Here is a 49,737-nt window from a genome sequence, read left to right on the forward strand (position 1 = left end):
GAACGGCACTATCCACGAGCAATAAAAAGGCGACCGCAACGTTATCCGATGCGGTCGCCTAGAAAAAATGCTAGTCGTTAGCTTAACTGACAAGCATTACTCTGTGGAGCGCCTTTTTTCTAGTCAGTCCCGTTAGACCATATTCACCAGCATGCTGGTAGGATCTTCAAGAAACTCTTGCCAACGCTTATTAAAGCGCGCGATGGTGCCGCCATCGATAATACGGTGGTCGCCTGACCAGCTCACCGTCATCATCTTACGTGCAACCACTTGACCATTCGCATCAAAACGTGGCAACTCTTGTACTTTTCCTAAAGCGACAATCGCTGCTTCGGGCTTATTAATGATCGGCGTTGCCACCGTGCCGCCAATAACACCGATGTTTGAAATGCTGATGGTACCGCCTTTCATATCGGCTTGTGGTACTTTGCCCTCGCGTGCCGCTTGGGTCAGACGTGTCACTTCATTTGCCACATCGATAATACTCTTGTTTTGTACCTGTTTTACATTAGGTACCAACAAGCCGATTTTGGTATCAACCGCCATGCCGATATTGTGGTCGTCAAAATAAGTGACTTCCGTGCAATCATCGTTGACCTGCGCGTTCATGATCGGAAACTCTTTCAGCGCCAATGACAGCGCCTTAATAAAGAACGGCATGACCGTAAGGCGAACACCTTGTTCTTTATATTGCTCTTTGAGTTTTTCACGCAATGCAATCAAGTTCGTCAGGTCAAACTCGTCCGAGTAAGTGAAGTGCGGAATGGTACTGACAGAGTTCATCATCTGCTTCGCCATCGCCGCTTTCACACCACGGATTGCTTCGGTACGCGTACCACCGCTCTGCTGTGCAGGAGTCGTCGTTTGCTGTTGTGTACTCGCTTGTGGTGCTGACTTATCACCTGCGACAAAGTCTTTAATGTCTTGTTTTAACACTCGACCTTTTTTACCCGAACCTGGCACATCCGCGATGTTAATGCTATTTTCACGCGCTAAACGACGCACCGCAGGACTCGCAACGGCCTTACCTTGACGCGCTGGTTGCGCAGGCTCTGCCCCGCCATCAGCCGACTGACTTGGCGTGTTCTTCTGCTGCGCTTGTGCTGAATCTTTAGTCTGCTTGCTTGGCTCAACGCCACCGGCGGGTTGCAGTGCGAATAACGGTTTGTGAACCTCAGCGATATCACCTTTCTTGTGATAAAGCTTAACCACTTTGCCGTCTTCTTTAGCCGGGATTTCAACTGTCGCTTTGTCGGTCATGACTTCGACAACGGGCTGATCTTCTTTGACCTCATCGCCTTCGCTGACGAGCCACTCAACGATTTCGCATTCCACGATACCCTCACCGATATCCGGCAGAATGAAATCAGTGGTTTCAGCATCATCCGAAGAAGCAGGTGCAGCATCGTCAGATGCCGGCGCAGCATCATCAGAAGCATCACCTTCGGCGTTGATGCGGAATAACGGCTCGTGAACTTTTGCGATATCACCTTTCTGGTAATACAGCTTCTCAACAACGCCATCATCCTTCGCAGGAATTTCAACCATCGCCTTGTCGGTCATTACTTCAACAACCGGCTGGTCTTCTTTTACGGTATCGCCTTCGGCTACAAGCCATTCAACAATTTCACACTCGACGATGCCTTCACCAATATCCGGCAGAATAAAATCTTTACTCATGACATTGACCCTTAGTAGTTCATCGTGCGTTTAATGGCTTCGTAGATCTTCAGATGATCCGCCATATATTCTTTCTCATGGCACAATGGATAAGGAACATCCAAACCACACACGCGCGCAATCGGCGATTCAAGATACAAGAAGCATTTATCCTGTACTGTCGCTGCGATTTCACTCGCAAAGCCGCTGGTTATCGGCGCTTCTTGGCTGATAACTAAACGTCCCGTTTTCAACACCGACTCAGTGACGGTTTTTACGTCCCACGGCAAAATCGTGCGCAGATCGATTATTTCACATGAAACACCGTCTTTCTCAGCAAGTTCAGCCGCTTTTTCAGTCATTTCCATTTGTGCGCCCCACGCGAGTAGCGTGATGTCAGCGCCTTCTTTAACCACCTCAGCTTGACCGAGAGGAATCGTGTACTCTTCCTCTGGTACATCACCGGTTGAAGCACGGTATAAGCGCTTAGGCTCCATGAACAGAACCGGGTTGGGATCAAAGATACTGCTCAGCAATAACCCTTTGGCTTCGTATGGGTTACGTGGCATGACGATTTTTAGGCCCGGCGTATGTGCAAAATAGGCTTCCGGAGATTGCGAGTGATAGTGACCACCTGCAATGCCACCGCCATACGGCGTGCGAATCGTTAAACCACCGACGTTAAACTCGTTACCTGAGCGATAGCGGAATTTAGCTGATTCGTTAACGATTTGGTCAAACGCTGGGAAGATATAATCGCCAAACTGTATTTCTGCGACGGCGTAGCTGCCTTGTGATGCCAAGCCATTCGCGAAACCAATAATGCCCTGCTCAACGAGCGGCGTATTAAAGTTACGGTGTTTACCATATTTCTCAGTTAAGCCTGAGGTCGCGCGGAATACACCACCGAAGCCACCAGTGTCTTCACCGAAGCTGTATACGTTGTCGTGCTTAGCCATCGCCAGGTCTAAGGCGCTGTTGATGGCTTGTAGTAAATTCATTTTAGCCATTAGTCCAGTCTCCCCGACGTTTTCGGATAGGCATCCGGATATTTGCGAATGTGTTCTTTAAGTTCTTCAAGCTGTTCTTTAAGCAACTCATTCGGTTGGTCATAAACGTCATTGATAAGTTCATCAATGTGAGGAGCTGGCACTTTCTCGGCCTCTTTCAGTGCTGCTAAAACGCTGGCTTTAACTTTCTCATGCTGACTGGTGATGTGCTCTTCGGTCAACCAACCTTCGTTCAGCATCCACTTTTGCAGACGTTCAAGCGGATCTTTCACTTTCCACTCGTCTTCTTCATCACGCGTACGGTAGCCGGTCGGATCGTCTGAGGTTGAGTGACCCGACATACGATAAGACATCGCCTCGATTAATACAGGCTCGTCTTCTTCAACGGCGAGACGACGTGCTTCTTGGGTTGCTTTCAACACAGCAAACACATCATTACCGTCGACACGGATAGTTTTGATGCCGTAACCAATACCACGGGGTGCGATACCATCACCGCCGTATTGCTCACCTTGAGACGGTGTAGAAATCGCATAACCGTTATTTCGACAGAAGAAGATTACCGGCACTTTATAAACTGATGCCATGTTTAGTGCAGCGTGGAAGTCACCTTCAGATGCCGCACCTTCACCGAAGTAGCAAATAGTACATTTGCCGGTTTTATCCATTTTTTGGCCAAACGCGTAACCGGTCGCCTGTGGAATCTGAGTACCCAGAGGTGAACTGATGGTCATGAAGTTAAGCTCACGACATCCGTAGTGAACCGGCATCTGACGCCCTTTACCGAGATCTTGTTCGTTTGAGAACAACTGGTTCATGAACTGTTCAACGGTAAATCCACGATAAGCCAGCGCGCCTTGCTCACGGTATTGACCCATGATCATGTCGCCTTGGTCTAACGCCGCGGCTGAAGCCACACTTTCAGCTTCTTCGCCACGCGAAGCCAGGTAGAAACTAATACGACCTTGGCGTTGTGCGGCAATCATGCGTTCATCCAAGGTACGGATGAACAGCATAGTGTCATGAATTTTAACGATGAGATCCTTGTCGTACTCTGGCATCTCAACGCCTTTATGTAAGCTGCCGTCTTCTTTAAGAAGCTGCAACATGGGAATAGTTACTGAGTCACTGTCAAACCACTGTGACTGGGTCACTATCTCTGTATTGTGTTTTTTATCCTTGGCCATAACCTTCTCTTTCGGTTTTAAGCAGGGTGTAAATTTGCCGCTACTTTACCTTTACGTAAAGTGTCATGCAAACAGCCCACGGGAGAATATCCAGTGGGCCTAGTGTAAATGGAAACGAACAGTTTTAACAAATATTATGCGGAGATTAGACCAGCTCGAGTGATTCTGTCGGTACTCGGATTACGGTCAACAAAGCGCGTTGCCCTAATGCCACCTGCGCATTGGGGAAAATAATATGTTCGCCATCATGCTGTGCGTAAATGTTTTCGCCACCATCAATCGCTAATAGGTCGCCTTTGTCAAAAGCGGTAAAGTTAGCTACGTCATCGGCGAAATTAAGTTCAAATTCTTCGTGTTGACGATTAATCGTTTGCGCTTCAGCAAACATAAAGTGCTGTTCTGGTTCAAACTCAGGGAAACTAAGCGCTTGCTCACCCACTAGCCGACGCAGCGTATCTTCTGCCGCTTGGAAATCCGCACGATTATTCTCGCCAAATTTTTTCACTTTACCCAGCTCAACGGTAAATGCCTGAGCTCCGAAGGTGTTGTATGAAAAATAAGAAAACGTTGTGGTCGGCTGTTGATTTAATAAAATAGTATCAACACCGCACGCGAGTAAAAACTGCAATTGCTCACGATGATACGGCTTACCGTCGGTAAACGGATGAACGGCAAATTTTTCGCGCTTCGAGTCGCGAATAGCGGTATGTAAATCATAGTGATAACGGCGACGTTCTCCCTGTGGCGCCGATGTGTAAAAACGCTCGCAATAGCCTTCAATTTTTTTCGCACGCTCGCGTTCTTTATTCTGTTGATCACCTTGACTATGCGCACCGCTAAATAAACGGTTCATATTTTCTTCAACAAACCGCTGTTCAATATTAATTGAAGCCGGGTTTGCAATTAGAAACAGAACGCGATGAGCGACTGTCTGCTTACCCGAAATAATGTCTTGAATAATATCGCTGCAAATTTCAATGGGTGCGGTTTCGTTGCCATGAACAGCACACGATAAAATAATATCTTTGTCGCCGGCATGCTTCGGTTCAACAACCAACACGCCACTGTCCCAAACCGTTAATTGAGTACCATTATCTAGTGTTTTCTGAAATTGCTCGGGGTAGCCCCACTCATGTTCTCGAGTCCAGTTAAGAAAATTGCTAAACACTTGGTCCACCATCTTACTCCTTCACTTTTTTCCCGGGGACAAACCCTTTGGTCGCTAGCAAGTCACGTAATACCCGTGATTTATATTCACGTCGGTACAGTACCCATACGACGATGGCGCTTGAGATCACCAGCATCACCGGATGCAAAAACCATGACATGTACGCGAGTGCAAAATAATACGTTCTTAAGCCTTTATTATATTCATGACCGGATTGGTCCAATACTTTCGCAGCATGACGAGCAAACTCTTCCCGTTCTTCTTCTGGGCGCTGATTTTGCTGATAATTTACGCTGACACCGAGTAACACTGACACGAAACCAAACTGCCGTATAGCCCAAGTAAATTTGAAAAAGGCGTAGATAAATATAAGCGCTAGTACAGCAAGCTTAAACTGCACCATATTCACATGAGCGGTGGGTGTTAGCGGTAGTTCGTTGAGTACATTTACAAGCTGGTCGGCATGCGCAAGTACGGTAATTACACCCGCCAACACCAGAATGGTCGAAGATGCGAAAAACGTCACTGTACGTTCGACGTTACCGATAAGTGATGCATCGGCAATTTGATTATCTTTGTGCATCACGTTACGCATCCAATCAATACGCAACTCACACAAAATACTGGACAAACAGTGTGTGGTTTTAGCGCGCTTACGCGCGAACAGAGAATAACCTATCCAGCAAACAAAAAAGAACAACAAAACAATGATGTCGATCATTGATAGCAGCATAGCGTCCCCGAGCCTGATAATTGTGCCCACATTAATCGGCTTATGTTAACAGTTTATGACAACTTTGATGAGCGCAATTTAAATTTAAACCGTAATCGTACCTCAACCAGACACAAAAAAGCCGAGCACGGAGGCTCGGCCTTTTGCAGCGCATTAAATTAATAATCTTTTAATGCTTCTTCCGTAGTTTCTTCTTTGGGCTTTGGTGGTTTCGCCAAACCATACCAAGACAACATCGTTTGCGTGTTGCGTTTTGCATCATCCAAAATCAGGTAGAGACATGGAATCAGCAACAAGGTAATAATCGTTGCGAAAATAATACCAAATGCCAAGGATATCGCCATTGGAATAACGATCTTCGCCTGTAATGACTTCTCTAGCACGATTGGCAGTAAGCCGAAGAACGTCGTTAACGACGTCAGAGTAATCGCTCGGAAGCGTCGACAGCCCGCATCTAACACCGCATGACGCAATTGCGTACCCTCTTCACGCGCTCGGTTGACATAGTCGACCATTACCAAAGAGTCATTTACCACGACCCCGGCTAGAGCAATGATGCCGAACAAACTCAGGATGCTTACCGGCATACCCAAAATCCAGTGGCCAATAATCGCACCAATAATACCGAACGGAATTACTGACATTATGATAAGCGGCTGGCTGTATGACCGCAGTGGCACAGCCATCAGCGCGTATACCGCAAACATAGCTAATACGCCACCAATGGCCAATGAACTAGTCGCTTCCGCCTCATCTTGAGTCGCGCCTTGCAAACCAAACCCAACACTTGGATGACCCTCCAAGATCTCAGGTAATTTCACGTTGCGGATCTCTTGCACGATACTAGAGGGCTCAACTTCATCCTTGTTCACGCGAGCTCTCACGTTTACTGAACGCTGACGATCGATACGCGTAATGGTGTCATAACCTTGCGAGTGTTCAATCTCAGCCAACTCGGTAAACGGAATCTCGCCGCCATCCGCTGTACGTAACTTCATATCTTGCAAGTTACCCACCGATTGACGTTGAGATTCAGGGTAGCGCACCATGACTTTAATTTCTTCGTCGCCACGCTGAATACGTTGCGCCTCAGCTCCATAGAAGGCATAACGCACTTGCGTAGCCAACTCGCCAAGATCAATACCCATGGCTTCTGCGAGTGGTTTGGTTTTGAGCAAAATCTCATCTTTGCCGTCACCGAATGTATCTTCGATATCAAACACACCATCGTAAGTCGACATGACTTGCTTCAGCTCGTCCGCTGCAGATTTAAGCTCATTGAGATTTTGTCCCGTCAACTGGAACTCGATATCGAAGCCACTGCCACCGCCAATACCACCTTGGAAGTTAACGGTACGTACACCGGCTAATTCTGGCACGTTTTCGCGCCATTTATTAACAATCGCATAGCCGTCGATCTCACGTTCTTCGCCTTTTTTCAACTCAGCAAAGATAGTGCCGCCGGTATTACCGTTCATCCAAATATTGGTATGACGAACAACACCTGAGCCTTCTTCTTCAGCGATAGTGTCATCGACCGACTTAAGCCCGTTCTCGACCGCTTTTAAGACTTCAATAGTACGCTCTTCCGACGTTCCTGGCTGCATTTCAATGTTTGCCTGAATAAAGTCACTCGGGATATCTGGGAAAAAGACCCAGCGCACAATCCCACCATTGATTAAGCCAATCATCAAAATCAGCATCCCCACAAAGGTTGCGAGCGTGGTGTAACGATAATGCAAACACTTTTTAAGGAACGGCCGATAATAGCCAGTTACGAAGCGCTGAACAGCGTCGGCAAACCGGTTACGGAAGCGCTGAAAAGCATTCGGTTTATCTTTGCCATCTTTTGAGTACTTCATATGAGCGATATGCGCAGGCAATATCAACTTAGACTCAATTAACGAGAACATTAAGCAAAGGATGACGACCCAAGCAATAGACTCCCAAATCGCGCCCATACCGCCATCCACCATCAGCATAGGCACGAACGCCACCATGGTGGTCAGAACACCGAACGTCGCTGGCATCGCAACCCGCTTAGCGCCACGAACGACGTTGTCTATCGACTTCCCTTTTTCCTCAATCTCGGTATAGGCACTTTCACCTATCACAATGGCATCGTCCACGACGATACCGAGCACTAATATGAAACCAAACAAGGAAATCATATTAATGGATACATCAAACATCGGCAGCGGCATAAGCGCTATGGTGCCTAAGAAACACACAGGAATACCGATCATGACCCAGAATGCCAATCGCAGTTGCAAGAACAACGACAGCATGAGGAAAACTAACAGCCCCCCCATCCACATGTTGTTTAACATGAGGTCGAGACGACCTTGCAGGTAATATGACGAATCCCCCCAATACGCGACTTTTACTTCATCAGGGAGTGAAGCATTTTTACGTTCCGCATAGTTTTTCACCACTTCAGCGATTTTAAGATCGTTCTGATCGCCTACCGAGTTAACCCGCACAAAAGTCGCTGGCTTACCATCGAAACGAGTGAACGCTTCCGTCTCGACGAATCCATCAGTAACTTGAGCGATATCACCTAAGGTTAATCGAGTACCATCAGGACGACTGATCAGAACGATTTTCTCGAACTCATCTCCGACATACGCCTGATTATTAGCTCGTAATAAAATATCGCCATTGGGCGTTTTGATAGAACCACCGGCGACATCAAGCGATGTACCACGCACTGCATTAACAATTTGCTGGAAGCTCAAGCCATAACGTTCAAGGTCTTCTTGCGAGATTTCGACCGCAATTTCGTAGTTACGCGCACCGACCACTTCGACTTTGGTGATACCGCCCACTTGCTTAAGATCATCTCGGACTTCTTTAGCTAACTCTTTGCGTTGCCGCTCCGTCACATCACCGTAAACAGTCATCCAGATCACGTTGCGGTTAGGTCGCACGCGATAGATGTTGGGCTTTTCAATTTGTTGTGGGAAGTTCGGGATGGCGTCCACCAGCATTTTAACTTCGTCCATCACCACTTGCACATCGTAATCGGGTTCGACTTCGATAGTGACCGAGCCAAGGCCCTCTTGAGATCGCGATGTCATCTCCTCAACACCATCGACATCTTCAAGCGCATCTTCGATTAACATGATGACGCCTTGCTCAACTTCCTGAGGCGCAGCACCTGGAAATGGCACCTGAATACTGATTACGTTCAGTGAAATTTCCGGAAACATTTGCTTGCGGACACTGAATATAGACATCGCGCCCGCAACTACAATTAGGAATAATAGCAGGTTAGCGGCAACCGAATTACGCGCGAACCATGCAATAATGCCCTTATTGGTATCTTCTGTACTCATTGTCATGACCTCTTAGCGGTTCGCGTTGCTCGCCGTTTGTTCGTTGCCGGCTTCGCCACTATCCGACTCTGCTGATGGCTGGTTATCGCCTTCTTGTTGTTCTTTTTGTGCAGTCGACTCCATCTGTGACGGGAGCGGATCACCCTCTAAACGAACAGGTGTGCCAGGCAACGGATTAGCTAACTGTGTTAACACGACCTTGTCACCACGCTCGAGTCCGCCACTGATGATTGAATCATTACTCTGGGTGCGAATGACTTGTACGGTACGATGCTTAAGAACACGTTCCTCATCGACAATCCAAACTGAGCTATCTTCGTTGATCGCATAAGTCGGTACACTCATGACATTCGATACCGATTGACCTTCAATCTTAGCATCGACAAAGCGGCCAAAGCGTAGCGGTGCATTGTGTGTGTTGCCATCAAGGTTGTATGGGTCTTTAACTTCCACAACACCATAAACAACGCGGCTATTTTCATCTAACACGCCTTCGGTACGCACCAAGCGCCCTTGCCAATCAGTACTGATACCGTTCACCATCGACTGAAGGTGTACCATCGGCTGTTTACCTTCGCTCGGCATGTCAAGATACGTCGTATCTAAGTCGCTCAGTGGCAGGCGAACTTCGGCGGTACCGGTGCCATATAACATAGCAACTTGACTGCCTGAGCCGACAAACTGACCTAAGTCAGCTTGCTTCGACCGCAAGATAGCATCAAAAGGCGCGCGGATTGTCGTACGTTCTAAGTTGCGTTTTGCCATTGCTAAATTAGCTTCAGCTGATTCAACCGCAGAAAGTGCGCTGGCAAGCTGAGGTTTACGTAAACCTAATGCAGGCGCTTCACCGTCTTTAAACATCGCCCACTCTTCTTCAGCGACACGAGCGCGTGCTTTTTCTTCCTCAAGTGCAGACTGCGCTTGTAGCAACTGTGCTTTTGCTTGTTGAACAGCGACCTTGTAATCACTTGGGTCAATCTGCAACAACATGTCGCCTTTGCTGAAAAAGCCACCGGCATTAAAGTTATCAGCGATGTCGATGATCTGACCGCTTACCTCAGAAAGTAACTGAGTGCTGTGCTTAGGTCTTACAGTTCCCTGTGAATCAACAATAAATGTCATATTCTCAGGCTGGACCTCTTTCACCTCGACCATTGGGGCCGGTTTTACGTTTTGTTTTTTCTCGGGAGGTTTACCCATCATACTCGCCAACACGGCGAGTCCGATAAATAGAAGTATAATAACGGGTGGGATAAAGGCTCTTTTCTTAATCTTCATAATTGTCGCTCAGTCAATTGGTTAAGAATATTTTGTTATAGCCTTATTATCGCCGTAATAAATGTAAATTGTTAGCACAGATGTGTTGCTATTTATGAGTTTCGCCCCCTAAGTTGTAACGGACTATTACAAACTCAGCTGAAACCCTTGTTACCCCTCAAGTAACCACCGCTCTGCCGCTTCCACCGCAGCCGGTTTACCACTTAACAACACAACATCATCGACTGCTAACTCAATTTGATCTGTTAAATCAGTCACTTCGACATCATCACGGCGAATAGCTTTAAGCTCTACATTACGTTTAGACCAATCTAAATCTTCGACCGACTTACCAACCGCCCATGCGTGTTGAGGTAGCGGCACGGCGTGTAAAAATTGTAGTTTCTCTAACCGTTCGGGATCCATATCCGTATGCGAGCCTGGGAAAAAGCCATGCATATCGCCATAGTGGTTACGTCGCTCTTGTTCTAGGCGCGTGAGAATGCGACGAATAGGCACGCCGGAGCGGTTCAGCACGTGCGATATCAACATCAGACTCGCTTCTAGCGTATCCGGCACAACCTGTGAAGCGCCGGCTTCTTGCAACGCAGTCAGACGGCTATCATCGCGGCTTCGCACTAAAATAAACGCGTCTTCGTTCATGGCACGGATTTCTTTTAGTGTTTTTATCGCATAGGTGTCATCGGCATAACTAATCACGATTAATGGCGCATGTTGTGCCCCAACGGCACGCAAGATATCGCGCTTAGCGCTATCACCAAAATAGACTTTCGCGCCCCCTGCCACCGCTTCTTGCACACGCATCGGGTCATTGTCGATCGCGACATGTTTAATACCTTCGGCTTCCAAGAATCGTGATACGGTCTGCCCGACCCGTCCGAAACCACAAATAAGTGCCGGAGCCGCTTGTTCCTCTTCGGATTGATCCGAGTGGATACCTGATGAATCACCTTCATCGTGTGCCAAGAACGCTACCAAAGGTTGTAGTTTTTGAATGACTAGTGGGGTAATCGCCATACTTAACACACCCACACCAATCAGAATGGAACTGATCCGAGGCTCTAAAAGCCCGTAAGACGCCGCCAAAGAGACAAGTACGAAGCCAAATTCACCCATCTGAAACAGCGAAACCGCGGCAGCCCATGCATCACGTCGGTGTTCACCCATCATGCGCGCTACACCTTGAATCAACAATACCTTAATTAGCGCCATAACCAGCAAAGTGGCGACTATCCAGTGAAACTCAAATACCACAGCATGCAGAGACAGTTGCATACCGACGGTGGTAAAAAACAGTCCCATTAAAATGTCACGGAAAGGACGAATATCGGCTTCGAGTTGATGTTTGTACTTACTTTCACCAAGCATCATACCGGCTAAAAAGGCCCCCAGCGCCATCGACAGACCAAATAAATGCGTCAAACCGCCAGCAACCAACGCCACTAAAAGCGTTGCTAAGACGAATAATTCGTCAGTGCGCTGCCGGGCGATTTCTCTAAATAGGAACGGCAACACCCACTTGCCAATTAATAGGAGTACAGTAATCACGGCAGCGCCTTTTAATAGCGCAAGCAATAGGCTATAAGCGATATTCTCGCCGCCTTGACCAGCTAACAAAGGAATAGCTATTAATAGCGGAACGACCGCGATATCTTGGAATAACAATACGGCAACGGTCATTTGTCCGCGTCGCGTTGCCGTTTGCGAGCTTTCACTGAGCTGTTTTATCACCACTGCGGTTGACGAAAGCGCCAGCGCTCCAGCTACAGCGAGTGCGGCTGTTGGGCTATCAAGCAACCAAAGTCCTAGGCCCATGAATAAGGCCAGTGAAACAAGCACTTGAGCCGAACCTAAGCCAAATACCCAACGCCGCATAGCGAGCATTTTCGGTAGCGAGAATTCAAGACCTAACGAGAATAGCAACAGTACAATACCCAGTTCAGCAATCAGGTGATACTCGTTTGGATCGGCTATCCAACCCATTACATCGGGTCCTGCAATCACACCCGCGGTAAGATACGCCAAAATAGCGGGTAGCTTTATGCGCCGAAATGCCCAAACCAGAACCACGGCCACTGCAAGTAACATCAGTAAACTGGCAAATGTACCGTACATAGGCTGCCCCTTATCGTTATTTTCATCCTGTCAAAATAATAACACTGTTTGGATGACAATCGTTTTACTAATTTAACTTTTTGATACTATTACGCTTTTATATAGTTGGCATAGATTTTGCTCAAATCTATTTTTATTTCAGTTAAGTCGTCGTCATGTTGAATAAAATAACGATAAAACAAAACACCCAATGCAGCATGCCACAGAAATTATCGAGTCATCTGTCACGTCGTGAAGATTGGCAACGGTCGCGTTCTCTCTCCGAGCGACTACAAACGACCTTGAACGTTGATGAGTTCTTTATAATCTATGGTTCGCATTTGCATAAGCGTGTGCCAATCCATTCCATCCGCTTCGAGAGCCCATCTCTACAGCACACTATTGCCCTTTGGCAGGGTCAACCAAAATACCAACATGCGGTGTTGGTTTACGCTGATGATCAGTTACTCGGACAGATGACTTACACGTTCTCACAACCGCTTTCGTTTCTTCAAAAAATGCGGTTAAAAAAAATACACTCACATCTCGTCTTTCCACTTAAGAATTTATTAGCGTTTCACAAAGTGAGTCAACTCGCCGCTCGTGATCCACTGACACAACTATTCAATCGAACTATCGTGCGGTCGCGTATCATCGAGCTCATTCATTCCGCTGAGCAGCATGAGCATACGTTAATGATGATTGATTTAGACAACTTTAAGCAAGTCAATGACAGCGAAGGTCATGATGTTGGTGACGCTATTTTACAACAAATTGCCGCAATCATCGGCGATGAAATTGATCAACATCACACCGCGATAAGGTATGGCGGTGATGAGTTTCTGCTTATATTACCGCACACCTCATTACGTGCCGCTCACGACACGTTTAAACGAATGCAACAACGATTATGCGAACACAGATTGATAAACCGATATGATATTAAACTCAGTGCTGGATCGGTCTGTATTCAACCTTATTTGAGCGCTGAACAGGTGTTAGCGCAAGTTGATGAAAATATGTATGCGGCGAAACATGCAGGTGGCGCACGTCATTTTTATGAAGGACGTAGCGATGTTAGTCCTCATCGCCCTGCTGCATGCTAATGATGAGCGGAGGTTGCTCACCACTTACTTCATTCAGCCATCCGACTCCGGGTAACCACAACCAACTCCCGGAACGAATAATCGGTAATTCTTCTCGTAACCACCACGGAATGCGCGCTTGCTTTAACCACGCCCGAATGGGTTTACCGCCGTCGCGCTCGGGCTGGTATAGTTTGATTGATTTCAATTCCGCAGACAGATCGGTGAGACGGGCTAACACAGGTGAGTTTTCATCTACACGCGCGCCGTTTAGTTGCCAAACGAGCTCGCCATAAGGGTGCGGTAACTGCACACGGTGACCTGACATGTGCATCTCTTGGTCAGCGTGTTCAAACCACCAAAGCGCATTAGCAAACCTATATACACAGCCGGAGGCCAGGTTAACGGCGACTTTTGCATCATTTGCAGCGCTCAGCGCTTGTTGACAAATTTGATGCAATTGAGCTTGCGACGGCATGCGTTCACATCCCGTCTGGTGTGTCAGCCAATAGCGTATCGCAGCGCGCTGTAGTGGTTCAGAAAAATGAGCAAGTTCCGTTAAACTTAAACCTGTATTTAGCCATGCATGAGAGCACCACGCGTTGTTAAGTTTGTCGGCTAGCAACTCATCGAGTAAAGCATCTTGTTCTGCACATAACGCGGCTGAACGCAGCACACTTTGCCCGAATTGTGGCCAGCGCTGCTCTAATTGAGGTATTACTTTGTGCCTCAGATAATTCCTCTCGATGCGCGTATCATAATTGGTATTATCTTCTATCCAAGTTAGCTGGTGCTCATGCGCGTACTTCAGGATAGCTTGTTTACTGACTTCGAGTAACGGCCGTACCAGTTTCCGTTGACCAACAAATGGCTGGACCTCAGCCATCGATGCGAGACCTCGGGGCCCACTGCCTCGTTTCAATTGCAATAAAAAGGTTTCAATTTGGTCGTTTCGATGCTGTCCTAGCAAAATGATGGCATTATCTGCCGTGAGTTCTGCCAAACGCTGATAACGCCGCTCACGCCCCATGGCCTCTTTCGATACTCGGTTTTTCTCTATAAAGGTGAGGTCTTCAAAGTGAGACGCCATACCATAACTTTCGACACTTCCTTTAATCGTTTTTGCCCAAGCCGGAGATTGAGGATGAAAATGGTGATCGAGATGGATAGCGAGATATTCGTATTGCGGGTTCGCTTGTCTGAATCGGTTCAAACAGTCGAGTACGGTTTGTGAATCGGCACCACCACCCAAGGCAACAACGAGTTGTTGCCCGGGCACTAGATTTAAGCGCTGTAAACTGTGCTGGAATTTAGAATACAGCGTATCGCTCTTCATAATGACTGATTAGCAATAGCCGAAAGACATCAACTTCTGATAGCGCTGATCGAGTAATTGTTGTTTATCGAGACCCACTAAGTCATTAAGGTCACTGTTTAGTTGCGCCTTTAATCGGTCCGCCATTTCGTCCATGTTGCGATGCGCACCGCCCAGAGGTTCTGGAATAATCGTGTCTATTAAGCCTAATGACTTACTTTTATCTGCGGTAACCCCCATCGCTTCTGCTGCAAGCGGGGCTTTTGATGCGCTTTTCCATAGGATAGACGCACAACCTTCTGGCGAGATAACAGAGTACGTGCTGTATTGCAGCATGTTCACCCGATCACCGACACCAATCGCTAAGGCACCACCGGAGCCACCTTCGCCAATTACGGTGCAAACGATAGGTACAGTAAGACGCGCCATGACTTTCAGGTTACGCGCAATCGCTTCACTCTGGCCACGCTCTTCTGCGCCAATCCCGGGATACGCGCCCGGTGTATCGATAAAAGTGATGATGGGCATATTAAAACGCTCAGCCGTCTCCATTAAGCGCAACGCCTTTCGGTAGCCTTCAGGTTTTGGCATACCAAAGTTTCTACGTATCTTATCTTTGGTTTCGCGCCCTTTTTGCTGACCAATAACCATCACGGGTCTGCCATCAAGTCGCGCTACACCACCGATAATTGCTTCATCGTTTGCGTAAGCACGATCGCCTGCCATTTCATCAAACTCAGTAAAAATGCGCTTGATGTAATCCAGTGTATAAGGACGCAGAGGATGACGCGCTAACTGCGCAACCTGCCAAGCGCCTAACTCAGAGAAAATTTTCTCGGTCAGCTCTTTGCTCTTTTGCTTAAGCCGTTGGAGCTCTTCTTCGATATTTATATCAAGCTCACCACGTTCGCCAACATTCTTTAATTCTTCAATTTGGGCTTCGAGTTCGGCTATCGGTTGTTCAAAATCCAAAAAGTTTAGGCTCATTATTTAATGTTTCCTCTAAAACTCGAGCGTGACCCACTGTTCACCCAGTAGATCGTGTAAATGATGTATTAGTTCGTCAGTCGGCTCAACATACCACTGAGCCCCAACGTTCATCGAGGCCAACGCGCGTTCACCTCGGTAATGAATTTTTACTGGACAGGTGCCTTGTGCAAAGGGTCGCATTGTCTCAGCGAGACGCTTAGTCATACCCTTTTCAATTTGTTCACCGGTCACCGTGATCGCCAAATGTTTAACAAAACTGGCACGCGCCTGCTCAATTGTCATTACTTCTCTGGCGACCATTCTATTACTGCCAGAGAAGTTATCAAATCGTACCTCACCTTTTGCCCACAAAATTCTGTCTTTTTCGAGCACGTGTTGGTAACTTTCGTATTCATTACTATACAGCATCACGTCCATACGTGCGCTTTTATCGTCTAATGTAACAATCGCAAAGCGTTGCCCACGTTTGTTGGTAATCACACGAACGTCAATTACCAAGCCGGCTACTCCCACGTATTCGTTTTTACGGGTCTCATTAACATTAGCAAGCTGCCCGACCACGTAATGCTGCAATTCTGCTCGAAAACGGTTAATAGGATGTCCAGTCAAGTACAGACCTAGGGTCTCTCTCTCACCTTCGAGCCATACCGCTTCAGGCCAAGGCTTTATTTTTTCAAATTCGTGCTCAACGGCTTCAGGCTCTGTCGTGAGCACGCCAAACATATCAGCTTGCCCAATGCTTTCAGCCTGCCGGTGTTGCACAGCTTGCCGCATTGCCTTTTCAAGGGAAGCCATCAAACTGGCACGATGCGGACCTAAGCTATCCATCGCACCCGCACGAATCAAACGCTCTAAAACACGTTTGTTGAGTTTCTTGAGATCGACACGACAGCAAAAATCGAATAAGTCCGTAAATGGACCCCCTTCATTACGTGCCTCTAAAATGGCCTCAATCGGTGCTTCACCCACGCCTTTAATTGCGCCAATACCGTAAACGACGCGTTGTTCATCATCGACGGTAAACTTGTACACCCCTTTATTAACATCCGGTGGAAGCAACACTAAGCCCATGCGTTCGCATTCATCCGCTAGGGTGACGATTTTATCGGTGTTATCCATATCCGCCGACATGACCGCTGCCATGAATTCCGCAGGATAATGAGTTTTCATCCACAATGTTTGATAAGAGACTAAAGCATAGGCCGCGGAGTGCGATTTGTTAAAACCATAACCCGCAAACTTCTCCACCAAGTCGAAGATCTTCATCGCCAACTCGGGATCGATATTATTGTTGTGCGCGCCCTCGCGGAATACCTCTCGCTGCTTCGCCATCTCTTCCGGTTTCTTCTTACCCATCGCACGACGCAACAAGTCGGCACCACCGAGCGAGTAGCCTGCCATCACCTGGGCAACCTGCATCACCTGCTCTTGGTATAAAATAACGCCATAAGTTGGCTCGAGTATCGGCTCGAGACACTCGTGTTGATACGTTTCATCGGGATAAGATACTTTTTCTCGCCCGTGCTTACGATCAATGAAGTTATCAACCATACCTGATTCGAGAGGGCCCGGTCGGAACAGCGCTACCAACGCGATGATGTCCTCAAAACTATCCGGCAGCAGTCGCAAAATCAGCTTCTTCATTCCAGCTGATTCGAGCTGAAAAACGGCTGTTGTTTCAGCGCGTTTGAGCACATCAAAACACTGTTTGTCATTTAAGCTAATTGCGTTGATATCAATGAGCGGTTCGCCCGCCTCTTTCTTGCGTGCATTAACCATATCCAATGCCCATTGAATGATGGTCAATGTCCGTAGCCCTAAAAAGTCAAACTTTACGAGTCCCGCCGATTCCACATCGTTCTTGTCAAACTGAGTAACCGGGTTTTTACCCTCGTCATCACAATAGAGTGCGGCAAAGTCAGTAATAGTGGTCGGCGAAATGACCACGCCGCCCGCATGTTTACCTGCGTTACGTGTCACGCCCTCTAAGATACGAGCGAAATCTATCAATTCTTTGACTTCTTCGTCGGCATCGTACCGTTCGCCCAATTCGGGCACTTGCTCAAAGGCTTTTGCCAACGTCATGCCTGGATCGCCAGGCACCAATTTAGAGATGCCATCAACAAAGCCGTAAGGGTGACCCAGCACACGCCCCACGTCTCGAATCGAGGCTTTAGCGGCCATCGTACCGAAGGTAATAATCTGTGATACCGCGTCGCGCCCATACAGTTCTGCGACATGGTCAATCACTTCGTCGCGTCGATCCATACAAAAATCGACATCAAAGTCTGGCATTGAAACACGTTCTGGATTCAAGAAACGTTCGAATAGTAAGTCAAATTCGAGCGGGTCGAGATCGGTGATTTTTAACGCGTAAGCGACTAGCGAGCCTGCACCTGAACCACGACCCGGCCCCACAGGAATATTGTTATCCTTACTCCACTGAATAAACTCCATGACGATAAGGAAATAGCCCGGGAACCCCATCTGGTTAATGACATCGAGTTCGGTTTGCAAGCGCTCATCGTAAGGAGGACGTTTTGCTTGACGTTCTGCCTCGTCGGGAAATAAAAATTCTAGTCGTTCTTCTAAACCTTCGCGCGAAACCTTAACGAGGTAGTCACCTTCCGTTAAATCACCTGTGGGAAACGCCGGGAGGAAATATTCACCTAAACGAATGGTGACATTACAACGTTTTGCGATTTCAACGGTGTTTTCCAACGCTTCGGGTAAATCGGCAAACAGTTCGTGCATTTCTTCAGCACTGCGCAAGTACTGTTGTGGTGAGTATTTTTTGGGACGTCGCTTATCACCGAGTTGATAGCCATCATGAATAGCGACTCGAATTTCGTGTGCTTCGAAGTTCTCTTCTTCGAGGAATACCACTTCGTTCGTCGCGACTACCGGCAAATCATGCTCTGCCGCGAGTTGAACCGCACTATGCAGATACGCCTCTTCCTCTGCGCGACCGGTACGAATAAGCTCGAGATAAAATCGCTCAGGAAAGTATTGCTTATAGAACGCCAGGCTCTCTTGCAAAGGTTCCTGATGACCTTTCAACAACGCTCGGCCAATATCCCCTTCGCGCGCGCCCGAGAGCAGAATGATGCCGTCATTATGCTGCGCCAGCCAGGCTTTATCAATCACCGGCTTGCCCTGCACGTGACCGCGCAAATAGGCTTTTGAAATAAGTTGGATAATCTGCTGATATCCATCATTGTTCATTGCCAATGCGGTCAGGCGAAAAATCTCACCTTCGGGGTAGTCACCCCATACCCATAAGTCAGCCCCGATAAGCGGCTTGAGACCTTGGCTGTGAGCTGCGCCATAATATTGCACCAGACCACAAAAGTTCATTTGATCGGTAAGCGCCATAGCGGGCATATTCATGTCCGCCACACGCTGACAAATGGGCTTCACTTTAGTAAGCCCATCCACCATTGAAAAGTCACTGTGAATTCTTAAATGAACAAAAGAAGTATCTGCTGCCATTAAAAACCTAATTGGTAAACTGCATGCTGAATATTAAGCCGATATTCTGCCTTATCGGGCTATTCAAGTACATGCTTAGTGCAGTTTTAAACGGGGTTTAACCGCGTGGTTCAGCTTATCCACAGCAATAACGAGCAGCATCTTCCACCAGCCGTGTAACGCACGTTGATGCATGCGGTAGAGACTCGCATAAGCATAACGCGCCAGCGTGCCCTCGATAGACATCGATAAGCTCTTACTTTGCATTAAGTTCCCTACGGCCGAAAATCGGCTGAGCGATACCAATGAGCCACGGTCTTTGTACTTAAATGCTTTGGGCGCTTTGCCTTTTTGCATGCGACGGATATTTTTATAAAGACAGTCAGCCATTTGATGAGCCGACTGCGCACGCGGTGGGACAAAGCGGTTTTCGTCAATGGCACAGGCGGCACAATCGCCCAATGCATAAATTGAATCGGCACCTTTTGCTTGTAAGAACGAGTCAACTTCGATCTGATTATTTTTCCGCGTTGGCAGACCCAATTCCGTCAAGAAATCAGGTGCTCGAACCCCGGCTGCCCACACCATTAGATCGCCTTTGATACTTTGTCCATCATTAAGTACCAACTGACCTTTTTGGGCTTCCTTGGCGGGGTTACCAAGCAGCACTTTTACTCCGAGTTTATTAAGCTTTTTATGCACCGATTGTGATAAACGCTCGGGCAATGCGGGTAATAAGCGCTTACCTGCTTCAACTAACGTGATATTCAGTCGATCGCGAGTGAGGTGGCCTAAACCGTAGATTGACAGCAGAGACACGGAATGTACTAGTTCAGCAGCAAGTTCAACACCGGTGGCACCGCCGCCTACAATAGCGACGTCTAGGGTGACATCATGACCATCTTCGAGTGCCTGGTTAACACGCAAGAATTCGTTCAAAAGATGATGGTGAAAAGCATCGGCTTGCGCCGTTGAGTCGAGGAAGTAGCAATGTTCAGCGACGCCTGGCGTACCAAAATCAGCAGTGACGCTACCGACGGATAGAATAAGCTTGTCATAATTTAAAGTGCGTGGTGCCAGCACTTCCTCGCCTTCTTCCTCTATCGCCGCTAAAGTAATGGTTTTATTGTCTTTATCAACGGCTTCCAGCGTGCCCACGATAAACCGAAAGCCAGAACGAGCTCCTTGTCCTCGGTAATCAAGTTCTGCGAGTCGCGAGTCAAGCGCACCTGATGCAACCTCATGCAGTAACGGTTTCCAAACGTGCGTGCTATTTCTATCAACTAATAACACTTCTGCCTTACCGGAGCGCCCTAAACTTCTTCCTAATTGGGTCGCCAACTCTAAACCACCTGCACCGCCTCCAACCACGACAATTTTTTCTGTCATTGCTTGTAATATCCCTGCCGATAAATGAAAAAGCCACTGGCGATCATAACGCCAGTGGCTTTTATTTACAGCACTATATTACAGATTTACTAAATGTTTTTAGTCAACTTTTGGTTCCGTCAAACCACGACGCTCAAGCAGGGCTTCAACAGTCGGTTTTTGACCACGCCAATCGATGTACTGCTGCATCGGATCTTTACTGCTACCCTGCGATAAGATATCGCGACGGAATGCTTGACCATTTTCTAGCGTCAAACCACCATTTTGGTTCATATACTTAAATGCATCTGCTGCAAGCACCTCGCTCCACATATAAGCGTAATAGCCAGCAGAGTAGCCGCCTGCAAAGACATGTGCGAAATAGGTCGAACGATAACGCGGTGGCACCGCTTCAACCGCTACACCATTTTCTTCAAGGGCTTTTTGCTCAAACTCGCCCACATCACCAATATCTTCTCCCGCCGGTACTGTGTGATATTCCAGATCGAGCAAGGCCGCCGCAACGTACTCTAAGGTGTCAAAACCTTGGTTGAAATTACGTGCCGCAAGTACTTTATCAAGCAACTCTTGTGGAATCTGCTCGCCGGTCTCATAGTGTTTAGCATAGTGAGCGATTACTTTAGGATTCAAAGTCCAGTCTTCTTGGAACGTAGATGGGAACTCGACATAATCGCGCGGTACGTTAGTACCCGCTTGTGACGGGTATTTCACATCAGAGAACATCCCGTGTAACGCGTGACCCATCTCGTGGAACATCGTGGATACTTCATCAAAGCTCAATAAGGTCGGCTCACCTTCTGGTGCTTTTGTGATGTTCATGTTATTGAGAATAACAGGCTTTTGATTAAGCAGTTCTGATTGGCTGCGGAATGAACTCATCCAAGCACCACCACGCTTGCTCTCGCGCGCATAGTAATCGGCATAGAACAGGCCTAAGCTTGAGCCATCAACATCAAACACTTCATAGACTTCAACGTCAGGATGATAAACTGGAATATCATCACGTTCTTTAAATGTGATGCCAAACAGCTGGTTCATCGCATAGAACACACCATCTTTTAACACACGGTTGAATTCAAAGTATTGTTTAACTTGTTCGCCATCGATTGCGTATTTAGCTTCACGCACTTTCTCGGCGTAGTAGAACCAATCCCACGGCTTCAGTTCGAAGTTTTTACCGTCTGCATCGATAGCTGCTTGAATTTCTTGCGCTTCGCGCTCAACGTTCGATACAACCGCTGGAACCAAGTCACGTAGCATGTCTTGTGCGGCCTCTGGGTTACCTGCCATATTGGTTTCTAAGGTGTAATCTCCCCAGCTATCGTAGCCTAATAAACTCGCCTTCTGAGCACGTAACTCAACGAGTTTCTTAACTAGAGGACGTTGGTCTGTTTTCGTGTTCCCAGTGCCACGGTTAGCTGAAGCTTCCCATACACGCTGGCGTAACTCACGGTTTTCGAGCTCTGCTAGAATCGACTGGCGCGTGGTATTAGTTAATACAATGGCGTACTCACCTTTATGGTCGCGACTCTCAGCAGCACTAGCTAACGAGCGAATACGGCTATCACTCAAACCTGCCAGCTCCGCTTTATCCTTAACGTAGATAACATTTTCTTGTGTCAGGTTCATCAAGTTGTTGCGAAACTCGGTAGTGAGACTTGATAGCTGCTCATTGATATCACGGATTTTTTGTTTATCCGCATCACTGAGTTGTGCACCTGAACGTACAAAGCTTTTGTAAGTATCTTCAAGCAAACGTAAAGAAGCCGTATCTAGACCCAGTGATTCACGCTTGTCATATAAGGTTTTAATGCGTGCAAACAAGTCTGCGTTGAGCGAGATATTATCGCTATGCGCTGACATTTTCGGCGCTAACTTGACTTGCAAATCACGAATTTGATCGTCGCTGTTTGAAGATGAAAGGTTATAAAACACAGCGCTTACACGATTCAGGATCTGGCCTGATTTTTCCATCGCAACGATGGTGTTCTCGAAGGTAGGAGCTTCTGAGTTTGAAGCAATTGCTTCAATCTCTTCCATGTGCTCTTTCATGCCGCGCTCAAATGCAGGTTCGAAATGTTCGAATTTGATCGCATCGAAATCAGGTGCTTGATACTGCAGTGGGCTAGGCTCAAAAAATGGATTTTGTTGAGCAACGTCTTTACTCGCTTGTTCCGCTTGCGCGGTTTCAGCTTGTTGTGAAGTTTGTTGGTTCTGTTGTTCAGCATCGCTACATGCGGCGAGCGATAGCGCTGTACCAATAGCAACGGCTACGAGCGTTTTACGCATAGTTATCTCCTAACTTGTTATTGTGATATTTAATTTCTTTACTTTATGGTTATATTGTAACAGTGGCAAGCGCGTAACGCTCAAACGGCGTTTTTTTTCGACTAGTGCTAGGAAGGCATGAATTACAGGCAAAAAAAAAGCCCCAACGTGGGACTTTAATTTTTGAGAAGTGGCGGAGCGGACGGGACTCGAACCCGCGACCTCCGGCGTGACAGGCCGGCATTCTAACCAACTGAACTACCGCTCCACATTCTCAGAGTGTGCGTGACTTAATGGCGGAGCGGACGGGACTCGAACCCGCGACCTCCGGCGTGACAGGCCGGCATTCTAACCAACTGAACTACCGCTCCACTAAATCACTGTGTTGGGGGTTGCCCCCTCAACGCGGCGTGAATATTACGAGTGACCACCGATTCAGTCAACCCTTTTTTTAAAGATTTTTATATTTTCCCGTTCGTTTGACTGTTAAATGTCCAGATGAGACGTTTTTTAATCATTTTTCTCATGACTATCCGTTGCTGCCGACTTAGTTCGTCTCTTTCGGAACCAAATTGCACTCACTCCGAGTAGTACCAAGATCACATTAATCGCCACAATAATGATTAAATTCACCACCGCTTGCGACTCTTGCTCCTCAATTTGCCGTTGCTTTTCTATCCGCTGCTGTTCTAACGCGGCTCGTTTAGCTGCAAATTGCTCCGCTTTCGTTAAGGTACTCTTGTCAGGACGTTTCGAAATAAAGCTATAGTCATCGATCACTAACTCAAACTCTCGACCTTGCTTATTTGTCGCAAAAATCGTCATATCGATGAGATGGCGGCCAAAATCGAGGTTTGCAATAGGAATATTAACGGTGTTCGCTTCTATTTCCGTTAATGAAAAGTCGCGCTTTTCACCATTAGGAAAATCCACCGTTCCATTAATCGCCATGCTGCTCAATTCAACACGATCGCCATCAATAGTTAAAATTAGTTGATGATCCTGCTCAGCTCGATTCGCTTGCTTAACACTCAAGGTGATTGGACTTGGCTCAACCACTACAGCAGAAGTTTCGTACGAGCGATCATAAAGTGGCGTGGTTAATTCGTACGTTGGCATGTATTCGCCGGGCGGAATAGTTAGTTTGAACCGACTGGTAAACACCCCGTCACCCGCTTGTTCATCATATTCTTTGCCATCATCTGAAAACTGACCCACACGCTTAGGTGCAACGCCAAAATTGTCGAAGCTAGAATTGTTGGTGCTAATAAATAACACATCAAGTAATACCGTCTCATGGAAGCGAGCAGTCTCAACAGGAACGTCCCCGTTGTACAGCGTGCCCTCGACCTTTATTTGTTCATTTTCATAAAGTGGGGAAGGTAACGGTTTTGCTTTAAATTTAATATCTGAGACGATAACCGCTTCATTTTGCTCGTCGACTCGTCCTGCGACTTGCCAAGGTCCAGGCATCGGATCCTTAATGCGGATCATGTCGAAGTTTTCGTTAGTATACCAAGTGACTTGTTCGATAGGATGGCGTGTTTCATACCACTTACTGCCATCGGGTTTTATTAGTATGAGCGGCGCACTGCCGCGCTCTCGGAAGAACAGCAACGTAATCTGTTTGATTTTGTCATCAATTCGAAATCGCTGTCCCTCAATGGGCAAGCGGTTTGCCATCGGATCATTAATTACGTCAAGCTTAGCCGGTGGTTCGCTATTGTTTTGCGCGTTGCCTTGATCCGACTGTGCGAGTAGTTGGCTACTAAAAGTTAATAAAAGTCCCAGTAATACCGTTGTTACGAATCGAGCCACAGGCACGCACCACCTTCAGATTTTACTATCGCTAAGCGCTGTTGATGTTGTTCCTCTTCATCGGCTGTTGCGCGTAAAACCTTTAGCTGTGGACGATTTTTTATTGCTTGATGCGCAATGGCGCCCGGTTCTTGGTTCTCATTGTCTTGATTTTGGCCGTGCAAACTCAACGCTGTTTGCCCGCCCGTCATCGCCAAATAGACATCCGCGAGGATCTCGGCATCGAGCAGAGCGCCATGTAATTCACGAGCAGAATTATCGACATGAAAAGCTTTGCATAATGCGTCCAAACTATTGCGTTGGCCCGGACGCTTTTCACGCGCTAATTGAAGTGAATCGAGTACATCGCAGTAGTCGTATGTCTTGCCGTACATCTTGCCGAGCCGCTTAAACTCAGCGTCCATGTGGCCGACGTCGAACGGCGCATTATGGATTACAAGCTGGCTACCTTTGATGAAATCAATAAATGCATCAACCACTTGTGCAAAAACGGGCTTATCCGCGAGGTATTCGTTCGTAATACCATGCACCGCAATAGCTTCATCCTCAACCACGCGCTCCGGATTAATATAAACGTGAAAGTGGTTTCCCGTCGGCTTTCTATCTATTAACTCAACACACCCGATTTCAATGATACGATGTCCGTCATCGGGATTAATGCCTGTAGTTTCGGTGTCTAAAACGATCTGACGCATAGTGTTTGATTCCTGATATACTCGCGGTTTCAGTTTATTTTACAGTGAGTCGCATGGCTAAAGTACATATTTTTACAGACGGTTCATGCCTGGGCAATCCTGGTCCTGGTGGTTACGGTGTCGTACTCGAGTACGGTCAACATCATAAGGAGCTCAGTGGCGGTTATCAGTGCACGACCAACAACCGTATGGAGCTTCTTGCTTGCATTAAGGGCCTTCAAGTCCTTAACAGAGCCTGCGATGTCATTCTGACCACCGATAGTCAATATGTAAAGCAAGGCATTGAGCAATGGATTCATAACTGGAAACGCAATGGTTGGCGTACATCAAATAAAAAAGCCGTTAAAAATGTCGACTTGTGGCAACAGTTAGACCAAGCCATTGCTGCTCATAAAGTGACATGGGAGTGGGTGAAAGGTCACGCAGGGCATCCGCAAAACGAGCGCTGCGACGAGCTTGCGCGCGCCGCAGCTGAACAAAACCCGACCCAAGTCGATACGGGTTTTAGCACCGAATAACCTCGGTGCTTATTCGACACCCGCAACAACGGGTCTTTTCTCTTCTTGCCATGCGTTCATGCCACCGTCCACGCTATACACTTTCGTGAATCCCATCCGTTGTAAGCTTTCAGCTGCGAGCGCAGAACGTCCGCCTGAACGACAGATTAAGTACAACGGCTTTTCGGCAATACGATCAAGCGCGTCATCATAACCCGCAACATCGGGATGCTGATTAAGCTGCATCTCAAGGACACCACGAGGCATATTAATAGCTTCACGAATATGCCCTTGAGTAAATTCAGCCGGTTCCCGCACATCAATAATTCGCGCGCCGTCCCGCAATGCGTGCTGAAGTTGCTCAGTGGTTACTTCGTTTACGTTGTTTTTTGCCGTCTGACAAAGCTTTTTAGCATCAATTACCATAATTACCTCTCTTCAAAATGCCAATTTGCAGATTGTTTTACTCTCGCCGCAGGTAACGCTTGTGTCAAGCTTAAACGCTCTTTTCTCGATTTGTTGACCTGTGGTTTTATATAACATGATTTTTTTACAACTAACCAGTAACCCGCACTTAACCACGAACAGCGTTGACATAGCCACTCACTGTAGCCACCGAACTCGGCATCCTGCTTTGCAAGAAAATGCCCAATAAAATAGCGTTGCCGCTCCACTCGGAATCCCAGCAACGACAGCCAGTCTTTAACGCGTGCTTGGCTGAAATACCGTCCTTGCCACGGGAATGACCATCGCTGACTGCGCCAGAGCCCGCTCAATATAGCAGGGCTCAACGGGTTAAAGCCCGCTAATATCAGAGTACCGTCATCCGCTAATACACGTAGCGCTTCTCTCAATACTTGGTGTGGATCGGCCGAAAAATCTAATACAAACGGACAAACCAAGGTGTCCACCGATTCATTTTTAATCGGCAACTGAGTATAGTGCGCGCGAACCCCATGACATTTTTCTGCTGGCTTCTGAATTTGACAGATATGTATCGGTCGACCCAGCGTAAAGCCACTGACATCCAGTTGTTGAGCCAAGTTACCAAGCGTAACCGTCGTGCCGTTAAGGCAATGCTTGCGAGAGTCGTCCAGTTGTTGTTGTACACAGGACTGAATCATCTGTCCGTTCGCAAGTTGGTCCCAGTCATCGGGTTCCTGCATTTTCGTACGACGATACGCGGGTTGAATAAACAAGGGCCGACCTTTGTGTTAGGCTAGAGTCTACGCATAATCATAGCGAGGAAACCCAGAGTATGCGAGTACATCCTGTTAAAGCCTTTGATGATAATTATATTTGGTTAATCGAATCCACTCAGGATCGTGTTGTCGTTGTCGACCCGGGTGATGACAAGCCGGTCATTGAATGGTTAAAAGCGAATAAAAAGGACATCGCTGGTTACCTCATTACACACCATCATCATGATCATACGGGTGGGCTTGAAGCACTCAAAGCGCGCTTCCCAGCGACATCTTACGGCCCTGACAATCCCGCTATTAAGGGCATTGACTACGCTGTAATGGAGGGCGATACAGTTCAGATCGCTGGCTTACGGTTTGACGTTTTAGCCACGCCGGGTCACACCCTAGACCATATTAGCTTCTATGGTGACACAGCACTTTTTTGTGGTGACACGCTGTTCTCTGGCGGCTGCGGCCGTATGTTTGAGGGCACCCCCGAGTTGTTCGTTTCGTCACTTGATAAACTGCGTCGCCTACCAGGCGAAACGCGTGTTTTTTGCGCACATGAGTATACGCAAGCGAACTTAACCTTCGCCTCTCTTGTCGAACCCGACAATGCAGTTTTAAAAAGTTACTTAGAAAAAATAAAGCTCATGCGTCAAAACGATCAGATCACATTGCCATCGACGCTCCAATTGGAGCTGGCAATTAATCCGTTTTTACGGTTTGACCAGTCAGCAGTTCGCCAAGCGGCGAGTGATTATGCTGAACAGACACAAAGTTCCTCAGAAGACGTGTTCGGCATCATTAGAGAGTGGAAAGATAACGCGTAGTCACGTAGTATATCCACGTTATAATATAACACTATTAAAGAAGTTAATCATGAATGTACGTTATAACTTTTTAACGAGCTCGTTGCTGTGCGCCTCTTTACTAACATTGTCGGGTTGCCAAATGACGTCTATTTTACATCCAAGTGAAGATGTAAGCGTCAATGAAAAAGCGCTCGAACCAGTGACCGATACGGCTCTCAATCTTGACGAGTTACAACCGGTTCCCGTCGAAGCTAGCTCGACCGAACATGAGAGCAAAGACGCTAAACCTGTGCCAATAGACGACTTATGGCAACGCATTCGCATGAAACTCGCGTTGGATGTACCCGACAATGCTCGAGTGAATTCACAGCGAAATTGGTATGTCAGTCACCCCGAGTATCTTGAACGCGTCGGTAAGCGAGCCGAACCCTTTCTGCACTTAATCGTTGAGGAAATTGATCGGCGCGGGATGCCGATGGAATTTGCCCTACTACCGATTGTTGAAAGTGCATTTGACCCTTTCGCATACAGTCATGGTAGTGCATCGGGTGTTTGGCAATTTATTCCGTCTACGGCGCGCCATTACGGCCTTAAAATTGATTGGTGGTATGATGGCCGCCGTGATGTTTACGCGGCGACTAAAGCAGCACTCGACTACCTCGAAGCACTGCATGATTACTTTGATGGTAATTGGTTACATGCGCTCGCTGCTTATAACTCGGGTGAAGGTCGCGTAGCAGCTGCGATCCGACGCAACAAGCGTAAAGGCGAACCAACTGATTTTTGGCACTTAGATTTGCCGCGAGAAACGCGCGCTTACGTGCCCAAGCTGCTTGCTCTTGCTGATATTTTGGCAAACACAGACAAGTACGGTATCGTTTGGTATCCCATAGAAAACCAGCCGCAACTCAACGTTATTGAGGTACCAGGACAAATCGATCTTGCCCGCGCTGCCGAAATGTCTGAATTACCGCTCGAAACGCTACACCGCTATAATTCAGCTTATAATCGCTGGGCTACGGCTCCCGATGGACCTCATCGTCTGCTGCTACCACAACCGAATGCGAGTATCTTCGAAAACGCCATTAAAAAAACCGATCCTAAAGATTGGCTCAGCTGGAAGCGCCATAAAATTCGTACCGGCGAAAGCCTTCTGACGATAGCTAAAAAGTACAACACCTCTGTTGATGTAATTCAGAGTGTCAACGACATAAACGGAGCCTTGATTCGCGCGGGCGATTACTTGTTAATTCCAGTTGCGACAAAAGACCTTGAACAGTACACCTTATCTTCTAATCAGCGCCGTTTAGCAAAACAAGATAAGCAATATGGTCAGTCAAAGATAAACTATGACGTTCGCTCTGGTGATACGTTATGGGATATTTCTCGCGCATTTAATGTTGGCGTTAGAGAGTTAGCTAGTTGGAACTCGATGGCTCCCGGCGACTATCTGAGACCAGGACAGCAGCTAGTCATTTGGCAAAAAGGCGATAGCTCACCTAAATCGACAGGTATCTTACGCACCATCGTATATCAGGTGCGTAGCGGCGACTCGTTAGCACGCATCGCTAATCGCTTTAATGTTACTATTTCTCAAATTGAGCAATGGAATAATATAAGCCGTAACCGGTACTTGCAGCCTGGACAACATCTCACGCTTAAGGTTGATGTTGTCAACGTCAATTCGTGACATGCTGCGTATTGAGTAAATATCCACACTCGTAGCAGTCAATTTGACCACTTGATCACGTTTTAAAATCGTTCAATACTAGACCTTTAATAAATTCTTAAAGGTCTAGTATTGATGATGCGCTACTTGCTCCAGCTATTACTTATACCCACACTGCTCTGCGCAGCAGTGCCTCATAATGCGGTTGCAGCAGACTGGCGCGTAGAAGGAAAAGGTGAGCTGACCTATCCTTCGGGCCGTAAGGAAGCGATTAACTTTGGTTTTTCTTATACCAAACACTTTGATACCCACATATTTAAAGCCGGCCAATCTCAAATACGAACCGATTCCGTACCGCCCAATTATATTCTTAATGTAATTATTAATGATGAGGGCTTAATTTACGTAGCGGAATTCGCTAATGGCTTTTTCACATCATTCGACCTGTCGATCGGTAGCCACCAGGTCAGTGTTTATACGCGCGGTGAGTTTGAACCGGAAAAGCCCTATCGACATATCGTCATTGAAATAGACGATCGTAGCTATTTAATCGACACGACGCATCCTAATTTGAGATTTGAATTTGATCAGAATGGTATCAGTGATATTAATGGCAGTGGCTTAATTAAAGATTTGCGTTTGCGGAGAAGCGGTTAGTTCTCCGCAAACACACGCTCGGGGTTACTCGTTTCCGTTAATTAGATTAATCAAATCGCGTTCTGTTTTCACCGGAACGCCTAAACTTTCAGCTTTTGCTAACTTCGAACCCGCATTATCACCTGCAAAAACAGCAGATGTTTTTTTCGAAACAGAACCGCTGACTTTCGCACCTAAAGCTTCCAATGCCTTTTTAGCCTCATCACGGGTCATTTCGGTTAATGTGCCGGTTAGTACAAAGGTCTGCCCAGCAAGTTCATCACTCTTAGGTCCAACCGCTTTACCCTCCGGAAAACTAATCCACTCACGTAGTTTAGCCACAACCACCTGATTATGAGGCTCACGGAAGAAAGCAATAATGTGCTTCGCAACCACTTGACCCACATCATCGACCTCTTGCAGCGCCTCTAGGTCTGCCTTTTGTACGTCCTCAAATGTACCAAAATGACGAGCCAAGTTATTTGCGGTAGCCTCCCCTACTTCGCGGATTCCCAACGCATAAATAAAGCGCGGTAATGTCGTTTCGCGCGTATTGGCTATCGCATCCACTAGATTTTGGGCGGACTTCATCCCCATGCGAGGCAAAGAAGCGACGACAGGTGCTTTTAGTTCGTATAGATCTGCAGGCGATTTAACCCAGTCTTTGTCGACCAACTGCTCAACTAATTTATCTCCAAGCCCGTCGACATCCATCGCTTTGCGCGAAGCAAAGTGCTTTATCGCCTCTTTTCGTTGGGCGGCGCAAATGAGTCCACCACTGCATCGCGCAACCGCTTCTCCCTCAATGCGTTCTACCTCAGAATCACAGACCGGACAATGACTTGGAAATTCAATCGCTTGGGCATCTTCAGGACGCTCGCTTTCTAATACGCTGACGACCTGAGGAATGACGTCTCCCGCCCGGCGAATACTCACAGTGTCACCAATCATGACGCCCAAACGAGCAACCTCGTCAGCGTTGTGCAAAGTCGCGTTTGATACAGTTACACCGCCGACTGAAACGGGCTCTAAACGAGCCACTGGGGTAATTGCCCCGGTGCGACCCACCTGAAAATCAACGCCAGTAATACGCGTTAGTTGTTCTTGTGCAGGAAATTTCCGTGCAATCGCCCAGCGTGGCGCTCGCGCAACAAAGCCCAGCTCATTCTGCATACGAATCGAATCAACCTTATAGACAATACCGTCAATTTCGTAACGCAGTCTGTCGCGCTTTTCTAACATGGCTTGATAGTACGTCTCGCACGCCTCAACCGATTCAACTCGTTTTACTTCATCATTAATCGGTAGACCCCAAGCACTTAACTGCTGCAAACGTTCATAGTGCGAGTCAGCCAACTGTTCTTGATCTTGTTCGCTTACCACGCCCAAGCTGTAAGCGTAGAAGTGCAATGGCCGTTTTGCCGTAATTCGAGAGTCGAGCTGACGCAGACTCCCTGCTGCGGCATTACGAGGGTTGGCAAATACTTTCTCATCGCGCTTTCGAGCATTGTCATTAAAGCGTTCAAATGCGTCCGTCATCATGAATACTTCCCCTCGCACCTCTAAACGCTCGGGCGCATCATCACTTAACTGCAGGGGCACGTTCTTTATCGTCTTAACATTGGCTGTTATATCTTCACCCGAATAGCCGTCACCACGAGTCGCAGCTCTCACCAACTGCCCGTTTTCGTATAAAATACTGACAGCCAAACCATCAAGTTTAGGCTCGCAGCAAAACGCCCACGCCACCGAACTATCCACCCGCTGCTGAATTCGCTCAGCGAACGCAGAAAACTCCTCGCTAGAAAACGCATTGTCTAACGACAACATCGGCAACTCATGAGTGACAGAAGTGAACGCATCAAGTGGCTTACTACCTACTTTTTCAGTCGGCGAGTGCTGACTTTTTAACTCCGGATTATTGGCTTCAAGTGTTTGCAGTTCGCGAAATAATTTGTCGTATTCGCTATCCGGTATCGTCGGCTCATCTAGCTCATAATACTCTTTATTGTAGCGTGTTAGCTGTTGCTCTAGCTCACGCATGCGTTGTTCTACAGTCGATGAACGGCTCATATCGTTGTGTATATCTCTTTAAGACGTGGATTCGTATTGGCGTACTTTTTGATGGGCTTGCTGAATCGACTGACGCGTTAGCAGTTGACGAGAACCATCGAGTACTTGCCCCTGTGGAATTTCAGTCGCCAGTTTCTTCGCTGCATTGAGCATCATGTTGAAGGCTTGCTGCCCATCGTAATTGATAGGTAACGTCATAAACAATGCAACACCATCGGTTTCAAATTGTTCTATGTTATCAAGATCAAAGGTACCTGGATTAAACATATTGGCCACAGAGAAGATCAAGGTTCCAGTACCGTTAGTATTTTCGTAGCGATGGAAAATTCCCATTTCACCAAATTTACAGCCTAACTCGGTCATCATTTGCAATAATAGCACACCTTGCACGTTACCTTTTACAAACAACGAGATGACATCCTGCGGCGGTTGAGGTTTTTCTTCGGCTTTCGTTGCAGAAGTAGCTTCAGGTGCCGCTTCGAACGCTGGTTGACGTTCTGTTTCTAGCTCAGGCTCATCCAAGTTTTCATCCTCTGTAGGTTCGGTTTCAGTTTCAGCTTCTTCAACCGGTGCAGGCTCTTCATCTTTATCGACCCGCATCGATGGTAATGGTGTTTCCTCGTCGTCCGTCTCTAAATCAAGATCCATCGACATTTGTGTAGCTTCGTTTGACGTTGTATTGGGTTCATCACGTGTTGCTTTAATCGTTTTTACCGCACCAATACCGTCCGCATCAAAGTCATCATCGGATTGCTGTTGGTGACGCTTTTCAGCGACTTCGCTCTGCGCTTGTTTATAAATACTATTGTTGCGCCGCATCGTCCACAAGCCATGGGCAATAATGCCAGCAATCAGCAATACTCCAATAATACTGAGTGTTATCTGTAAATTGCTCATCTCATACTTCCTTTATTATTATGCTTCGGTCATTGCCACAGCTTGTTCAATATCGACAGCGACGAGTCGTGATACGCCGGCTTCCTGCATCGTCACTCCAGCCAAGTGTGTTGCCATTTCCATAGCCACTTTATTATGACTGATATAGATAAACTGTACTGTTTCAGACATTTCTTTTACTAAACGGCAAAATCGGCCGACGTTGGCATCATCAAGCGGTGCGTCTACCTCATCAAGAAGACAAAACGGCGCCGGATTGAGTCTAAAAATAGCAAAGACTAATGATAAAGCGGTCAACGCTTTTTCTCCACCGCTGAGTAAATGGATCGTACTATTCTTTTTCCCTGGCGGTTGCGCCATGATAGTTACACCGGTTTCAAGCAAATCACTATCTGTAAGCTCGAGGGATGCCGAACCGCCACCAAATACTTTCGGGAACAATGCTTGTAAATCACCGTTTACCGCATCAAATGTCGCTTTAAATCGTTGTCGTGTCTCACGGTCAATTTTTTGTATGGCTGCCTCAAGTGTTTCTAGTGCGGACGATAAATCATCATATTGTTCGTCGAGGTAATCTTTACGTTGTTTTTGCGTTTCGGCTTCTTCAATTGCCGCCAAATTAATAGCACCTAACCGACCGACTTGTTGTGTAGTACGTTCAAGTTGCTGCGAATACGTTTGCTCAAGCTGGCTCATGGTCGCCCCTTCATCCACCGCTTCATGCAAACGTGGCAAGATATCCTTGAGTGTTTTTTGAGTTTGCGAGAGTTGCTCAAGTACACCTTGTGTCCGTTCATCCAGTTTAGCGTACTCAATATCGAGACCTTGCAGTGCCTGCTGAGTGCGATCGATTTTAAGCTGCAATTGAGAACGGCCTTGACTGAGCTCATGAATGTCTAATTCCACCTGCGCGAGCGCATCGCGCGCTTGTTGCAACGCTTCACTGCGTTCCTCGCGCTGTGCTAACAGGTCTTCGAGTCGTGCCTGCTGTGGCTCTTCGCTTTCACCCTTCTGTGCCGCTAATTCACTCAACTCAAAATCAATCGCCTGCAAACGTTGACTTTGTCGTTCGGACATACGTTGAAGCTGAGCGTGTTGTTCTTGTGTACTCGTCAGCTGTAAACGGTGTTGGTCGAGTTGTGTGCGAACACTCTGTGCTTGTTGTTCGCACTCGCGCTGATGTTGTTCGACACTTTCGCGTTGAGATTGATTGAGTTCAATTTGTAGCTGTTCAAACCGCTGCTCTAGCTCGTCCGCGGTGGATTCACACACTGCCGCCTGCTGCTCCGCACTCTCTAATTTAGACTTAATTTGCGCCTCTTTTTCGGCAAGCTGTGACAAGGTGCTTTCAAATCGCTGATGTTGTTGCTGCGCATTCTCTAATTGCTGCTGCGCACGGACCCACTCCTCTCGCAGTGTATTGTGAGCTTGCTCGACTCGGTGTTGAGCCTTTTTAGCTTCATCTAGTTGCTTCGCTAAACGATCGCACGCTTCAGCTGTTTGGTTTATCTTTGTTTCAATCGCGTGCTGGTTTTGCTCTAATTGCGCCAGCTCAGCTTGCTTGTGCAATAACCCCTGCTTGTTATCCTCTCCCGCGCGATGCACCAACCCGGGCAATATAACATCCCCTGCCTTGGTCAATGCCGCGATGGCTTCCGGACACTGCCGTAATAAACGTTGTCCATCGTCTACTGTTTCAGCGATTAAGCAACGTTGAATTAACGGCCAATCACCCACAGAGCCTGATACCACATCAGCCAATCCCGTTACGCCTTGCGGCAAGATCATAGGTTGGTCAGGGCTTGATAGCATGGCTCCCTTCGGGAGCGAATCAGTCAATGCGTTATCTTCGCTCCAGTAACTATTGAGCCACGGCGACAACCAGACCTCCACCGCATCTCGCCACGCCGGTTCAACATCGAGCATTTCCGGCATGCTGCGCAAGTCGTTATCCTGCGCCCATTGTCGGACATACTCATTGACGCTGCCATCCTCGCCTGCAAGCCACTCTCGTAACAGTTCAGCACGCGTTTGCTGACTGTGCTGTTCGCGCTGCAAGCCTTGTAATTGTTCTCGGTGCGCTTGCAAAGCGTGTTGTGCTGCTTCATAAGATTGCGTCGCGGTCGCTAAGTCTGACTCACTCTGATTCAGTTGCGTACGGATATCGGCTAATTTTTCTTGCTGTTCCGCAATACCAATGGCTTGTATTTGTTGAGTCACTTGCACGCGTTGTTCGTCAAGGTCTGTTAAAGCTTCACGACTGTGGCTTTTGGTGTGTTCAGATTGTTGCAAAGCCAATTCATTGCGCTGTCTTTGCTGCTCAACCTCACGCATTTGACGTCGCGTTTGTTCTTCATCATGTTCGACGCGCTGAAGTTGCTCACGGGCTTCGTCGTGGCGTGTTGTAGCCATTTCCAATTGCGCTTCAAGTTGCTCTAAGCCGGGCTCAAGCTCCGCGATTTTCTGCGCCAAGCGTTCGGCACTTTGGCTGTCTTCTGCATCATGTTCGGTCAATTGTTCACGTTCTTGCTTTAACTGCGCAACACGTGCTTCCCGCTGCTGTTCAAGTTGGCGTTGATGCTGCATCGCCTGTTCAATGCGCATGATCTGATGATTACATTCATACACTGCCTGTTGTGCCTGTTCGACTCGCTGTTTAAGCTCCTCAGCGTGTTCACGTAGCGAAATGACGCCTTTTTCATCGCCCGTTTGCTCGGTTTGCCAGCGATCGAGCTCCAAACGATAATGGCTGCGTTGCTCTCGCAATTGGTTTTGCTTTTCGTTTAACTGCCACCAGCGACTACTTAAAAGCAGTGCTCGTAAATCGCGCTCTTGTGCTTTAAGTTCTTTATAGCGCTGCGCGGCGGCGGCTTGACGTTGCAATTTTTGCAATTGCTGACCGAGTTCTTCGCGCACATCGCTGATCCGCTCGAGATTTTCTCGAGTGTGTAACATGCGATTTTCGGTTTCCTTACGGCGCTCTTTGTATTTTGAAATACCTGCCGCTTCCTCGATAAAGATACGAAGCTCTTGCGGTTTCGACTCGATGAGTCGAGAGATCATGCCCTGTTCAATAATCGCATAACTGCGTGGACCCAAGCCGGTACCAAGAAATAAATCCGTGATATCTCGTCGCCGACATTTGCTGTTGTTCAGGAAGTAATTTGACTGACCATCACGCGTCACTTGTCGCTTTACCGAAATCTCATTATAGGAAGCGAACTCGCCTTGAATGCGACCACTGGTATTATCGAAGACCAGCTCAACACTCGCTTGAGAGACAGGCTTCCGCGCTTGCGAACCGTTAAAAATCACGTCGGTCATCGCATCACCGCGCAAGTTTTTAGCGGAGCTCTCGCCCAGGACCCAACGCACCGCATCAATCACGTTTGATTTGCCGCAGCCATTGGGGCCGACAACACACGTCATTTGATCGGGAAAAGGGACTTTGGTGGCATCGACAAACGATTTAAATCCAGCCAGTTTTATATGTTTCAGGCGCATCTTGTTATCGTTATATCCATCGCGCGAGTTCGTTTAAAGATGAGCTAGAAACTCTAGCAGATTCATTTGAGTTTTGTAACAATTTAGCCACTGCAAAACAGGCGTTTTAGCATTATCCTATAACTATACATCAACTCAACAAAGGTTACTCAATGCAAAAAGCAGTGTTCAGCGATTCGGGCTTCGCCTATTTGCTTCGTGGGTTTCAATTAATGACCACCAAAGGTCTTAAACGCTTCGTGCTGGGTCCAATCTTGATTAACTTCGTGTTATTTGCGGCCGCGTTTAGTTGGCTCATGAGTCGCACCAGTGATTGGATTGATCAGTTAATGGCGTGGCTCCCAAGCTACTTCCAGTGGCTAGAGTATCTTATTTGGCCACTGACTGTTCTTTTTATACTGGGCTTATTTGCGTTTATTTTTACCGCTATTACGAATATCATCGCCGCGCCTTTTAATGGCCTACTCGCCGAAAAGGTTGAACAATATGAGTCCGGTCAGCCATTAGGGGACGATGGCGTGATGGGATTAGTTAAGGATATTCCACGCACGGTTGGTCGTGAGTTCCAAAAACTCGCCTACTATCTGCCACGCGCCATTGGATTCTTTTTACTCTCACTGTTTGTACCGGTCATCGGTCAGGTCATCTGGTTTTTATGGGTATGCTGGATGCTTGCAATTCAGTATATGGATTATGCGTTTGACAATCATAAGCTCGATTTTGGTCGCATGCGCTTTGAGTTGCGTGCACAAAAGTTCCGTTCTCTGAGCTTTGGCATGGCGATCACAATCATTACCATGTTGCCGTTTATCAACTTGATCATCATGCCTGTCGCAATTGCTGGAGCGACGTCCATGTGGGTCGATCACTACCGGGTTAAAGCGTTAAATTCAGACGTGTGATAGCACGTTTTGCGTCTGTTTTGCAGATTGCGGCTTCGCCAAAATAGCTAACACGTTATTACGGAGTCGCAATCTATGAACAGCAACACTTTATATGCATATCTGTACCTGCCCGAAAACAATATCATGCTAATAAGCACATCACTGTCCTCACTATCAACGCGTAAAAGTCGGGCGAAAATTGCCGATGCGCAAAAATGGCTACGTCAATTCGAGGTCACTGACCAACAGCGTTTCAAATGCGCTATTGAGTTGCTTAAAAACAGCTCAACTCCTCATGGAATATGTTTGCGCTTGCAATTAAATGGCTTACAACACGTCTTAATGCCCGTCGTTTTGCAGCGCCAATTATGGATTTGTGGGCAGGTCAGTATTAATCATCCCCGTCCGCCTCACTTTCAACGGATTTGTGCAGCGTCGTTGCACTGAGTTGTTTGCTTGTTTGCACCCCCATCGTACGAAACTTTTCAACCCGAGTGAGTAGGTTGCCACGCCCTTGACTGAGCTTTTTCATCGCATCTTGATAGCGTTGTTCAAGGGTTTGAATTCCTGCTCCTATCTTGTCTAAATCCTCAACAAAGCCAACGAATTTATCGTATAGCTTACCAGCCTCCGCAGCGATATGCTGAGCGTTTTGGTTTTGGTGTTCGTACTGCCAGATATTGTGAATAGTACGTAAAGCAACGAGTAAATTAGTTGGACTCACCAACATAATTTGTTCATCAAGCGCCAGCTTAATTAATTCAGGATCTTTGTCCACGGCAAGCAAAAATGCTGGCTCAATCGGCACGAATAGCAATACATAATCGAGCGTTTTGATACCTTGTAGCTGCTGATAATTTTTTTTGCCCAATTGCTTAATATGCTGTCTTAGGGACTGAACGTGTTCATTAAGCGCGCTCTTACGTACCGCTTCATCATCACTATTAAAATAGCGCTCATAAGCCGATAAACTGACCTTTGAGTCAATGACCACATCGCGCTCATTGGGTAAGTGAACGATGACATCAGGGCGAAACCGTTTGCCGTCATCATCAGCCAATGATGACTGCGTATCGTACTCGTGACCTTCCCTTAATCCTGACTGCTGAAGAATACGTTCAAGTACCACCTCACCCCAGTTACCTTGATGTTTATTATCACCTTTTAGAGCTCGCGTTAACGCATCGGCCTCTTGCGCCATTTGTTGATTCAAGGTCTTGAGCGACAATAATTCACTGCGTAATGCGGCTCGTTCTTTAGTTTCATCGCTATGCTGTTGTTGCACCTGCTGTTTAAAGCTTTCTAGCTGCTGCTTAAAAGGCGCTAAAGTCGCTTGTAAACTTTGCTGGTGCTGTTGCTGCATTTGATTAGAACGTTGTTCGAATATACGGTTCGCGAGGTTCTCAAACTGCTGCGACATACGTTGCTCAGCCGCTTCGAGTGTGCGTAACTTATCCTCGCTCGCACGACGCTCTTGTGCAGCGGTCGCTCTTAAGGTTTGCCATTGCGACTCGGTATAGTGTAGGCGTTCGCGAAGTTGCTCAAGTTGCTCTACCTGATTATCCACCGTCTGCTGCAATGACTCAACACGCCTCGCATGGGTGCGCCAGAGTACAGCAAATGTGACACTGGTTAAGGTGGCTACAAACAAAAGCACCACCCAAATGGTGGTGCTCATAGTCATCATGTCGTTCAACACGATTTATGCTCCTAGCTTTTCATCAAGCTCTGCAATTTTAACCTTCCAAATCGCAGGACCCTGCTCGTGCGCATTGTGACCGTCACTATCGACCGCCACTGTCACAGGCATATCCTCGACTTCAAATTCATAGATAGCTTCCATACCTAAATCTTCAAAGCCTACAACACGCGCTTTCTTGATCGCTTTAGCCACCAAGTATGCAGCACCACCGACAGCCATAAGATAAACCGCTTTATGCTTGCGTATACTTTCAACCGCTTCGGGACCACGCTCCGCTTTACCGATCATTCCAATAATACCGGCCTCTTCGAGCATCATATCGGTGAACTTATCCATTCGAGTTGATGTCGTTGGACCGGCCGGACCGACAACCTCTTCACCAACAGGGTCAACGGGACCAACGTAGTAAATAAAGCGATTGTTAAAGTCGACGGGCAGTTCTTCGCCATTAGCCAGCATCTCTTTAATGCGCTTATGAGCAGCATCACGTCCGGTCAAGAGTTTACCCGACAACAAGACCGTCTCCCCCATTTTCCACTCTTGGATGTCTTCCTTTGTGACCTCATCCAAATTCACACGGCGCGCATCATCACCCAGTTCGAACGTCACTTGCGGCCAGTCTTCTAATTTTGGTGGCGTTAAGTCCGCAGGACCCGAGCCATCAAGCGTAAAGTGCGCATGACGTGTGGCAGCACAGTTTGGAATTAAAGTGACAGGTTTGGATGCGGCGTGAGTTGGCAGTGATTTGATTTTCACATCCAATACTGTGGTCACACCACCCAAACCCTGTGCGCCAATACCCAATGCGTTAACTCGATTAAAAATCTCTAAACGTAGCTCTTCCTCAGCGTTCTGTGGACCACGTTCGATAAGCTCATGGATATCTACCGGATCCATCAGTGACTCTTTTGCTAGCACCGCTGATTTCTCCGCGGTACCGCCGACGCCGATACCCAGCATCCCCGGTGGACACCAACCCGCGCCTAGCTTTGGTAAGGTTTCAACAACCCAATCCGCAATCGAATCGCTCGGATTAAGCATCGCCATTTTCGACTTATTCTCTGAACCGCCACCTTTGGCTGCAATCATCACTTCGATTTTATCACCTGGCACCATATCTAAGTGCACTACCGCAGGCGTGTTGTCACCTGTATTTTTGCGCGTACCGGCGGGATCGGCAACGATGGATGCACGTAACGGGTTTTCAGGATTCGTGTAAGCACGGCGAGTTCCCTCATCAACCATTTGCTGCACGGTCATATCGGTCTTATCCCATTGAACACCCATTCCGACTTTGACAAAACAGGTCACGATACCGGTATCTTGGCAAATCGGGCGGTGCCCTTGCGCAGACATACGCGAGTTCGTCAGCACTTGCGCGATGGCGTTTTTCGCCGCCTCACTCTTCTCACGCTGATACGCTTCATCAAGCGCTTGAATAAAGTCGATAGGATGGTAATAGGAAATGTACTGCAATGAGTCTGCAATACTGTCGATAAAATCACTTTGACGAATGATGGCCATTCACTGCACCTCAGCTTAGCTATGATATTAATACCGCCGCAAACAGGCATTTACACGGCAGAATAGTGCCGTTCATAATAGCGTTTTCAAATCGCCATGACTAGAGATGATTGGGTTAATGCCTATGGTATACTGCGTCTAAAACGACGATAAGCCGTAAACTTTTGGGGTAAACGACACTGTGCAACTGACACTTCGTGAACTAATTGATCATCGGGTCCCAAGCCAATCTTCTCGAGCAGAGGACTGGGACTTTTGGGTACAACAACGCTTTGCTTCGATACAGCACCAAGAGTATAGTCTTTGGCTAGATTCCGCTGCTTTTGACCACCCCAATAGTCGTTATCATATTCTCCTCAAGCAGCCCGAGTACGTCTTAACAGCACGAGGTCAGGCTACAACGTTAACTCGAACATCTGAGCAGAGCCCTTTGGAGCTGAGCTGCTCGGCAGACAACTTTATTTCTGCCGCCAGTCAAATTCATGATCAGTTGGGTAGGCAAATACAACTTGATGGCGACGCCGATAGACTCCCCTTTTGCGGAGGTCTTGCTGGTTTGATGGGTTACGACCTTGGCCGTCAATTAGAACGGCTGCCTGACGTTAATCCAGATGAGTATGAGACTAACGATGCTGTATTTGGTATTTATCTCAATGCCCTAATCATCGATAAGCTGGAAAAACGCGTGTTTCTTCTAGCCCCTGCAAACACCTTTAATGAACGCCAATCGCAATGGTTAGAGCAGTCAGCGTGCTCAACTGAGCCATTTAAGCTGACCAGCGAATGGCAAAGCAATATGTCTGCCGACGATTACCTCAGCCGGTTTAATGCAGTGAAAAACTATCTTGCGGCCGGAGACTGTTATCAGATTAATCTCGCACAACGCTTCAGCGCTCATTACCAAGGTGCGGAGTGGCTCGCCTACCTTAAATTGAGAGCAAGCAACCGCGCACCATTCAGTGCATTCATGCGCTTACCGACAAGCTGTTTACTGAGTGTGTCGCCTGAGCGATTTATTTCTGTTTCAGCACAAGGTCAAGTCGAGACTAAGCCCATCAAAGGTACGCGTCCACGGAGTCATTTAGCAGAGCAAGATGAAGCCAATCGCTTAGCGCTGATTAACGCTGAAAAAGATCGTGCTGAAAATCTGATGATTGTCGACCTACTGCGAAATGACCTGAGTAAACATTGCCAACCTCATTCAGTCGATGTGCCAAAGTTGTTTGCCGTCGAGAGCTTTCCTGCCGTCCATCACCTAGTCTCTACCGTGGTCGGTCAGTTAAACCCGCACAGCGACACCTTCCATTTATGGGGCGGCGCTTTTCCAGGGGGCTCGATCACCGGCGCACCCAAAGTTCGCGCAATGGAGATCATCGAAGAGCTTGAACCTAATCGTCGAAATGCGTATTGCGGCTCCATTGGATTCGTATCAGTAAACGGTAACAGCGATAGCAGTATTACCATTCGGACCTTAGTTGCTGAACGCGGGATCATACATTGCTGGGCGGGCGGCGGGCTCGTGTACGATTCGAAGGGAGAGGAAGAGTACCAAGAAACATTTGATAAAGTTGCGCGCATTTTGCCAACGTTGGAGACGACCGATGATTAAAACGCGCGCCGAATTCTTGCGTCGCTTCAACTTACAACCGTCCCCTAAGATCGAGCGTCGAGTAGATAGCGTGCTGAAGCAAAAGCTACGTCCTGCTGCTGTGATGATTGTATTAGTTGAACGACCTCATGGCTTATCGTTGCTACTCACGCAGCGTGCCAAAACGTTACGTAAACACGCCGGCCAGATTAGTTTCCCCGGTGGACGTTTCGATCAGTCGGATCGCAACTTACTCGAAACGGCACTACGCGAAACTGAAGAGGAAATTGGTTTAAGTCGGAGTGACATCGAAGTTATTGGTCGTTTACAAGATTATCCGGTACTGAGTTATTACAATATTCGTCCTTTCATCGGGTTTGCTCGCATCCACCACGAGCTCAAGCGGCAACCCAGTGAAGTCGCCGAAATATTTGAGGTGCCCTTAGCCGATGTCCTCGATCCCTATAATCATTACGCCTATCGCATTCGTAAGTTTATCTACGACCGTGTCTACTTTATTCCATGGCAGCATCGCAATATTTGGGGCGCCACAGCCGGTATTTTGCGTGAACTTGCTGAACATTTGCAGCCCGAACTTAAACAACAGGTAAGTCCACTCAATTAGCGATTAAATGCCCGAGGTGGGCTATACTTCTCATTTCTATATTATTCCGCAATTTTACTTGCCAGACCGGGTGGCAAGCATGCGACAATAGATGCAATTTCTCGAATTAACCAATGGGTCAGATGTATGATCAGTGTTTTTGATATCTATAAAATAGGAATCGGTCCATCGAGCTCTCACACGGTAGGGCCGATGAAAGCTGCCTATTATTTTTTAGAAGCAGCCAAGGAAAAAGGCGTTCTTGCTGACGCTGACGGTATTGAAGTTGAGCTATTTGGCTCGTTAGGCCAAACCGGTAAAGGCCATGGTACAGGTAAAGCCGTCATCTTAGGCTTAGCAGGTGAGCTGCCCGAGACTGTGGATACCGATAATGTCGAAAACTTTCTCGCGCAGACCCGAGATACGGAAAAGCTGGTGCTACTGAAAGAGAAAGAAGTCGACTTTCCAAAAGAAGGCGCCATCGTTTTCCATCGTCGTAAAACCATGCCTAAGCATGCGAATGCAATGGAGCTCAGACTCCTCAAACAAGGTGAGGTTATTTACAAAGATCTTTACTACTCGATCGGTGGCGGGTTCATCGTACGTGACGAAGACTTTGACGAGACGCTTGAAGAGGCGATTGAGCAGTCGGATAAGCCAATCCCCTACCCGTTCGATACTGCGGCTGAATTACTTCAACATACTAAAGATACCGGTATGCGCATCAGCTCGCTGATGATGGCCAATGAGAAAGTATTTAGAACAGAAGACGAGATTCGTTCGGGTCTAATGAAAATTTGGCGCACGATGCAACAAAGCATCGAGAACGGTATTAACACCGAGGGTATTCTACCAGGCGGCTTAAAAGTGAGACGTCGGGCCTCTTGTTTGTATCAACGTTTGAAAAAAGAGAAATCAACCGAACCCATGCAGTTTATGGATTGGGTAGATCTATTTGCGCTGGCGGTAAACGAGGAAAATGCGGCAGGTGGTCGTATTGTAACAGCCCCGACCAATGGCGCTGCGGGTATTGTGCCCGCCGTGATGAGCTACGCCGATAAGTTCATCGAAACCCTAGATGAAGATTCTGTCGTTCGATTTTTGTTGACATCAGCTGCGATTGGCATTTTATACAAGAAAAACGCCTCGATCTCGGGTGCCGAAGTCGGCTGCCAAGGTGAAGTCGGAGTCGCCTGTTCAATGGCTGCCGCAGGTCTTGCAGAATACATGGGGGGCTCTGCCCTAACCGTCGAAAATGCTGCGGAAATTGGCATGGAGCATAATTTAGGACTGACCTGTGACCCTGTTGGAGGTTTAGTGCAAGTGCCGTGCATCGAACGCAATGCGATGGGCGCGATTAAAGCAATCAATGCTGCTCGTCTTGCAATGCGCGGTACCGGTGATCACAAGGTCTCGCTCGATAAAGTCATCAAGACTATGTGGGAAACGGGCAACGACATGAAAACGAAGTATAAAGAAACTGCTCGTGGTGGCTTAGCGGTTAACATCATCGAATGCTAACCGCGCTGGCTATCGAGTTACCGGCTTATAAGGTCGGTAACTCGATATCCGAAAATAACTTCTCAATTTCCTCATGACTGCGTAACTGCATTGCTTCCTCAACCCTTGATTTGGTCAAATGCGGCGCAAAGTTCTCAATAAAGTCAAACATATAAGTCCGCAAAAACGATCCTCGGCGGAACCCAATCTTGGTTGTGCTCGGCTCAAATAAATGAGCTGCTGGTAACGCGACGAGATCAGTATCTTCTTCAGCGTCATACGCCATAGTCGCCACCACACCAATACCGATTCCCATGCGTACGTACGTTTTTATCACATCAGCATCTGTGGCAGTGAAAACAATCTGTGGCTCTTCTCCTGCCGCATTAAATGCTTTATCAAGCTCTGAACGGCCAGTAAACCCATGCACGTAAGTCACGATAGGATGCTGCGCAATATCTTGAATTGACAACTTATCAATCTGAACCAGCGGGTGGTCTTTGGGCACGATGATGGAGCGATTCCAATGATAACAAGGCAACATGATCAAATCTTGATAGAGATGCAGTGCTTCGGTTGCGATGGCAAAATCGGCTTTTCCTTTAGCCGCTGCTTCACTGATTTGAGTAGGTGAGCCTTGGTGCATATGCAATGATACTTTCGGATATTGCTCAATAAACCGCTTAATAACCTTAGGCAGTGCATACCGGGCTTGGGTATGCGTCGTCGCAATATTTAATTTACCGCAATCAGGTTGCGTATGTTCAGCGGCCACCGCTTTGATTGCCTGCACTTGCTCGAGCACCTGCTGAGCAATATGTATCACCTCTTGACCTGCGGGCGTCACATGGGTCAGGTGTTTACCGGTGCGGCCAAAAATCTGTACGCCTAATTCATCCTCAAGCATTCTTACTTGCTTACTGATACCTGGCTGTGAGGTAAACAGACTTTCCGCCGTCGATGAGACATTCAGATTGTGATTGAGAACTTCGACAATATAACGTAATTGCTGTAACTTCATATAAGCAGACCTTATTTGCTGCCGTTTAATATGAAAAAATCATATATTAAATTTGAATCCTATGCCAAATGCATTCTGCAATAATCGATAGAGGCTAACATGTCTAAACCGTCCATTGATTTTTCCACGCTGCTAGCCGTTTCCGTGCATGACATGAAAAACTCATTAGGACTACTTGTACAACAACTGCAAGATATCTCCTACAAGGTGAACGATGCAGCGACACAGAACGAATTGGCGCATATGCATTACGAGGCACAACGCATCAATACCAATCTCGTTCACTTACTGGCTTTGTATCGTCAGCAAGATGCTTGGCATATCGAAAGCGAACAAGTCTACGTAGACGAAATTATTGAAGAACTGGTCATGAATAATCGTTTTTATAGCCAACACAAAGCAATCGAGGTCGACGTTAAATTACCTGAGGATATTTACTTTTATGGCGATCGAAGCTTGATTACGCAGGTTCTGAATGATGTTGTCATTAATGCTATGCGCTACACCGCCGATAAGCTTATTATAAAGGCGCAGCGTGTTGCAGAACGTGGCTGTTCTATTACGATAGAGGACAATGGTCCGGGATACCCGGAATCTTTGCTAGTACTGAACGAACTATCGGCACGTTATTTAGACATGGAAGGAAGTCGCACAGGACTCGGACTCTATTTCGCTAGGCTTATCGCCCAGGCACACGAGTACAAAGGACAGCAAGGATATATTAAACTAGAAAACTCTAGCTCGTTAGGCGGCAGCCGTTTTACCTTACACCTGCCCTAGCAGTATTAAATGGTAGCGACAGACTCAAATTATGGTTTACACAATAATAATATCGTTGATCATTCTACTCGTACTGATGGCCATTATGATCAGTGCTGTACAGCAGTATCGACAAAAACAAAATTTAGAACGCAGACAGCGTTATGCCAAGTTTCGCGCAATACTTGATCAGGTTGAAGATCTCATCAACATCACGGGTTATTTCCCGGTTGGGCGTTCCGTCTATGCGCTATTGAATTCGCGCGCCAAAGATTTACTCGTCAACATGAACGAAGTCATGCCGTCCGATGCTTTGAAAGACCGTATCCACGAATACGAAAACCGCATACAGGGTCTTGATGTTAATGACACATCGGTCATCTCTGATGATTTTGAATTGCCGCACAATGACAAGCAAATTATTGCCATGATCAATGCGCTTAAGCGCCTAAGAAGCGCATTACGCAGTGAACACGCAAAAGGCCGTGTTGACACACAAGTGTATAATATTGAGGATCAGCGCCTACAAAAGCTGCAATTAAAAATCAGTGTCGAGACGCTAATCAAGCGTGGTGAGAATGCTTATAATAGCAGTATGCTCGGTTCCGCACGGCAATATTACGAGAAGGCACTACGCACCATAGATGAGCATACTTACAGCGATGAGTACACTGAGCACCGCCACCAGCAAATTGAGGCGTCACTAGAACAAATCACCAACGAGTTGCGCGTCACCAATAAAAATGATGCTCGCAAACGAAAAAGCGACGAGCTCGAGGAATTATTTCAACCCAAGAAAAAGTGGTAATTCAGTATGTCAGATTGGAAAGACCAATTGTCACAAATGGTTTATAGCACCGATCAAGGCCGCATTAGTCCGGAGCCAGAAGCAGAAGAAGTGCCCGAAGGTGATGGAATTGTGCGTTTGCGACGCGAAACCAAAGGACGTAAGGGCAAGGGTGTCACACTGGTGACGGGTTTAGCTTTACCGCAGAATGAACTCAAACAAATGGCAAAAAAGCTAAAGCAACAGTGTGGCGTTGGTGGCTCAGTGAAAGAGTACGTTATTGAGCTTCAGGGTGACCAGCGTGATATCATTGAAAAATGGCTGACTAAACAAGGTTACCGTGTTAAACAAGCGGGCGGCTGAGCGAGTAGCTAACGTAAAGCAGCGTGCCGCCGTCACGCCACTCAACTTTGTCGGCGACTTGATTAATAAGGTTAATCCCGCGACCATAAGTGTCATCGTTTTCAATCGTTGTCGACCTATCACAGCGACCATCAAAACGATGTTCGCTGTTTGACGACAACGTAAAGGCAAGCCTATTTAAGTTGGGCTCATAATTGATGTCAAAATAAATTTCTAGCCCCTGTAACTGCTCAATACGTGACTGTCGCTCTTCGTAGTATCTCTCAAAGCCTTCTTCGTGTTTTAACTCAGACTGCATCCCTAAGACTGAGTGTTCCAGTAAATTGTTGAAGCTTTCAGCAAACAATAAGTAAAGCGATGTTTTATGAGGCTGTAAAGCATCGAGTTTAGCGAGCGAATCCACCATACTTTGCATGGGGTCGCGATCACGGACATCGTACTCGGTCAGCGTGACGCGAAGAGAAAACGGCAGGTGGTACCCCTTTATTGATCTTGCTTGAGGCTCTAGACCCGTTGGCTGACATTGGAGACAGACCAAAGATAAGTCATCGTTCAGTGATGCGTTGCCTGTGAAGTCGTCTATACGTTGCACGATGGCATTAAATTGAACTTCCGAGCAGTCGCTATCCAGCATTTCGGTAACCCAGTTCGCAAATCGCTCTTCACCTATCATTTGGTTCTTGTGATTGCAGGCCTCCACTACGCCATCACTGAACATGACCAATCGCTGACCGGGGCTTAGGAAATAATGTTCTAACTGACTATTAAACTCGCTGCGAGAAAGGATACCCAGTGCCATATGCTGGGGTTTAATACGATGCGCCAAGCGCCCTTGCGCATCAAGAAGAAGTGCGTCCGGCATGCCACCATTCCAGCAACTTATTCGGTCACCATTTGCCGACATTTCTACCACTATAGCTGCGCAAAACATATCGTCCGGCAACACTTTGTAGAGTCGATTATTAAATTCGGTCGCCATATCGCCAACCGATAGGCCACGTTCAGCCATGCTAAAAAATGCCTGAGCAACGGGTAACGCGCCGGTGGCCGGCGCTAAACCATGGCCAGTAAAGTCGCCCAAGAAGATATAATAGTTTCCAAACGGACCCTTACGTCCTAAACACACATCGCCGTTAAAATCACTGGTGGCACGCAGATAACTTTTAACGAACGAATAATTGAGTTGATTATCCGCCAGTGCGTTTTCAAGCATGTGTTGTACCACATTTTGCTCGCGCTCCATTCGCGCTGTGTGCCATGCTAACGCGCGGTTCTTCTCAACAATGGAATAACTTAGCTCTCGCACCCGTGCATGGGCATTCACTTTAGCTTGAAGCACTACAGGCTCAAACGGGATACTTAAAAAGTCATCACCGCCCACTTTTAGGCACTCTAAAAGCGTATCTTGGGAATCTAGAGCGGTGAGAAAAATGATCGGCAAGTGCACGCTACCAGACATGGCTTTGAGCCTCGGGGCTGTTTCAAAGCCGTCCATCTCTGGCATCATCACGTCAAGCAATATAAGTTGAGGCTGAACCTGCTCAAATAAGCCTAACGCCTCACGACCATTGCTAGCACATACCACTTCATGTCCGAACGACGTCAACAACCCCGTCAACATGATTTGGTTCGCCTTTTGGTCGTCGACAACAAGGATCTTCATTACGCAATCGTAAACATTTTCTCGAAACGTGAAATATCTAAAATGCGTTTTACTTCTGGCCGAGCATTGATTAGGTGTATTCCTTTGACCGTCGAACCAAGCGACTTTCTCATATTCAGGAGCATACCTAGTGCAGAGCTATCCAAGTACTCCGTTTCTCGCAAATCAATAATAACCAAAGGCTCGCTATCGCCAATATGACTATAGGCCTGTCTAAACTCTTGCACCAAACCAAAGTCGAATTTACCCTTTATAGTGATAATCAACTGCTTTTGGTCCGCTGAAAACTCACGAGTGACGCTCATAACTTCCCCTTTTTAATTATTATTGCTCCTAGCATAACGTTTTTTAATTGAGTTTGCCGACTAAATCAAATACTCTTTTTAAAAATCTTAATAATAAATAAGTATGTCTCTTTCAATTAACGAACTTCGCATCCTTCTAGTCGAACCATCAGATGTCCAGAGAAAAGTTATCGGTCAGCACTTAATGCAAGCTCAATTAACGGAAACTCGAGGGGCGTCAACCATCGCAGAAGCAAAAACGTTAATTCGTGAATGGCAGCCTGA

At 47.2% G+C, this 49,737-nt stretch carries 37 protein-coding genes and 2 tRNA genes; 12 read left to right on the forward strand and 27 right to left on the reverse strand.

The window, feature by feature from the left end; genetic code table 11:
- Positions 1-132: 132 nt before the first annotated feature.
- The 8 genes from AWU56_RS11205 to AWU56_RS11240 form a co-directional block, all read right to left on the reverse strand.
- Positions 133-1,680, reverse strand: a complete 1,548-nt coding sequence (locus AWU56_RS11205; protein WP_286682564.1) for a dihydrolipoyllysine-residue acetyltransferase — start codon at positions 1,678-1,680, stop codon at positions 133-135.
- A gap of 11 nt (positions 1,681-1,691) precedes the next feature.
- Positions 1,692-2,669, reverse strand: coding sequence for an alpha-ketoacid dehydrogenase subunit beta (locus AWU56_RS11210; protein ID WP_006955708.1), 978 nt, complete (start codon positions 2,667-2,669; stop codon positions 1,692-1,694).
- Complete coding sequence (locus tag AWU56_RS11215) at positions 2,669-3,856, reverse strand: thiamine pyrophosphate-dependent dehydrogenase E1 component subunit alpha (protein WP_006955709.1); 1,188 nt, start codon at positions 3,854-3,856, stop codon at positions 2,669-2,671. The genes AWU56_RS11210 and AWU56_RS11215 overlap by 1 nt, the downstream gene beginning before the upstream one ends.
- Positions 3,857-4,001: 145 nt before the next feature.
- Positions 4,002-5,033 (reverse strand): succinylglutamate desuccinylase, encoded by a 1,032-nt coding sequence (astE, locus tag AWU56_RS11220; RefSeq protein ID WP_286682583.1) that lies wholly within the window; start codon positions 5,031-5,033, stop codon positions 4,002-4,004.
- Between the two features lie 4 nt (positions 5,034-5,037).
- Positions 5,038-5,757, reverse strand: coding sequence for a DUF599 domain-containing protein (locus tag AWU56_RS11225; RefSeq protein WP_006955711.1), 720 nt, complete (start codon positions 5,755-5,757; stop codon positions 5,038-5,040).
- Positions 5,758-5,915: 158 nt separating this feature from the next.
- On the reverse strand, positions 5,916-9,095 hold the full coding sequence (locus AWU56_RS11230; protein ID WP_272978541.1) for an efflux RND transporter permease subunit: 3,180 nt from the start codon (positions 9,093-9,095) through the stop codon (positions 5,916-5,918).
- A 12-nt stretch (positions 9,096-9,107) separates the two neighbouring features.
- Positions 9,108-10,373 carry an efflux RND transporter periplasmic adaptor subunit gene (locus AWU56_RS11235; protein WP_286682565.1) on the reverse strand — a complete coding sequence of 422 codons (1,266 nt, stop codon included), beginning with the start codon at positions 10,371-10,373 and terminating at the stop codon, positions 9,108-9,110.
- A gap of 150 nt (positions 10,374-10,523) precedes the next feature.
- A complete protein-coding gene (locus tag AWU56_RS11240) occupies positions 10,524-12,488 on the reverse strand; it encodes a monovalent cation:proton antiporter family protein (protein WP_272978538.1) in 1,965 nt (654 codons plus the stop codon).
- 155 nt (positions 12,489-12,643) lie between these two features.
- Here AWU56_RS11240 and AWU56_RS11245 point away from each other — a divergent pair, with 155 nt between their 5' ends.
- The gene (locus AWU56_RS11245; RefSeq protein WP_286682566.1) at positions 12,644-13,573 is read left to right on the forward strand and encodes a GGDEF domain-containing protein; all 930 of its coding nucleotides are present in this window, start codon (positions 12,644-12,646) and stop codon (positions 13,571-13,573) included.
- Here the strand turns inward: AWU56_RS11245 and tilS are convergent.
- From tilS to dnaQ, 9 genes are all read right to left on the reverse strand, one after another.
- Positions 13,545-14,888: a tRNA lysidine(34) synthetase TilS gene (gene tilS, locus AWU56_RS11250; RefSeq protein ID WP_286682567.1), complete on the reverse strand. Its 1,344-nt coding sequence runs from the start codon at positions 14,886-14,888 to the stop codon at positions 13,545-13,547. The genes AWU56_RS11245 and tilS overlap by 29 nt on opposite strands.
- A 9-nt stretch (positions 14,889-14,897) precedes the next feature.
- Positions 14,898-15,854 (reverse strand): acetyl-CoA carboxylase carboxyl transferase subunit alpha, encoded by a 957-nt coding sequence (gene accA / locus AWU56_RS11255; RefSeq protein ID WP_286682568.1) that lies wholly within the window; start codon positions 15,852-15,854, stop codon positions 14,898-14,900.
- 15 nt (positions 15,855-15,869) lie between these two features.
- Complete coding sequence (dnaE, locus tag AWU56_RS11260; protein ID WP_286682569.1) at positions 15,870-19,349, reverse strand: DNA polymerase III subunit alpha; 3,480 nt, start codon at positions 19,347-19,349, stop codon at positions 15,870-15,872.
- Between the two features lie 75 nt (positions 19,350-19,424).
- On the reverse strand, positions 19,425-20,717 hold the full coding sequence (locus AWU56_RS11265) for an NAD(P)/FAD-dependent oxidoreductase (protein ID WP_006956674.1): 1,293 nt from the start codon (positions 20,715-20,717) through the stop codon (positions 19,425-19,427).
- 99 nt (positions 20,718-20,816) lie between these two features.
- The gene (locus AWU56_RS11270) at positions 20,817-23,006 is read right to left on the reverse strand and encodes a M3 family metallopeptidase (RefSeq protein ID WP_286682570.1); all 2,190 of its coding nucleotides are present in this window, start codon (positions 23,004-23,006) and stop codon (positions 20,817-20,819) included.
- A gap of 170 nt (positions 23,007-23,176) precedes the next feature.
- Positions 23,177-23,253 (reverse strand) — tRNA-Asp (locus tag AWU56_RS11275).
- A 26-nt stretch (positions 23,254-23,279) separates the two neighbouring features.
- Positions 23,280-23,356, reverse strand: a tRNA-Asp gene (locus tag AWU56_RS11280).
- A gap of 139 nt (positions 23,357-23,495) precedes the next feature.
- Positions 23,496-24,803, reverse strand: coding sequence for a TIGR03503 family protein (locus tag AWU56_RS11285; RefSeq protein WP_286682571.1), 1,308 nt, complete (start codon positions 24,801-24,803; stop codon positions 23,496-23,498).
- Positions 24,788-25,498 carry a DNA polymerase III subunit epsilon gene (gene dnaQ / locus AWU56_RS11290; protein ID WP_006956682.1) on the reverse strand — a complete coding sequence of 237 codons (711 nt, stop codon included), beginning with the start codon at positions 25,496-25,498 and terminating at the stop codon, positions 24,788-24,790. The genes AWU56_RS11285 and dnaQ overlap by 16 nt, the downstream gene beginning before the upstream one ends.
- A 53-nt stretch (positions 25,499-25,551) precedes the next feature.
- Here dnaQ and rnhA point away from each other — a divergent pair, with 53 nt between their 5' ends.
- Entirely contained in the window at positions 25,552-26,016 is a 465-nt protein-coding gene (gene rnhA / locus AWU56_RS11295) for a ribonuclease HI (protein ID WP_006956683.1), read from the forward strand.
- A gap of 9 nt (positions 26,017-26,025) precedes the next feature.
- Here rnhA and AWU56_RS11300 read toward each other — a convergent pair whose 3' ends face one another.
- Both AWU56_RS11300 and AWU56_RS11305 read right to left on the reverse strand, forming a co-directional pair.
- The gene (locus AWU56_RS11300) at positions 26,026-26,421 is read right to left on the reverse strand and encodes a rhodanese-like domain-containing protein (RefSeq protein WP_286682572.1); all 396 of its coding nucleotides are present in this window, start codon (positions 26,419-26,421) and stop codon (positions 26,026-26,028) included.
- 2 nt (positions 26,422-26,423) lie between these two features.
- Complete coding sequence (locus AWU56_RS11305) at positions 26,424-27,194, reverse strand: class I SAM-dependent methyltransferase (protein ID WP_286682573.1); 771 nt, start codon at positions 27,192-27,194, stop codon at positions 26,424-26,426.
- Positions 27,195-27,253: 59 nt separating this feature from the next.
- On the opposite strand from AWU56_RS11305, the gene gloB reads away from it, so the two are divergent.
- From gloB to AWU56_RS11320, 3 genes are all read left to right on the forward strand, one after another.
- Positions 27,254-28,012 carry a hydroxyacylglutathione hydrolase gene (gloB, locus tag AWU56_RS11310; protein WP_286682574.1) on the forward strand — a complete coding sequence of 253 codons (759 nt, stop codon included), beginning with the start codon at positions 27,254-27,256 and terminating at the stop codon, positions 28,010-28,012.
- A gap of 49 nt (positions 28,013-28,061) precedes the next feature.
- On the forward strand, positions 28,062-29,684 hold the full coding sequence (locus AWU56_RS11315) for a LysM peptidoglycan-binding domain-containing protein (protein WP_286682575.1): 1,623 nt from the start codon (positions 28,062-28,064) through the stop codon (positions 29,682-29,684).
- 114 nt (positions 29,685-29,798) lie between these two features.
- Positions 29,799-30,320, forward strand: coding sequence for a hypothetical protein (locus AWU56_RS11320; RefSeq protein WP_286682576.1), 522 nt, complete (start codon positions 29,799-29,801; stop codon positions 30,318-30,320).
- Positions 30,321-30,344: 24 nt separating this feature from the next.
- On the opposite strand, the gene ligA is transcribed toward AWU56_RS11320, so the two are convergent.
- Genes ligA through smc form a run of 3 tightly spaced genes read right to left on the reverse strand, consistent with a single transcriptional unit; the run spans position 30,345 to position 36,773 of the window.
- Positions 30,345-32,372, reverse strand: coding sequence for an NAD-dependent DNA ligase LigA (gene ligA, locus AWU56_RS11325; RefSeq protein ID WP_286682577.1), 2,028 nt, complete (start codon positions 32,370-32,372; stop codon positions 30,345-30,347).
- Between the two features lie 18 nt (positions 32,373-32,390).
- A complete protein-coding gene (gene zipA, locus AWU56_RS11330; protein WP_286682578.1) occupies positions 32,391-33,269 on the reverse strand; it encodes a cell division protein ZipA in 879 nt (292 codons plus the stop codon).
- Positions 33,270-33,287: 18 nt separating this feature from the next.
- Positions 33,288-36,773, reverse strand: a complete 3,486-nt coding sequence (smc, locus tag AWU56_RS11335) for a chromosome segregation protein SMC (protein ID WP_286682579.1) — start codon at positions 36,771-36,773, stop codon at positions 33,288-33,290.
- 152 nt (positions 36,774-36,925) lie between these two features.
- Here smc and cysZ point away from each other — a divergent pair, with 152 nt between their 5' ends.
- Entirely contained in the window at positions 36,926-37,675 is a 750-nt protein-coding gene (gene cysZ / locus AWU56_RS11340; protein ID WP_006956662.1) for a sulfate transporter CysZ, read from the forward strand.
- A 373-nt stretch (positions 37,676-38,048) separates the two neighbouring features.
- Here the strand turns inward: cysZ and rmuC are convergent, their stop codons facing one another.
- Both rmuC and AWU56_RS11350 read right to left on the reverse strand, forming a co-directional pair.
- Complete coding sequence (rmuC, locus tag AWU56_RS11345; protein ID WP_416361500.1) at positions 38,049-39,356, reverse strand: DNA recombination protein RmuC; 1,308 nt, start codon at positions 39,354-39,356, stop codon at positions 38,049-38,051.
- A gap of 3 nt (positions 39,357-39,359) precedes the next feature.
- Positions 39,360-40,883, reverse strand: coding sequence for a fumarate hydratase (locus tag AWU56_RS11350; protein WP_006956660.1), 1,524 nt, complete (start codon positions 40,881-40,883; stop codon positions 39,360-39,362).
- Positions 40,884-41,064: 181 nt separating this feature from the next.
- Between AWU56_RS11350 and pabB the strand changes: the two genes are divergently transcribed.
- From pabB to AWU56_RS11365, 3 genes are all read left to right on the forward strand, one after another.
- Complete coding sequence (gene pabB / locus AWU56_RS11355) at positions 41,065-42,492, forward strand: aminodeoxychorismate synthase component I (RefSeq protein ID WP_286682580.1); 1,428 nt, start codon at positions 41,065-41,067, stop codon at positions 42,490-42,492.
- Complete coding sequence (locus AWU56_RS11360) at positions 42,485-43,096, forward strand: CoA pyrophosphatase (RefSeq protein WP_286682581.1); 612 nt, start codon at positions 42,485-42,487, stop codon at positions 43,094-43,096. The genes pabB and AWU56_RS11360 overlap by 8 nt, the downstream gene beginning before the upstream one ends.
- 126 nt (positions 43,097-43,222) lie before the next feature.
- Positions 43,223-44,596: an L-serine ammonia-lyase gene (locus AWU56_RS11365; protein ID WP_071462400.1), complete on the forward strand. Its 1,374-nt coding sequence runs from the start codon at positions 43,223-43,225 to the stop codon at positions 44,594-44,596.
- A gap of 25 nt (positions 44,597-44,621) precedes the next feature.
- Here AWU56_RS11365 and cysB read toward each other — a convergent pair whose 3' ends face one another.
- Complete coding sequence (gene cysB / locus AWU56_RS11370) at positions 44,622-45,596, reverse strand: HTH-type transcriptional regulator CysB (protein WP_006956652.1); 975 nt, start codon at positions 45,594-45,596, stop codon at positions 44,622-44,624.
- A gap of 99 nt (positions 45,597-45,695) precedes the next feature.
- On the opposite strand from cysB, the gene AWU56_RS11375 reads away from it, so the two are divergent.
- From AWU56_RS11375 to yciH, 3 genes are read left to right on the forward strand one after another with little or no spacing between them, the layout of a single operon-like run.
- Positions 45,696-46,376, forward strand: coding sequence for a sensor histidine kinase (locus tag AWU56_RS11375; protein ID WP_006956651.1), 681 nt, complete (start codon positions 45,696-45,698; stop codon positions 46,374-46,376).
- Between the two features lie 31 nt (positions 46,377-46,407).
- Positions 46,408-47,163, forward strand: a complete 756-nt coding sequence (locus AWU56_RS11380) for a hypothetical protein (RefSeq protein WP_040488138.1) — start codon at positions 46,408-46,410, stop codon at positions 47,161-47,163.
- 6 nt (positions 47,164-47,169) lie between these two features.
- The gene (yciH, locus tag AWU56_RS11385) at positions 47,170-47,505 is read left to right on the forward strand and encodes a stress response translation initiation inhibitor YciH (RefSeq protein WP_006956643.1); all 336 of its coding nucleotides are present in this window, start codon (positions 47,170-47,172) and stop codon (positions 47,503-47,505) included.
- Here yciH and AWU56_RS11390 read toward each other — a convergent pair.
- Positions 47,486-49,168 (reverse strand): PP2C family protein-serine/threonine phosphatase, encoded by a 1,683-nt coding sequence (locus AWU56_RS11390; RefSeq protein WP_286682582.1) that lies wholly within the window; start codon positions 49,166-49,168, stop codon positions 47,486-47,488. The two genes, yciH and AWU56_RS11390, sit on opposite strands and share 20 nt — an antisense overlap.
- Positions 49,168-49,473 (reverse strand): STAS domain-containing protein, encoded by a 306-nt coding sequence (locus AWU56_RS11395; protein WP_006956639.1) that lies wholly within the window; start codon positions 49,471-49,473, stop codon positions 49,168-49,170. Before AWU56_RS11395 ends, AWU56_RS11390 begins: the two co-directional genes overlap by 1 nt.
- Positions 49,474-49,737 lie beyond the last annotated feature (264 nt).

The organism is Idiomarina sp. T82-3, from assembly GCF_001577655.1.
GTDB classification, from domain to species: Bacteria; Pseudomonadota; Gammaproteobacteria; order Enterobacterales; family Alteromonadaceae; genus Idiomarina; species Idiomarina baltica.

Excerpts from the sequence above, each read along its gene's own strand:
- AWU56_RS11205 (WP_286682564.1), bottom strand. The coding sequence starts at position 1,680 with ATGAGTAAAGATTTTATTCTGCCGGATATTGGTGAAGGCATCGTCGAG.
- AWU56_RS11210 (WP_006955708.1), bottom strand. The coding sequence starts at position 2,669 with ATGGCTAAAATGAATTTACTACAAGCCATCAACAGCGCCTTAGACCTG.
- AWU56_RS11215 (WP_006955709.1), bottom strand. The coding sequence starts at position 3,856 with ATGGCCAAGGATAAAAAACACAATACAGAGATAGTGACCCAGTCACAG.
- AWU56_RS11225 (WP_006955711.1), bottom strand. The coding sequence starts at position 5,757 with ATGCTGCTATCAATGATCGACATCATTGTTTTGTTGTTCTTTTTTGTT.
- AWU56_RS11230 (WP_272978541.1), bottom strand. The coding sequence starts at position 9,095 with ATGAGTACAGAAGATACCAATAAGGGCATTATTGCATGGTTCGCGCGT.
- AWU56_RS11235 (WP_286682565.1), bottom strand. The coding sequence starts at position 10,373 with ATGAAGATTAAGAAAAGAGCCTTTATCCCACCCGTTATTATACTTCTA.
- AWU56_RS11240 (WP_272978538.1), bottom strand. The coding sequence starts at position 12,488 with ATGTACGGTACATTTGCCAGTTTACTGATGTTACTTGCAGTGGCCGTG.
- AWU56_RS11245 (WP_286682566.1), top strand. The coding sequence starts at position 12,644 with ATGTTGAATAAAATAACGATAAAACAAAACACCCAATGCAGCATGCCA.
- tilS (WP_286682567.1), bottom strand. The coding sequence starts at position 14,888 with ATGAAGAGCGATACGCTGTATTCTAAATTCCAGCACAGTTTACAGCGC.
- accA (WP_286682568.1), bottom strand. The coding sequence starts at position 15,854 with ATGAGCCTAAACTTTTTGGATTTTGAACAACCGATAGCCGAACTCGAA.
- dnaE (WP_286682569.1), bottom strand. The coding sequence starts at position 19,349 with ATGGCAGCAGATACTTCTTTTGTTCATTTAAGAATTCACAGTGACTTT.
- AWU56_RS11265 (WP_006956674.1), bottom strand. The coding sequence starts at position 20,717 with ATGACAGAAAAAATTGTCGTGGTTGGAGGCGGTGCAGGTGGTTTAGAG.
- AWU56_RS11270 (WP_286682570.1), bottom strand. The coding sequence starts at position 23,006 with ATGCGTAAAACGCTCGTAGCCGTTGCTATTGGTACAGCGCTATCGCTC.
- dnaQ (WP_006956682.1), bottom strand. The coding sequence starts at position 25,498 with ATGCGTCAGATCGTTTTAGACACCGAAACTACAGGCATTAATCCCGAT.
- rnhA (WP_006956683.1), top strand. The coding sequence starts at position 25,552 with ATGGCTAAAGTACATATTTTTACAGACGGTTCATGCCTGGGCAATCCT.
- AWU56_RS11300 (WP_286682572.1), bottom strand. The coding sequence starts at position 26,421 with ATGGTAATTGATGCTAAAAAGCTTTGTCAGACGGCAAAAAACAACGTA.
- gloB (WP_286682574.1), top strand. The coding sequence starts at position 27,254 with ATGCGAGTACATCCTGTTAAAGCCTTTGATGATAATTATATTTGGTTA.
- AWU56_RS11315 (WP_286682575.1), top strand. The coding sequence starts at position 28,062 with ATGAATGTACGTTATAACTTTTTAACGAGCTCGTTGCTGTGCGCCTCT.
- AWU56_RS11320 (WP_286682576.1), top strand. The coding sequence starts at position 29,799 with ATGATGCGCTACTTGCTCCAGCTATTACTTATACCCACACTGCTCTGC.
- ligA (WP_286682577.1), bottom strand. The coding sequence starts at position 32,372 with ATGAGCCGTTCATCGACTGTAGAACAACGCATGCGTGAGCTAGAGCAA.
- zipA (WP_286682578.1), bottom strand. The coding sequence starts at position 33,269 with ATGAGCAATTTACAGATAACACTCAGTATTATTGGAGTATTGCTGATT.
- smc (WP_286682579.1), bottom strand. The coding sequence starts at position 36,773 with ATGCGCCTGAAACATATAAAACTGGCTGGATTTAAATCGTTTGTCGAT.
- cysZ (WP_006956662.1), top strand. The coding sequence starts at position 36,926 with ATGCAAAAAGCAGTGTTCAGCGATTCGGGCTTCGCCTATTTGCTTCGT.
- AWU56_RS11350 (WP_006956660.1), bottom strand. The coding sequence starts at position 40,883 with ATGGCCATCATTCGTCAAAGTGATTTTATCGACAGTATTGCAGACTCA.
- AWU56_RS11360 (WP_286682581.1), top strand. The coding sequence starts at position 42,485 with ATGATTAAAACGCGCGCCGAATTCTTGCGTCGCTTCAACTTACAACCG.
- AWU56_RS11365 (WP_071462400.1), top strand. The coding sequence starts at position 43,223 with ATGATCAGTGTTTTTGATATCTATAAAATAGGAATCGGTCCATCGAGC.
- cysB (WP_006956652.1), bottom strand. The coding sequence starts at position 45,596 with ATGAAGTTACAGCAATTACGTTATATTGTCGAAGTTCTCAATCACAAT.
- AWU56_RS11375 (WP_006956651.1), top strand. The coding sequence starts at position 45,696 with ATGTCTAAACCGTCCATTGATTTTTCCACGCTGCTAGCCGTTTCCGTG.
- AWU56_RS11380 (WP_040488138.1), top strand. The coding sequence starts at position 46,408 with ATGGTTTACACAATAATAATATCGTTGATCATTCTACTCGTACTGATG.
- yciH (WP_006956643.1), top strand. The coding sequence starts at position 47,170 with ATGTCAGATTGGAAAGACCAATTGTCACAAATGGTTTATAGCACCGAT.
- AWU56_RS11390 (WP_286682582.1), bottom strand. The coding sequence starts at position 49,168 with ATGAAGATCCTTGTTGTCGACGACCAAAAGGCGAACCAAATCATGTTG.
- AWU56_RS11395 (WP_006956639.1), bottom strand. The coding sequence starts at position 49,473 with ATGAGCGTCACTCGTGAGTTTTCAGCGGACCAAAAGCAGTTGATTATC.